Source organism: Staphylococcus sp. FSL H8-0121 (genome assembly GCF_038008425.1).
Classification (GTDB): Bacteria; Bacillota; Bacilli; order Staphylococcales; family Staphylococcaceae; genus Staphylococcus; species Staphylococcus pasteuri.
The window spans coordinates 921,763-979,433 of sequence record NZ_JBBOZB010000002.1; the positions used below are offsets into that span (position 1 = coordinate 921,763).

General features: G+C 33.8%; 48 protein-coding genes, 1 tRNA gene, 3 rRNA genes and 1 other RNA gene (2 of these 53 only partly in view). 42 read left to right on the top strand and 11 right to left on the bottom strand.

Features of this window, described 5'->3' with window-relative positions; all coding sequences use genetic code 11:
* Together LFT63_RS09805 and LFT63_RS09810 are read left to right on the top strand one after the other, a co-directional pair.
* Positions 1-687, top strand: partial view of a DUF2309 domain-containing protein gene (locus LFT63_RS09805; RefSeq protein WP_340768959.1) — the 3' end only. 1,890 nt of this gene lie to the left of the window's left edge; the window shows 687 of its 2,577 coding nt (coding positions 1,891-2,577); its start codon lies off the left edge, out of view; its stop codon occupies positions 685-687.
* Between the two features lie 118 nt (positions 688-805).
* Positions 806-1,177 carry a DUF2294 domain-containing protein gene (locus LFT63_RS09810; protein ID WP_029056574.1) on the top strand — a complete coding sequence of 124 codons (372 nt, stop codon included), beginning with the start codon at positions 806-808 and terminating at the stop codon, positions 1,175-1,177.
* Positions 1,178-1,230: 53 nt separating this feature from the next.
* Here the strand turns inward: LFT63_RS09810 and LFT63_RS09815 are convergent, their stop codons facing one another.
* On the bottom strand, positions 1,231-1,476 hold the full coding sequence (locus LFT63_RS09815) for a hypothetical protein (RefSeq protein ID WP_026083468.1): 246 nt from the start codon (positions 1,474-1,476) through the stop codon (positions 1,231-1,233).
* Between the two features lie 481 nt (positions 1,477-1,957).
* Here LFT63_RS09815 and LFT63_RS09820 point away from each other — a divergent pair, with 481 nt between their 5' ends.
* The 4 genes from LFT63_RS09820 (at position 1,958) to LFT63_RS09835 (ending at position 5,245) form a co-directional block, all read left to right on the top strand.
* Positions 1,958-2,632: a phosphatase PAP2 family protein gene (locus tag LFT63_RS09820; RefSeq protein ID WP_017637014.1), complete on the top strand. Its 675-nt coding sequence runs from the start codon at positions 1,958-1,960 to the stop codon at positions 2,630-2,632.
* Positions 2,633-2,698: 66 nt separating this feature from the next.
* A complete protein-coding gene (locus tag LFT63_RS09825) occupies positions 2,699-3,430 on the top strand; it encodes an alpha/beta hydrolase (protein ID WP_026083469.1) in 732 nt (243 codons plus the stop codon).
* 27 nt (positions 3,431-3,457) lie between these two features.
* Positions 3,458-3,700, top strand: a complete 243-nt coding sequence (locus LFT63_RS09830; RefSeq protein ID WP_017637016.1) for a hypothetical protein — start codon at positions 3,458-3,460, stop codon at positions 3,698-3,700.
* A gap of 216 nt (positions 3,701-3,916) precedes the next feature.
* Positions 3,917-5,245, top strand: a complete 1,329-nt coding sequence (locus LFT63_RS09835; RefSeq protein WP_029056573.1) for a sodium-dependent transporter — start codon at positions 3,917-3,919, stop codon at positions 5,243-5,245.
* 71 nt (positions 5,246-5,316) lie between these two features.
* Here LFT63_RS09835 and LFT63_RS09840 read toward each other — a convergent pair whose 3' ends face one another.
* The 3 genes from LFT63_RS09840 to LFT63_RS09850 form a co-directional block, all read right to left on the bottom strand.
* A complete protein-coding gene (locus tag LFT63_RS09840; RefSeq protein WP_029056572.1) occupies positions 5,317-5,937 on the bottom strand; it encodes a LysE/ArgO family amino acid transporter in 621 nt (206 codons plus the stop codon).
* 206 nt (positions 5,938-6,143) lie between these two features.
* Positions 6,144-7,022 carry a glyoxalase III HchA gene (hchA, locus tag LFT63_RS09845; protein ID WP_340768962.1) on the bottom strand — a complete coding sequence of 293 codons (879 nt, stop codon included), beginning with the start codon at positions 7,020-7,022 and terminating at the stop codon, positions 6,144-6,146.
* Positions 7,023-7,166: 144 nt separating this feature from the next.
* Entirely contained in the window at positions 7,167-7,703 is a 537-nt protein-coding gene (locus tag LFT63_RS09850; protein ID WP_029056570.1) for a pentapeptide repeat-containing protein, read from the bottom strand.
* 294 nt (positions 7,704-7,997) lie between these two features.
* Between LFT63_RS09850 and LFT63_RS09855 the strand changes: the two genes are divergently transcribed.
* The 5 genes from LFT63_RS09855 to LFT63_RS09875 all read left to right on the top strand — a co-directional run bounded on the left by LFT63_RS09855 (position 7,998) and on the right by LFT63_RS09875 (position 17,922).
* A complete protein-coding gene (locus LFT63_RS09855; RefSeq protein WP_017637021.1) occupies positions 7,998-8,906 on the top strand; it encodes a PLP-dependent cysteine synthase family protein in 909 nt (302 codons plus the stop codon).
* On the top strand, positions 8,899-10,044 hold the full coding sequence (locus LFT63_RS09860) for a bifunctional cystathionine gamma-lyase/homocysteine desulfhydrase (protein ID WP_017637022.1): 1,146 nt from the start codon (positions 8,899-8,901) through the stop codon (positions 10,042-10,044). Before LFT63_RS09855 ends, LFT63_RS09860 begins: the two co-directional genes overlap by 8 nt.
* A 258-nt stretch (positions 10,045-10,302) precedes the next feature.
* A complete protein-coding gene (locus LFT63_RS09865) occupies positions 10,303-11,370 on the top strand; it encodes a Leu/Phe/Val dehydrogenase (protein ID WP_017637023.1) in 1,068 nt (355 codons plus the stop codon).
* Positions 11,371-12,106: 736 nt separating this feature from the next.
* A complete protein-coding gene (locus LFT63_RS09870; protein ID WP_340768964.1) occupies positions 12,107-13,141 on the top strand; it encodes a YSIRK-type signal peptide-containing protein in 1,035 nt (344 codons plus the stop codon).
* A 62-nt stretch (positions 13,142-13,203) separates the two neighbouring features.
* Positions 13,204-17,922, top strand: a complete 4,719-nt coding sequence (locus LFT63_RS09875) for an Ig-like domain-containing protein (protein WP_340768966.1) — start codon at positions 13,204-13,206, stop codon at positions 17,920-17,922.
* 99 nt (positions 17,923-18,021) lie between these two features.
* Here LFT63_RS09875 and LFT63_RS09880 read toward each other — a convergent pair whose 3' ends face one another.
* Positions 18,022-18,381 (bottom strand): DUF1304 domain-containing protein, encoded by a 360-nt coding sequence (locus LFT63_RS09880; RefSeq protein ID WP_029056568.1) that lies wholly within the window; start codon positions 18,379-18,381, stop codon positions 18,022-18,024.
* Between the two features lie 147 nt (positions 18,382-18,528).
* Positions 18,529-18,729 carry a cold-shock protein gene (locus LFT63_RS09885; RefSeq protein WP_002461971.1) on the bottom strand — a complete coding sequence of 67 codons (201 nt, stop codon included), beginning with the start codon at positions 18,727-18,729 and terminating at the stop codon, positions 18,529-18,531.
* 374 nt (positions 18,730-19,103) lie between these two features.
* On the opposite strand from LFT63_RS09885, the gene LFT63_RS09890 reads away from it, so the two are divergent.
* From LFT63_RS09890 to LFT63_RS09905, 4 genes are all read left to right on the top strand, one after another.
* Positions 19,104-20,126, top strand: a complete 1,023-nt coding sequence (locus LFT63_RS09890; RefSeq protein WP_017638304.1) for a methionine ABC transporter ATP-binding protein — start codon at positions 19,104-19,106, stop codon at positions 20,124-20,126.
* A 4-nt stretch (positions 20,127-20,130) separates the two neighbouring features.
* A complete protein-coding gene (locus LFT63_RS09895) occupies positions 20,131-20,790 on the top strand; it encodes a methionine ABC transporter permease (protein ID WP_029056567.1) in 660 nt (219 codons plus the stop codon).
* A 38-nt stretch (positions 20,791-20,828) separates the two neighbouring features.
* Positions 20,829-21,671, top strand: a complete 843-nt coding sequence (gene gmpC, locus LFT63_RS09900) for a dipeptide ABC transporter glycylmethionine-binding lipoprotein (RefSeq protein WP_017638306.1) — start codon at positions 20,829-20,831, stop codon at positions 21,669-21,671.
* 348 nt (positions 21,672-22,019) lie between these two features.
* Complete coding sequence (locus LFT63_RS09905) at positions 22,020-23,024, top strand: LysM peptidoglycan-binding domain-containing protein (RefSeq protein WP_017638307.1); 1,005 nt, start codon at positions 22,020-22,022, stop codon at positions 23,022-23,024.
* Between the two features lie 185 nt (positions 23,025-23,209).
* Here the strand turns inward: LFT63_RS09905 and LFT63_RS09910 are convergent, their stop codons facing one another.
* The gene (locus LFT63_RS09910; protein WP_029056565.1) at positions 23,210-24,718 is read right to left on the bottom strand and encodes a glycosyltransferase; all 1,509 of its coding nucleotides are present in this window, start codon (positions 24,716-24,718) and stop codon (positions 23,210-23,212) included.
* A gap of 229 nt (positions 24,719-24,947) precedes the next feature.
* On the bottom strand, positions 24,948-25,232 hold the full coding sequence (locus tag LFT63_RS09915; RefSeq protein ID WP_017638309.1) for a hypothetical protein: 285 nt from the start codon (positions 25,230-25,232) through the stop codon (positions 24,948-24,950).
* Positions 25,233-25,396: 164 nt separating this feature from the next.
* Between LFT63_RS09915 and LFT63_RS09920 the strand changes: the two genes are divergently transcribed.
* Both LFT63_RS09920 and LFT63_RS09925 read left to right on the top strand, forming a co-directional pair.
* The gene (locus LFT63_RS09920; RefSeq protein WP_017638310.1) at positions 25,397-25,783 is read left to right on the top strand and encodes an NUDIX hydrolase; all 387 of its coding nucleotides are present in this window, start codon (positions 25,397-25,399) and stop codon (positions 25,781-25,783) included.
* Positions 25,784-25,795: 12 nt separating this feature from the next.
* Positions 25,796-26,260: a GNAT family N-acetyltransferase gene (locus LFT63_RS09925; protein ID WP_017638311.1), complete on the top strand. Its 465-nt coding sequence runs from the start codon at positions 25,796-25,798 to the stop codon at positions 26,258-26,260.
* A 58-nt stretch (positions 26,261-26,318) separates the two neighbouring features.
* Here LFT63_RS09925 and LFT63_RS09930 read toward each other — a convergent pair whose 3' ends face one another.
* The 3 genes from LFT63_RS09930 to gltC form a co-directional block, all read right to left on the bottom strand.
* Positions 26,319-27,092, bottom strand: coding sequence for a YibE/F family protein (locus tag LFT63_RS09930; RefSeq protein ID WP_340768974.1), 774 nt, complete (start codon positions 27,090-27,092; stop codon positions 26,319-26,321).
* Positions 27,089-28,201, bottom strand: a complete 1,113-nt coding sequence (locus LFT63_RS09935; RefSeq protein ID WP_340768975.1) for a YibE/F family protein — start codon at positions 28,199-28,201, stop codon at positions 27,089-27,091. Before LFT63_RS09935 ends, LFT63_RS09930 begins: the two co-directional genes overlap by 4 nt.
* A 141-nt stretch (positions 28,202-28,342) precedes the next feature.
* Positions 28,343-29,218 (bottom strand): glutamate biosynthesis transcriptional regulator GltC, encoded by an 876-nt coding sequence (gene gltC, locus LFT63_RS09940; protein WP_029056563.1) that lies wholly within the window; start codon positions 29,216-29,218, stop codon positions 28,343-28,345.
* A gap of 193 nt (positions 29,219-29,411) precedes the next feature.
* On the opposite strand from gltC, the gene gltB reads away from it, so the two are divergent.
* The 25 genes from gltB to metG form a co-directional block, all read left to right on the top strand.
* Complete coding sequence (gltB, locus tag LFT63_RS09945; protein WP_340768976.1) at positions 29,412-33,908, top strand: glutamate synthase large subunit; 4,497 nt, start codon at positions 29,412-29,414, stop codon at positions 33,906-33,908.
* A gap of 15 nt (positions 33,909-33,923) precedes the next feature.
* Positions 33,924-35,387, top strand: coding sequence for a glutamate synthase subunit beta (locus LFT63_RS09950; RefSeq protein ID WP_340768977.1), 1,464 nt, complete (start codon positions 33,924-33,926; stop codon positions 35,385-35,387).
* 53 nt (positions 35,388-35,440) lie between these two features.
* A tRNA-Ser gene (locus LFT63_RS09955) sits at positions 35,441-35,533 on the top strand.
* A gap of 311 nt (positions 35,534-35,844) precedes the next feature.
* Positions 35,845-37,281 carry a PTS system trehalose-specific EIIBC component gene (gene treP, locus LFT63_RS09960; RefSeq protein ID WP_029056561.1) on the top strand — a complete coding sequence of 479 codons (1,437 nt, stop codon included), beginning with the start codon at positions 35,845-35,847 and terminating at the stop codon, positions 37,279-37,281.
* A 75-nt stretch (positions 37,282-37,356) separates the two neighbouring features.
* A complete protein-coding gene (gene treC, locus LFT63_RS09965; RefSeq protein ID WP_340768980.1) occupies positions 37,357-38,994 on the top strand; it encodes an alpha,alpha-phosphotrehalase in 1,638 nt (545 codons plus the stop codon).
* Positions 38,995-39,018: 24 nt separating this feature from the next.
* The gene (treR, locus tag LFT63_RS09970; RefSeq protein ID WP_017638319.1) at positions 39,019-39,753 is read left to right on the top strand and encodes a trehalose operon repressor; all 735 of its coding nucleotides are present in this window, start codon (positions 39,019-39,021) and stop codon (positions 39,751-39,753) included.
* Positions 39,754-39,843: 90 nt separating this feature from the next.
* An RNA gene (gene ffs / locus LFT63_RS09975) (signal recognition particle sRNA large type) lies at positions 39,844-40,113 on the top strand.
* A gap of 159 nt (positions 40,114-40,272) precedes the next feature.
* Positions 40,273-40,803 (top strand): GNAT family N-acetyltransferase, encoded by a 531-nt coding sequence (locus LFT63_RS09980; protein WP_029056559.1) that lies wholly within the window; start codon positions 40,273-40,275, stop codon positions 40,801-40,803.
* A gap of 70 nt (positions 40,804-40,873) precedes the next feature.
* A complete protein-coding gene (gene dnaX / locus LFT63_RS09985; RefSeq protein ID WP_017638321.1) occupies positions 40,874-42,574 on the top strand; it encodes a DNA polymerase III subunit gamma/tau in 1,701 nt (566 codons plus the stop codon).
* A gap of 90 nt (positions 42,575-42,664) precedes the next feature.
* A complete protein-coding gene (locus LFT63_RS09990) occupies positions 42,665-42,982 on the top strand; it encodes a YbaB/EbfC family nucleoid-associated protein (RefSeq protein WP_017638322.1) in 318 nt (105 codons plus the stop codon).
* Between the two features lie 4 nt (positions 42,983-42,986).
* Positions 42,987-43,583, top strand: a complete 597-nt coding sequence (gene recR, locus LFT63_RS09995; RefSeq protein ID WP_017638323.1) for a recombination mediator RecR — start codon at positions 42,987-42,989, stop codon at positions 43,581-43,583.
* 474 nt (positions 43,584-44,057) lie between these two features.
* A 16S ribosomal RNA gene (locus LFT63_RS10000) occupies positions 44,058-45,610 on the top strand.
* 381 nt (positions 45,611-45,991) lie between these two features.
* Positions 45,992-48,913 (top strand): 23S ribosomal RNA (locus LFT63_RS10005).
* Between the two features lie 69 nt (positions 48,914-48,982).
* Positions 48,983-49,097: ribosomal RNA gene (rrf, locus tag LFT63_RS10010) — 5S ribosomal RNA — on the top strand.
* Together the 16S, 23S and 5S rRNA genes form the textbook arrangement of a ribosomal RNA operon.
* Positions 49,098-49,672: 575 nt before the next feature.
* Complete coding sequence (locus LFT63_RS10015) at positions 49,673-50,200, top strand: GNAT family N-acetyltransferase (RefSeq protein ID WP_017638159.1); 528 nt, start codon at positions 49,673-49,675, stop codon at positions 50,198-50,200.
* Positions 50,201-50,235: 35 nt separating this feature from the next.
* The gene (locus LFT63_RS10020; protein ID WP_029056242.1) at positions 50,236-51,573 is read left to right on the top strand and encodes an aminotransferase class V-fold PLP-dependent enzyme; all 1,338 of its coding nucleotides are present in this window, start codon (positions 50,236-50,238) and stop codon (positions 51,571-51,573) included.
* A 2-nt stretch (positions 51,574-51,575) separates the two neighbouring features.
* Complete coding sequence (gene tmk / locus LFT63_RS10025; protein WP_029056243.1) at positions 51,576-52,187, top strand: dTMP kinase; 612 nt, start codon at positions 51,576-51,578, stop codon at positions 52,185-52,187.
* 34 nt (positions 52,188-52,221) lie between these two features.
* Positions 52,222-52,551, top strand: coding sequence for a cyclic-di-AMP receptor (locus LFT63_RS10030; RefSeq protein ID WP_002451717.1), 330 nt, complete (start codon positions 52,222-52,224; stop codon positions 52,549-52,551).
* A gap of 178 nt (positions 52,552-52,729) precedes the next feature.
* The gene (locus tag LFT63_RS10035; protein WP_029056244.1) at positions 52,730-53,656 is read left to right on the top strand and encodes a DNA polymerase III subunit; all 927 of its coding nucleotides are present in this window, start codon (positions 52,730-52,732) and stop codon (positions 53,654-53,656) included.
* Positions 53,657-54,460 carry a PSP1 domain-containing protein gene (locus LFT63_RS10040; protein ID WP_017638154.1) on the top strand — a complete coding sequence of 268 codons (804 nt, stop codon included), beginning with the start codon at positions 53,657-53,659 and terminating at the stop codon, positions 54,458-54,460.
* 16 nt (positions 54,461-54,476) lie between these two features.
* The gene (yabA, locus tag LFT63_RS10045) at positions 54,477-54,824 is read left to right on the top strand and encodes a DNA replication initiation control protein YabA (protein ID WP_017638153.1); all 348 of its coding nucleotides are present in this window, start codon (positions 54,477-54,479) and stop codon (positions 54,822-54,824) included.
* A gap of 94 nt (positions 54,825-54,918) precedes the next feature.
* Positions 54,919-55,644: a tRNA1(Val) (adenine(37)-N6)-methyltransferase gene (locus LFT63_RS10050; protein ID WP_017638152.1), complete on the top strand. Its 726-nt coding sequence runs from the start codon at positions 54,919-54,921 to the stop codon at positions 55,642-55,644.
* Positions 55,637-55,885: a GIY-YIG nuclease family protein gene (locus LFT63_RS10055; protein ID WP_017638151.1), complete on the top strand. Its 249-nt coding sequence runs from the start codon at positions 55,637-55,639 to the stop codon at positions 55,883-55,885. Before LFT63_RS10050 ends, LFT63_RS10055 begins: the two co-directional genes overlap by 8 nt.
* 1 nt (position 55,886) lies before the next feature.
* Positions 55,887-56,726: a 16S rRNA (cytidine(1402)-2'-O)-methyltransferase gene (rsmI, locus tag LFT63_RS10060; RefSeq protein WP_029056245.1), complete on the top strand. Its 840-nt coding sequence runs from the start codon at positions 55,887-55,889 to the stop codon at positions 56,724-56,726.
* Positions 56,727-56,954: 228 nt separating this feature from the next.
* Positions 56,955-57,671, top strand: partial view of a methionine--tRNA ligase gene (gene metG, locus LFT63_RS10065; protein ID WP_017638149.1) — the beginning only. The gene runs 1,254 nt beyond the window's last position; 717 of the gene's 1,971 nt are visible here — the first part of the coding sequence; its start codon is at positions 56,955-56,957; its stop codon lies beyond the right edge, outside the window.

The following is a 57,671-nucleotide window of genomic DNA, read 5'->3' on the forward strand; positions in this document are numbered from 1 at the left end:
AAGTTGGAATGGATATATGTCCCAGAATTAACAGAAAGTGCACAACAAGCGTTTGATTTAATAGAATCTGTTATGCCACAAGTAAGTTATAAAGCTAATTTAGAACGTTTGGCAAACTTGCCTAACTTAAATAAAGAGCATAAAGATCCAGTAGCAGCAGCATATCAATATGCGAGTGATTGGAGCGAGATAAGACCCGAATGGGGGTTAGCTAAAAATGCTGAGTTTGTTATTGGTAAACGTTCAATTACTGAAAATAGTAATTTAGAAGCGCGAGCATTCTTGCATAATTATGATTGGACACAGGATCAAGATGGTCATTTACTCAATACAATTATTTCTGGACCAGCACTAGTTGCACAATGGATTAACCTACAATATTATGCTTCAACTGTAGCACCACATTACTATGGTAGTGGTAATAAGAGAACTCAATCAGTCACATCTGGACTTGGTGTCATGCAAGGTAACTCTAGTGACTTAATGTACGGTTTGCCTTGGCAATCAGTAATGGCTCAAGATAACGAAATTTACCATTCGCCAATACGTTTATTAGTCGTTATTCAAGCACCTGATACGCATATTCAACGTTTATTAGCAGATAATCAAAAATTCGCTCAAAAAGTTGATAACGGATGGGTACGTTTAGCAAGTATTGATGAAAATCATAGTTGGAAAGATTGGTAAATGTAAATATAGATAGCTTACTTAAGAGATAACAATTGGTTATGGCGTTTTTGATGTTATTTTCGAATAATATGGAAAATGTTAAACTATATGTAATCAATAATTAGGAGTCGTCTATATGAAAAAGTCTAAAGGTGTATATGAAGCTGAAATTAGTAAAGCGATCACTCAATGGGAAAAGGATTATTTAGGAAGAGGTTCTTTATCTGTTAAAACTGACATACTAAGAGATATGGTGATTATCAATTTGCAAGGAATATTAACACCTGCAGAATATCGCGTTTGTGAGACGAATGAAGGTTTATTGAATATTAAACGCACAAGATCTGAATTAGTTGAATCGGGTCAAAATGATCTTAATAACATTATTCATCAAATTACAGGAATTGAAGTAGTCAGTTTTCATAGCGATTTAAGTACCGTTACAGGTGAACGTGTGATTGTCTTTAAATTAAAAGACAACTTTGAAAAATTAATCAACCAAGCTTGATTTATATAGGAACAGTATGATTTTACGTTAATAGACAAAGGTCATACTGTTTTTTATTTTAAATATAATAAGTACATCACGTAAACATAAAGTCTATAAATGATACCTAATAAATTCGGAAAAATAATCATAGATGCTAGTAATTTATCACCTTTGAAACCGACAATACATAAAATAATAGGTATCATATAGAGAATGAATAACCAATATAATAGTGTGTCAAATGAGGGATGAATAGGTAAGAAAAAGCGAAATAATGTAATTAACAAGGCACAATAGATTAATATTATTTTGCTCATAAAGGATACCTTTCTAACTATCAAACATAAATGGGTACAGTTGAATGATTACAGTACTTATATTTGAATACGTTTTTAACGTGTGATAGCTATATTTTTAGATTTTTATTATTATTATTTCAATTATACAATAATTTATATGCAAAAGGTATGAGAATTCAAAGGCACTATAGTCATTTAATATCAATTATAAATGGTATCTCAACCTCACTTTAAGCGATTGAATCGTATATAATACATGTAATGGTTGAAAGCACAAAAAATATCATTAACGAAATATAATGAATATAGGTCAAAATAATCGACGTTTAAATAATGGTACAAACGATGGCTTAGTCCAAGAGATTTTGATGGACACAGTTATCAAATAGCAAATCTAACATAATTAAAATCCGACATAAGGCCGAGCCCAACATATGGTCATTTTGTATATGATATAAGAGTTAAGTAACTAAAGTTTGTAAGAGATAGAGGAGATTATATGATAAACAACAAAATAACGACAGGAAAATTTACCATTCCTTTATTTTTGATCAGTGTGTGCTTGTTTATATTTGTTGCATTGCGTATTACTCATGAAGGCGCATTTTTAAAAACACTTGATTTAAAGTCATTACATTGGCTTACTCAGGAATTTGGTACACCACATCGAAATTTTGAAGGTAATTGGTTCAATCATTATATGACATTTTCTGCCACTATAGGCGACGTCAGTGGTGTAATTATTATGTCACTTATTATTACAGTAGTTTTAATGTTTAGATATAAACATATTGCTTTATGGTTTATTTTAACGATTTTAAGTGGCACATTAATGAACATATTAATCAAAATGACAATAGAACGTACAAGACCGTTTAATCATTTAGTCGTTGATAAAGGATATTCATTCCCTAGTGGTCATTCTAATGCCAGTACGCTATTATTTGTAACAATGATTTTTGTGATTATACCAGTAGTTCGCCATGCTATATTGAGGTACGCAATGCTCGTTATTGCGATCATATTGTGGTTAAGTATATTATTTTGTAGATTATACTTTCATGCGCACTACCTTACAGACGTCATTGGTGGTGTCACATTAGCATTGGCCTGGATCGCACTATGGCTTGCTGTATATCCATTGTTTAAAAAATTAAAGTTAAAAGGCAAATAGTTAATGTCTTTTTAAAAGTGATATTATATACGTATTAAATTTTAAAAGTTAGGAGAGTACGACATGATGAATATTAAATCACCAAGTCCACTTTATTTAAAAGGTACAAACAATCAAGCAATATTATTATTACATTCATTTACAGGTACTGTTAAAGATGTAAAACACCTTGCGACAACATTGAATGAACAAGGATTTACTTGTTATGTACCTAATTATCCTGGTCACGGACTACCAGTGACTCAGTTTGTAGCGTACAATGTTGAAGATTGGTGGCATTGCGTGCAAGAAGCGTATCAATTTTTAAAAAGTGAAGGATTTGAGAAAATTAATGCTGCTGGCGTCTCATTAGGTGGTTTATTCACATTACGTTTAGCTGAAAACGTTGAGTTAAACCGTATTGTAGTCATGTCTGCACCAAGCGAAAAGACGAAAGCAGGTATCTCTTGGCGTTTGGAAAAATATGGGAAACGTATGAATGACATAATGAGATTATCAGAAAGTGAAAGCACTCATGAATTAGCGCAAATAGAGGACTATCAAAATGATATAAAAACATTCCAAGAGGTTATTAATGATATTATGTCACATTTGAATGAAATTACTGCAACTGCAAGAATAGTATATGGTGGTCAGGATGAAGCGGCTTATGAAGACAGTGCCCACTATATTTTCAACCAAATCAGTAGTGAACATAAAACGATACAAGAATTCCCACGCAATCAACACTTGATGACGCATGGTGAGGGTAGAGACGAATTGGAGCAAGATATTGTTAAGTTCTTCACTGAGCAATAATATCTTTATAAAAGGGCGTGTTCATAGATGAAAAGGACTTTTTTATTAACATATATAACGACTTCGGGTAAAACATATACAGAATTTAAGACATTTGAAAATGGCATAGATAAAGATAAATGTGTGAGACGAATTTTAGATGAATTTGATGAGTTGCCATATTTATATTTAGAAAAGGGAAATAGCATCCATTATATCAATGTTGATCACATTGAAAGTTTAGAGATTGAAGAAGTACATGATGGACAGTCAATCACTTATAGCAGTTAAAATATGAAAAGCTAAAAATTTAAAATAATGTTATAAGGAAAATAGCCATAACTCATTCATTTTCAGTTTATATTTAAAAACAAATTGAAAAAGGTGAGCAAGGCTATTTTTTTATTATTCTGACAATTTAGATGGATATTGCACATAAATGCTATAAATGGTAAAGTGTTACTTAAATACATAAACGCTTTAACGCACTAAAGGAAGTGATCGGATATGAGCAAACAATCAGAATGGAAGACATCAACTGGTTTTATATTGGCAAGTGCTGGTTCTGCAATAGGTCTAGGAGCAATGTGGAAATTTCCTTATATGGCAGGCATTTACGGTGGCGGCGCATTTTTATTAATGTTTTTAATCTTCACCATATTTGTAGGACTACCATTATTAGTTATGGAATTTACAGTTGGGAAAATGGGAAGAACCTATACCACACAAATATATAGTAAACTTACAGGCAAAAAATGGTTAAATATTATAGGGTGGAATGGTAACTTAGCAGTATTTATCTTATTCGGTTTCTATAGTGTTATTGGCGGATGGATTATAATCTATATGGCTAATGTCATTTGGCAAATAGTTACGTCGAATACATCTGATCTTGGTCAAATTCAATTTGAAGCGATTATTAGTAATCCATGGTTAACAGTGACAGGACAGGGCATTTTTATTTTCTTAACAATGATTATAGTCATGCTCGGTGTCGAAAAAGGCTTAGAAAAAGCTTCCAAAATCATGATGCCGTTATTATTTATCTTTCTAATAATAGTTGTTGGAAAATCGTTAACTTTAGACGGTTCTATGGAAGGCGTACGTTATTTATTGCAACCCCGAATTAAAGATATATCTATGGAAGGCATCTTATTTGCTCTTGGACAATCCTTCTTTACATTATCATTGGGAACGACTGGGATGATTACTTACGCAAGTTATGCTCCGAAAGCTATGACAATCAAATCATCGGCTATTTCAATTGTATTGATGAATATTTTAGTTTCAGTCTTAGCGGGATTAGCTATTTTTCCAGCGTTAAAAACATTCGGATACCAGCCGCAAGAAGGGCCCGGTTTATTATTTAAAGTGCTACCTTTAGTATTCGATAAAATGCATTTCGGTATCGTCTTTTATCTTATCTTTTTAATTTTATTTTTATTTGCAGCATTAACATCATCTATTTCATTATTAGAGTTAAACGTTTCTAATTTTACAAAAAATGATAATACTAAACGTCGACCTGTTGCACTTATCGCAAGTATACTCGTATTTATTATTAGTATCCCAGCCACTTTATCGTTCGGTAGTTTAAGTGGAATTAAATTTGGCGCTGGCACTATATTCGATAACATGGATTTTATTGTATCTAATATTCTAATGCCATTAGGAGCGCTAGGTACTACACTTGTTGTAGGCCAATTATTAGATAAAAATTTATTAAGAGAAAACTTTGGTAGAGACAAATTCAAACTATTTTTACCTTGGTATTATTTAATTAAATTTGTCATGCCAATCGTAATTATTTTAGTATTTATAGTTCAGTTATTTTAAAACTAGATTTTAGATAAAAATATAGCAATAAAGGCTTATCGAAACTACGAATTTCGATAAGCCTTTTTATGTTATCTAACCAAAATATGCCAAATATTTTTGATGATAAGTAAACTGACAATGAGAACGATAATACTCGAGATTTTATTTAAAATAATGATGTATTTACCAGTTTTATCAACAGATCCTAACATTTTTCCAAGGACTGCTAAAAAAATAAACCAAATCCAAGAGACTGAAATAGTAGCCACTGCGAATAATAACTTTTCATTACCTTGATACATAGAAGCGCTAGCACCAATGACGCCGATTGTATCCATAATCGCGTGAGGGTTAAGTAGTGAAACAGAGAGTGCAAATCCGATTTGTTTCTTAGCGCTCATAGGTTCCATATGTTCTAAATTATTTGGCTTTTCATTCCACAATGACCAAGCCATATATAATAAGAAGGCTAGGCCAATAATATAAATTACTAATTGTAAAATAGGTAGTGACATTAAAACGAGTGAAACACCTAATATAGCTAATACTATTAAAGTCGTATCACATAAACCTGCTGTAATAATGACTGGTAATGCTTTGGTTAATTTCTTTTGATTAGCTCCCTGGTTAAATACAAATACGTTTTGAGCACCTAATGGCAAGATAAGACCTAAAGCAAGTAAGAATCCGTGAATCATAGGTTGCATAATAGCACCCCTTTTTTATGAGCTAGAATAGTTATCTTAAAAAGTTTAAATATCTGAATATTTAAAAAATATTATACGGAAGACATATATACTTTTCAATATTAAATATTTTATTAGGGATTGTTCTCATAAAAAAGCCCAAAGCAGTAGTATTTTAGATGCTTTAGGCTATGAAACATATATTTTAAAATTGAGATTAACAAATTCGATTATGACTCTTTTGTGGCCTCGACTAATGTATCTGCTGCAAGTAAACCAAGATTATTTGAAGCTAATGGACTATCGCCAGTTAATAACTTACGGTCTTGGTGTGTTTGGCCACTCATTTCTTTATTTACAATATTAAGTCCTTGTTTGCTTAATAAGTCTGCAACTAACCATTTAAGTTTACCCGGTAAGTAACCAATGTCGATATTAGCGCCGTCATCAAGCGCATCAGGGAACACACAAACTGAATAACCTTCAAATGGTGATGATTCTCTATTTAAACCAGCAGATAATAATGCAGCAGGACCATGACATAATGTGATAATAAACTTATCATAATCTAATGCCCAATCTAACGTTTGTTGTACATCTTCACTTTCGGAAATGCCAACTACAGCCGCATGTCCACCAGGTATAAATAGGGAAATATAATCTGAATCAGGACCGAGTTCATTTTTAATTACGTCTGATAACACTTTTGGTTGTTTTAGTTTTTCTTTTAATTTATTGTAAGTCGCTTGAACAGCCTCGTCTTCTTCAGGCATAGCCCAATGTTCTAATTTTACAGGATAACCCGTTAATGTAGCTACATCGACATCAAAACCTGCTTCCATTAAATGATGCAATGGTAATAACATTTCTACTGGGTGATTACCTGTGGAGAACATTTTGCCGTTTTCTAACAATACATATCGCTCTTCTGCGGCAATCATTAATACTTTCCATTTACCTCCAGTATAAGCATTTTTATGTTTGACACCATCAAAGTCTGTTTTAGGTGCTGTATATTGACTTAATGAATAAGGAGAAGGGAAAAATGCATTATCCTCCGCTTTATCAAGCGTTGGCACTTTACTTAATTCACTTGTGTCTTGAGTCATATTCAATTCCTTCTTTCGTAGGTTTGTAATGTTTATTACCTTGTAAGATACCTCATAAACATATACCAATAGCTACATGTCTCTCTTTTAATATAAAAAATGTACACTAAGACAGCATTATAAGGTCTAAGTGTACACTTTGAATTAGATGTATTGTACATTTTCAAAAATTACATTTTGTTTTTGAAGTTCTTCTGCAATATTTTGAGGTAATTTAGTATTTTTAAATGTCACATGATCAAAGAAGCAGTGTTTTAATTTTATATTTTCAAATACAGATTGGTTAATTTCTGTTTTTTTAAAAGTGACATTTTTAAATGTAGTATCAGTGATTTTAACTTCACTAAACGTATTGCCATCAAATACAACGTCTTGAAAGACTGTATTATTAATCGTTGTTTCATCAAACGTCGTATTTTCTGCGTTAATGTTTTTAAATTGGTTTTTGTAAAAATTAACTTGTTCGAATATGCAGTCATTCAAACTACTATTTATAAATTTACTGTTTGAGACAGCATTAATATTTTTAAATATACCTTCATTAAAATTACAATTTTTAAAACGACTTTTATTAACTTCTAATTCATCGTACATAGAATTTCTAAAATTAGTTGAATTATGATTTACATTTTTATAGTTTTCTTGAGTGAATACAGATAACGATAAGTCTTTATTTGCCATATAATTACAAACTCCTTTACTAGCATTAAATGATATGTCTTTTCTTATACAGGAAAAATAAATATAAATTTATAGAATTAATATACGTTATTCATCATAACATGAGATGGCTTCTGGCACATTTGATTGAGTTTGAAAATAGAAATATAAAAATATGATTTATTATAAACAGTGAAATTGCAAAATATTCTAAAATCATTTATAATTCATACCTGTTAAATAAGAATTATTGGAATATGGGAAAAGGCATTGTATAGTTTTCCTTAAAATACATAGGAGATGTATATATATAACATGATTGCATACGATTTGATTGGACAAACACCACTTGTTTTATTAGAAAGTTATAGTGATGAAAACGTTAAAATTTATGCTAAACTTGAGCAATTTAATCCTGGAGGCAGTGTCAAAGATAGGCTAGGAAAGTATCTTGTTGAACAAGCAATAGAAGAAGGGCGTCTTCAACGTGGTGATACTATAGTGGAAGCTACGGCTGGAAATACAGGTATAGGATTAGCAATAGCAGCTAATCGCTACGATTTAAAATGTGTCATATTTGCACCTGAAGGCTTTTCTGAAGAGAAAATTTCAATTATGCGTGCTTTAGGTGCTGATGTAAAAAGAACAGCTAAAGATGAAGGTATGATTGGAGCACAACAAGTTGCCAAACAATACGCTACTGACACACAATCCATTTATATGAATCAGTTTGAAACTAAACATAACCCTGATGCCTATACACACACCTTGGGGAAAGAACTTACAGATGAACTGAATCATATTGACTATTTCGTAGCTGGTGCTGGATCTGGTGGTACATTTACAGGTGTAGCAAGACATTTACAACCTTTAGGTGTTAAAAGCTATATTGTCGAACCAGAAGGCTCGATATTAAATGGTGGACCAAGTCATGCTCATGACACAGAGGGTATTGGTTCAGAGAAGTGGCCTGGATTTTTAGAGAAAACTTTAGTAGACGGTATTTTTACAATTAGTGATAAACATGCTTTTGAAAACGTAAAAAATATTGCTAAAAATGAAGGATTACTTGTAGGTAGTTCATCTGGTGCAGCATTACAAGGTGCACTTGAATTAAAACAACAATTAGACAAAGGGGTAATCGTAACCATATTCCCTGATGGTAGTGATCGATATATGTCAAAACAAATATTTAATTATAAGGAGATGGATGATAATGAATAAAAAAACACAAATGATTCATGGCGGACATACTACAGACGAATATACAGGTGCTGTAACAACACCTATATATCAAACAAGTACTTACTTACAAGATGATATTGGAGATTTACGTCAAGGTTATGAATATTCTCGTACAGCCAATCCAACGCGTGCATCATTAGAAAGTGTCATTGCAGATTTAGAACATGGTAAACATGGTTTCGCATTTGGGTCAGGTATGGCTGCAATTAGTGCAGTTATCATGTTATTAGATAAAGGCGATCACCTTATATTAAATTCTGATGTATACGGTGGCACATATCGTGCATTAACTAAAGTATTTACAAGATTCGGTTTAGATGTTGATTTTGTTGATACTACAAATATTGATGAAGTTGAAAAATATATTAAACCTGAAACTAAAATGTTATATATTGAAACACCTTCTAACCCATTATTACGTGTAACAGATATTAAAGGTACTGTAGAAATTGCTAAAAAACACAATTTGATTTCTGTTGTAGATAATACATTTATGACACCTTATTATCAAAATCCATTAGACTTTGGTATTGATATTGTTTTACATTCTGCTACTAAATACATTGGCGGACACAGTGATGTAGTAGCTGGATTAGTAGTAACTGCTGACGATGAATTAGGAGAACGTATTGGTTTTATTTCTAATTCAACAGGTGGCGTTCTTGGACCACAAGATAGTTATTTATTAGTAAGAGGAATCAAAACACTTGGCTTACGTATGGAACAAATTAATCGTAATGTTGAAGCGGTTATTGATATGCTTCAATCTCATGACAGTGTACAAAAAGTATTCCATCCAAGTGTGAAAAGTCACCTAAATTATGATATACATGCAGCGCAAGCAGACGGTCATACAGGTGTAATCGCTTTTGAAGTGAAAGATACTGAAGCAGCTAAAAAAGTGATTCACGCAACACAATATTTCACTTTAGCTGAAAGTTTAGGTGCAGTTGAAAGCTTAATCTCAGTACCTGCTTTAATGACACATGCGTCTATCCCATCAGATGTGCGAGCTAAAGAAGGTATTACTGACGGCTTAATTCGTTTATCAATAGGTATTGAAGATACAGATGATTTAGTCAATGACTTAAAACAAGCACTTAACACATTAAATTAAATCTAATTAGTCATATATAAGCGTATCTTTCTTTCATTTAATAATGCACAACATTAATAGATTAAGATTAGTATAAACTGACGACAAAGAATCAAATTTTGTCGTCAGTTTTTTATTTTTAATAGAAAATTCAGTGTAAACAAATTTTCATATAATTCTCAATTTGGCTAATATTGTTCGTGTTTTAAATTAAGATTATTCCTATTTTGTCAGGGTATGCGAATAATGTACATTGAATTATAGAGAGGAGTATTTTTAATGATTTTCGAAACTATGGAACAAGAAGACTATGAACAAATGGTTTTTTGCCAAGATAAAGCAACAGGCTTAAAGGCAATTATTTGTATTCATGATACGACACTTGGACCAGCATTAGGCGGTTGCCGCGTTAGAAATGATTATAATTCTGAAGAAGAAGCAATAGAAGATGCTATGAATTTAGCACGTGGTATGACATATAAAAATGCAGCTGCTGGCTTAGACCTTGGTGGAGGTAAGACAGTAGTGATGGGTTCACCTAATAAAGAAGATGAAGAAGCATTTTATAGAGCATTAGGTCGCTATGTTAATACATTAAATGGTCGTTACTATACAGCAGAAGATGTTGGTACATCTGAACATGAAATGAATTTGATTTATAAAGAAACACCATATGTTTGTGGTACTAGTCAATCATTTGGATCAGCAGGTAATCCTAGTCCAATGACTGCTTATGGTATTTATATAGCAATGAAACGTACGGCTATGGAACAATTTAATGGTGAATCACTCGAAGGTAAAACAGTAGCCGTCCAAGGTGTAGGTCACGTATCATATGAACTTTGTCGCTTATTACATGAAGACGGAGTTAAGTTAATTGTGACTGATATCAATAAAAATAACGCACAACGAGCAGTTGATGAATTTAATGCACAATTTGTCGAACCAGATGACATCTTTTCAGTAGAAGCGGATATTTTCGCACCATGTGCACTTGGGGGTATTTTAAATGATGATACTATTCCTCAATTAAAAGTTAAAGCCGTATGTGGTTCAGCGAATAACCAATTAAAAGATGAAAATAAACATAGTAAAATGTTAGAAGAAAAAGGTATATTATATGCACCAGACTATATTGTTAATAGTGGTGGTGTAATCAATACAGCTGACGAATTAAATGGTTACAATGAAGCGCGTGCGACAGAAAGTATTGAAGGTATCGATAAGATTGTTAAACATATATTCGATATAGCTAAATCTCAAAATAAGACACCATTAGAAGCTTCACAACATTTTGCTGAAACACGTATGAATCAAATGTCACGTATTCATGATATTAGAAAATAAAAATGATGAAATAAAATATAGAATTGTTGTAGCCTGGGATAAATAAATGTCTCAGGCTACAATTTTATATTGGCAGTAGTTGACTGATAAAGTAATTCTTTTTCTTTAGAAATTAGAATTACTTATGCATGAGTGCTAACTCATGTAATCCTTAGTGGAACACCTTAGCTAAAGCTAATGTGTAAGTATCACTAAACTATTTAAAAATAGTAGTGATACTTTATTTTAAATTCTAGTCAACATTGCCGGGGTTAGACTACGAAATAAATTTTAGGAAAATATTATTTCTGTCTAACTCCCTTTTTAATTGTGTAATGAAATTGATGAGATATGATACTCAACTTGAAGTAATAACTGCTATTTTGAAAAATTACTTTAACAAATTTGAATAATCGAAAATGATTTTGGTTATTCGGGTTTATAAATCATATATCCGGATAAAGGAAAGTTATCAAAGTACAATTTTATTATTGAATAGAGAAAGCATATAAAAAATAAAACATAAAATGTATATCTGTATTAATTGAAATTTCGACAAACTTAATTGCGTACAAAATAGTTTTGTCAAATCCATTTTATATATTTATTCATATTATTACTAAAAAATGATAAATATAAATTTGGATAAAAATTGTACAGATATATAGTTTTGTAACATTTGTAAAAAGTAAATCAATTAAGTATTATATGTATATACAATATTAAAATTGTGCAAAATATATGAGGTGATTCATAAATGAAGAACAAACAAGGCTTTTTACCACACAAACTAAATAAATATGCAATTAGAAAATTCACAGCAGGAACAGCATCACTATTAATAGGTGCAACATTAGTATTTGGAGCAGGAAATGTAGCTAGAGCAGATGAATTAGATAATGCATCTTCTCAAAATAGCGATGGCAACAAAGATAAAAGTGAACCTGTTGATATAACAGAACTCACTAATAGTAATGAAACAAATAGTACAGAAACGAGTGCCACAGACAAAACAGCTACTCAAACAGACAATGCTAATAGTGACCAACAAACTACTACAACTAATAAAGATGTAGAGGAGAAAACAACAAATAATACTGGCGATAAGCAAAGTACCGAACAAGCGAATTCAAACAACGTTTCTTCAGATAAAACATCAGCACAAGAATCCTCAAGTATTGAACAAAACACAATTGATAACTCAAACAAAAAAGCATCGACAACAAAAGATGAATCTACAACAGAGTCAGCAACTTCTGAGAACAAAACAACATCTACAGATGACAAACAAGTAGAGTCAAATAAAGACGATGAATCTATAAATAAACAAGATAGTGAAACTAATTCTACTTCTAAAGAAAATCAAACTTCAGATAAAACGACTTCAGACAAAACCTCTTCAGAAAAGAATAATACTGCAGATAAAACATCAACTAAAAATGTAGACAAAACAACTTCCAATAAAACAACATCTAAAACAGAAGAAAAAACAACTAAAGCAACTAAAGATTCAACATCTAAACAAGATGCTAAAAAAGCAAAAGAAGAAAAAGCAACATCTAAAAAGGCTACTGATAAAACATCAACTAAAAAAACTGAATCAAGCAAAAAAGAAACAACATCTAAAAATTCTAGTAAGTCTACTAAAACAACTAAAACAACAGCAAAAGAAACTACTGAATTAACAAAACAATTGGCAAAATCTAAAAATAAAGAAAAAGCAGTGCAATCATTTTTAAATAATCAAGTTTCAACAACTGAAGCAAAAGAAATATTAAAAATACAGATGTAGACTTTAACAAAGCAACTGATGAAGAAATCAATCAAGTTGTATTACAAGCTGCTTTAAAAGAAATGGTAGACAAACAAAAGAGCACAGAAACATTAGCTACTCAGCCTAGAACTAGAACATTTATGCGCGCAATGGCTACACCTAGAATGCTTGCTGCCGCTGTTAGTGGTGACGAAAAAGCGCAAAAATCATTAAATTATTCTGATAACTATACATTTGCGTCACTAGTATTTGATCCTGAAGCTTTAGATTCTGACGCAGTTAAAAATAGTACATCAATTCCATTTAATATTCATGCGTATATGTCTGGTTCTAACTCAGGTTCTAGATATAAAATTGATTTAAATCTAGACTCTAAAATTGCAGAACATGTTACTAATATAACGGTAAACCAAGCTGGAAATAACACTAAAGTCACATTTACGAGATTAAAAAATGATGATGGCACACCGTCTAATATTTGGGAAGTCAACTATATTCGTGCAAGTGGTGGTTTATTCCCTGGTGCGGAAATTTTAGCATCTAAAACAGCAGCTGGTGGTCAAATTGAATTAGATGATACTGTTGAAAATATTCTTAATGAAGCAGGAGATTTAAGTAATAATAAACTTAATTATCAAATTTATGTTAGAGATTCTTCCGCAAACACAATCGTACGTTCATCAGAAAGTAGTGGTTATTTCCTTACATCAGCTGATGATGATTTAGTTAAGTTAAATAATAATACATCTACAGCTAATTCAAAGGATTTTAAAGCAAGTAGTGGTACAGCTATTTTAGATACAAAAGTTGGAGATAACGGAGCGATTATTGTTGACCAACAAATCGTTAAAAATGGCACATTCGGTTATGGTGGTGCTTCAAACAAACAATGGAGTTATAACTATCAAATCGATAAAGACTTAATTCCATTCATCCAAAGTGTTGAATTAGATAGATATGACTATGATGGTTTAAAAGGATTTGACAAAACTTATAAAGCTTCTAATAAAGTGGCCGATTTGTCTATAGATGCGAATGGTAATGGTACGATTACTGCTAGTGATTTAAATAATTTAATTGAATTTAATAATGGATTACCTGAAACAGTGGGTATGAGAATTGTTGTTAAATTAAATCAAAGTGCTAATAACATTCTAACTAAAGATGCACAATATGACGCAAATGGCAATTTAATTACTTCTACAGCTGATCAAGTTGAAGACTTTACATTTGCTGGCTATCTTACTGATAATGCTGGCCAACTTATTAATAATACGCTAGGAACATCTTCTTTAGAATTACAAGACTATGATCAAGATGGTCTTTTAGATAGATATGAAAGAGAAGTATCATTAACAGATCCAAATGATGCAGATACAGATGATGACTCTAAAAATGATGGAGATGAGGTTAAGACATATAAAACTTCACCATTAGTAGGTAAACCAACTGCAGCCGATATTACAATTAATGATACAAAAGTAAGTGGATCAGTCACTTTAAAAGCAAATGCAGGTACTCAAACTGCTAAAGTAATTAATTCAGCAGGACAAGTTATTGGTACATCTACTGTGAATAGCGATGGAACTTTCTCAGTTACTATCCCTAAATCAGCAGCAGGTCAGTACACAATAGCTATTGATGCATCTAACTATGATAACGATGAAACAAATACATTTAATATTATAGATAATACAATTGTTCCTGCGCCTTTAGTGGATCCTGTAGACGATAATGATACGACTATTGGTGTTCATGGTACGGCTGGTTCAACAATTACAGTTAAAGATAACAATAATAATGTGATAGGCACAGTTACATTAGGGGCTAATAGTACGACAGGTACATTAACATTATCTAAACCATTAACAGCAGGTACTCAGTTAACATCTACTGCTAGTAAAAATGGAAAAACAAGTGCAGTATCACCAACAGTAACTGTAACAGATGCAACTGCACCAGACGCGCCGGTTATTAATCCTGTAACAAGTGAAGATACAACGATTACAGGTAAAGCGGAACCAAACTCAACAGTAACATTGACATTCCCAGATGGAACAACACAAGTTACTACTGCTGATGCGTCAGGTAATTACACTGTTAATATTCCATCAAATGAAGATTTCACTGGTGGAGAAACAATTAAAGCTTCTGCTAAAGATGCAGCAGGTAATAAATCTGTGGATTCAAATATTACAGTCACAGATGCGACAGCACCAAATCAACCTACTGTTAATAGAGTAACAAGTGAAGATAAAACAATTACAGGAACAGCAGAACCAAACTCAACAGTAACAATCACGTTCCCAAATGGAACAAAAGTGGAAGCAATTGCGACATCAAATGGTAGTTATAGAGTTGCAATTCCAACTAATATAGATTTAAAAGGTGGAGAAACATTAAACGTTACTTCAACAGATAAAGCAGGTAATAAATCTACTAACGCTAATACAACAGTTGTTGATGTAACGGCACCGGATGAACCTACAATCAATACTGTAACAAGTGAAGATACACAAATTACAGGAACAGCAGAACCAAATTCAACAGTGACAGTAACATACCCAGATGGAACAACGTCTACAGCTATAGCAGATGCTTCAGGAAATTATACTATGGACATACCAGCTTCTGAGGATCTCATAGGAAATGAAGAATTAAGCGTAACAGCAACTGATGCAGCAGGTAATGTTTCAACAGAAGGTGGAACGACTGTACTTGATACAACAGCGCCAGAAGTGCCAACAGTGAACTCTGTAACAAGTGAAGATACAACGATTACAGGAACAGCAGAACCAAATTCAACAGTAACAGTAACGTTCCCAGACGGCACAACAGCGACAGGTACAACAGATGCGGAAGGTAATTACGTGATTGATATTCCAGCCAACGAAGATTTAAAAGGTGGAGAAACATTACCAGTTACTGCAACGGATAAAGATGGCAATGAGTCTGAGCCAGCAACAACAGTAGTGACAGATACAACTGCTCCAACGACACCGACTGTCAATCCAGTAACAAGTGACGATACACAAATTACAGGTAAAGCAGAGCCAGGTTCAACAGTGACAGTAACGTTCCCAGATGGCACAACAGCGACAGGTATTGCAGATGAAGATGGTAATTACGTGATTGATATCCCTTCAAATGAAGACTTAAAAGGTGGAGAAACGTTACCAGTTACTGCAACGGATAAAGACGGTAACAAATCAGACCCAGCAACGACAACTGTAGCTGACACAACAGCACCGACAGTACCAACAGTGAATTCAGTGACAAGTGATGATACAGAAATCACTGGTAAAGCAGAACCAGGTTCAACGGTAACTGTGACATTCCCAGATGGAACAACAGCAACTGCAATAACAGATGCAGACGGAAACTATGTCATCAATATTCCATCTAGTGAGGACTTAAAAGGCGGGGAAACATTACCAGTTACAGCGACAGATAAAGATGGAAATAAATCAGAACCATCAACAACAACTGTGGCAGATACAACAGCGCCAACAGCACCAACTGTCAATCCAGTAACAAGTGACGATACACAAATCACAGGTAAAGCAGAACCAAATTCAACAGTTACTGTAACGTTTCCAGACGGTAAAACTGCAAGTGCTACAACAGATGCAGACGGAAACTATGTCATCAATATTCCATCTAGTGAGGACTTAAAAGGTGGAGAAACTCTACCAGTTACTTCAACAGATAAAGCAGGCAACACATCTGATAAAGCGACTACTACAGTTACAGATACAACAGCACCGACAGTACCATCAGTGAATCCAGTGACAAGTGATGACACACAAATCACAGGAAAAGCCGAACCAGGCTCAACAGTAACAGTGACATTCCCAGATGGAACGACAGCAACTGGAACTGCAGATGCCGACGGTAATTATGTGATTGACATTCCATCTAATGAAGACTTAAAAGGCGGAGAAACGTTACCAGTTACTTCAACAGATAAAGATGGTAACGAGTCTGACCCAGCAACAACAGTTGTAACAGACACAACAGCACCAGATGCACCAACAATCAATCCAGTGACGAGTGATGATACACAAATTACAGGTAAAGCAGAGCCAAACTCAACAGTAACAGTGACGTTCCCAGACGGAACAACAGCGAGTGCAACAACAGATGCAGATGGTAATTATGTGATAAATATTCCTACTGGTGAAGAACTAAAAGGTGGAGATCATATCGGAGTAACAGCAACGGATGCAGACGGTAATATCTCACCATCTACTGATGGAACAGTTATTGATAACAGTAAACCAGTCGACCCAAATCAACCAACAGAGCCAACAAAACCAGTCGACCCAACAAATCCAAATCATACAAAACAACCGACAGATTCTGATGATTCAACAAATCCTAGTCAGCCGGCTGAACCGAAAGAAACAAAAGATACAACTCAACCAACAGCACCGTCAAATGATAGTAAATCAACATCATCAACTCGTGCATATGGAAGCAATAAAGCAACCCATAATTCAGTTCAACGAGATACTGAAGAACAAGCACAAACAGATAACAACAGCGAAGTAACTAATTCTAACCAAAATAATGGTAGTAAAGTAGTAGATATGAATGGACAACAAGTAGAAAAATCAACGAAATCATCAACAAACAAAGATAAAGATCAAGGTAAAGGTCAGAGTGAACTACCTGAAACAGGACAAGATGTAGTTAATAAAGGAACGTTGTTCGGTACATTATTAGCCGGACTAGGTGCACTATTCTTATTCTTCAAACGTCGTAGAGAAGATGAAGACGAAGAAGAAAATAAATAATAAAATGAAATATTGATATCACAAGGCTCATTCCATTTTTGGAATGGGCCTTTTATTATAAAAAAACCGTTGAATCGAGTTTCGATTTAACGGAAATAATTAAAAAATTAATGATAAGAGAGCTAGAATTGGTAATAGACCTTGTTTAATAATGATAGACTTTTGACTTGTTAAACTACCATAGATTGCAACTATAATCATATATACAAGAATACATATAATGAGTTCTCTAGGATGATTACTAAAAAATGTCGCATAAATTACGAAAAGACCGAGAAGTCCATTATAAATACCTTGGTTTTTCATTAATGTATTTAAATTGTTATCTTCTAATGCAGATTGACTCATTTTAAAAGTTTGACTAGTTTTTTTAGAGCTTGTCATAAATGTTTGAAGTATCATAATAAAGATAAACTCAATTGCTACAAGTAGTATCAAAATAATTGAGAGTAAACTCAAAGTTAAATCATTCCTTTATGTATTAATAGTTATAACAAAAATGTAAAAGATATATTTTCTAATAATAGATGTATAAGAAGACTGACTAGTATTTTATTAAATTTAAGCATAAAAAAAGCAACCATTACGGTTGCTTTGAAAATGTTATTACATTTTTACGACATTAGCTGCTTGTTCTCCACGATCGCCTTCAACGATGTCGAATTCAACTTTTTGTCCTTCTTCTAATGATTTGTATCCATCTTCAGCGATTGCTGAGAAATGTACGAATACATCATTTCCATCTTCTCTTTCGATGAAACCAAAACCTTTTTCTGCATTAAACCATTTAACTGTACCGTTATTCATATCGAATACCTCCATGTGCTTTTTCACTAAATATTTGTAACAAATTTCATTAATCAAAAGGAGTATATTCTAAACAAATAAACTTCAATCAAATTCACGACCTTTTATTACGTTAGATTAACTATACACCCATAAACTATATAAGTAAAGTAAGAATTATAATTAATGTTAATAATTGATAGATAATCGGTATAGATGAAATGGGGTTGTTGTTGAAATCTGTTAAATATTAAGGAATATCTAAAACAAAGAAGTTAAAATAATTGATATTTTTAGAAAAATCAGAAAATGGTGTTGACTAGATCACACCCTTACAATATAATGCAAATATTCAGATAATAATTATCGGGATTAAAACAGGAGGAGGGTTATGATTGATTGAATTTAACAATGTAAATAAAGTATTTCATAAAAAGAAAGAAAAGATACATGCATTGAAAAATATATCATTCACGATTAATCAATATGATATTTTCGGTGTCATAGGGTATAGTGGCGCAGGTAAAAGTACCTTAGTTAGATTGGTGAATCAATTAGAACATGCTACTGATGGACAAGTAATAGTTGATGGACATGAAATTAATACATATAAGGAAAGAGAATTACGTAAAGTTAAAAAAGATATCGGTATGATATTCCAACATTTTAATTTATTGAATTCTAAAACAGTCTTTAAAAATGTAGCAATGCCCTTAATTTTAAGCGGAAAAGATAAAAAAGAAATCCAAGAAAGAGTGGATTCCATATTAAAATTTGTTGGTTTAAGTGATAAAAAGAATCAATTTCCTGATGAATTATCGGGTGGACAGAAACAAAGAGTTGCCATTGCTCGTGCCCTAATAACTAATCCTAAAGTGTTGTTATGTGATGAAGCAACAAGTGCGCTTGATCCTGCTACAACCAATTCAATATTAAACTTATTGAGTAATGTAAATAAAACATTTGGCGTAACAGTGATGATGATCACACATGATATGAGTGTTATACAAAAAATTTGTAATAGAGTAGCAGTTATGGAAAATGGTGAAGTAGTTGAGATAGGTGACGTTAAAGAAGTATTTAGCAATCCTAAAACCAAGACCGCTCATAACTTTGTAACTACTGTAGTCAATATGGAACCTTCTAAATCACTCATAGATTCTTTTAATCGTTATAAAAATGAAAGTGATATTGATTTAAAATTATTTATTGATCAAGAACAAATTGAATATCCTTTATTAAATGAAATGATAAACAACTATCATTTAAATGTGAATGTCTTGTTTTCATCTATGTCTGAAATACAAGGAGATACGGTTTGCTATATGTGGATTCGTATCAAAAAAGATGAAAATTACAAGAAATTTAATCTTAATTCATTTTTTGAAAATAACAAAATACATTATGAGGAGGTTTAGATAAATGTTTGGTTCTAGTTTAGATTCATCACAATTAATGCAAGCACTATATGAAACACTTTATATGGTTACAGTAGCATTGGTAATTGGCGCATTAATCGGCATACCATTAGGTGTATTGCTAGTTATTACTAGAAAAAATGGGATTTGGCCCAATACGATTTTACATCAAATACTTAACCCCATCATAAATATATTAAGATCTATACCTTTTATTATTTTACTAATTGCAATTATACCGTTCACCAAAATGTTGGTAGGCACTTCTATAGGTACGACTGCTGCAATTGTTCCTTTAACAGTGTATGTTGCACCTTATATTGCAAGACTTGTAGAAAACTCATTATTAGAAGTGGATGATGGTATCATAGAGGCCGCAAAAGCAATGGGAGCGTCTCCTATACAAATTATCCGTTATTTCCTACTTCCAGAAGCATTAGGATCACTTATTTTAGCAATTACAACTGCCATTATAGGCTTAATAGGAAGCACAGCAATGGCTGGAGCTGTTGGTGGCGGAGGTATAGGTGATTTAGCACTTGTATATGGTTACCAACGTTTCGATACAATCGTCATCGTCATAACTGTAGTTGTATTAATTATAATTGTACAAATTATTCAATCACTCGGTAATTTTATTTCACGTAAAATTAGAAGAAATTAAAATCTATTTATTTCCATGATATAGGAGGCGTAAACAATATGAAGAAAATTTTAGGAGTAATTATTTTAGCGGTATTAGTATTATCTGCTTGTGGTGGGAAGAACGACAAACAAGTTACAGTTGGTGTAGCATCTAATGACACTAAAGCATGGGAAAAAGTGAAAGAACTAGCTAAAAAAGATGGTATCGATGTACAAATCAAGCATTTTTCTGATTATAATGTTCCGAATAAAGCATTAAGTGATGGAGACATCGATATGAATGCCTTTCAACATTTTGCGTTTTTAGACCAATATAAGAAAGCACATAAAGATGCCAAAATCTCAGCAATGAGTACAACGGTATTAGCACCTTTAGGTATTTATTCAGATAAGATAAAAGATATAAAAGATGTGAAAAAAGGAGCTCAAGTAGTTATACCAAATGACGTATCAAACCAAGCACGTGCACTTAAATTATTAGAATCAGCAGGCTTAATTAAATTGAAAAAGGATTTTGGTTTAAATGGCACTACAAAAGATATAGTTGATAACCCTAAAAATTTAAAAATTAAAGCAGTCGATGCACAGCAAACTGCACGCGCATTATCAGATGTAGATATATCAGTTATTAATAACGGTGTGGCGACAAAAGCAGGAAAGAATCCAAAGAAAGATCCAATTTATTTAGAAGATCAGAATTCTGATGCAGTACAACCGTACATTAATATTATTGCAGTTAATTCAAAAGACATAGATAATAAAACTTACAAAAAAATAGTTAAGTTATATCATTCAAAAGAAGCTCAAAAAGCATTGAAAGAAGATACTAAAGATGGCGAAAAACCTGTAGATTTATCTCAAAAAGAAATTAAAGATATTGAAAAAGAACTAAAAGAATAATGATTAGTCTTACATCGAGATAGTAAGAAGTATACATTTTCAAATTGTTAGAAACTATAACAAAAATGTATTTGCCTTACTTTCTCGATGTTTATTTTATGAAAGCAAATAATTTTAAAAGTAACATTATGAAAAATAAAATGTAATTTGTAACTTTAAAGTGTAAAGAGGAAATGTGCAATTTATATAGTAGAAATGTATTTTATGTAAGAATCAATTTGATAATATTATTATATTTGTAATCATAATGTCATGAAATACAAATATCATATACATATAAAACAAGTATAATAGATATTGTATAAATAATCCGAGATATAAATAGAGTATTTTAGGAGGAATAAGTAATTGAATAAAAAAATTATTGCTGCAATCGTTGGAACTAGTGCAGTAAGCGCTATTGCAGCAACGCAAGCCGATGCAGCAACAACGACACATAAAGTTAAAAGTGGAGAGTCACTCTGGTCTATATCGAATAAATATGGTGTTTCCGTTTCGAAATTAAAATCATTAAATGGAATGACATCTAATATAATATTTCCAAATCAAGTTTTAAAATTATCGGGATCAACTAGTAGTACGAGCAAACCAAGTAATTCAACTTCAACAAGTAGTTCATCTACTTATACAGTTAAAGCAGGAGATACATTATCTTCAATTGCTTCTAAGTATGGAACGAGCTATCAAAACATAATGAAATTGAATGGTTTGAATAGCTTTACTATTCATCCTGGACAAAAATTAAAAGTATCAGGAAAAGCTACTAGTACAAGTAAGCCAAGTAGCTCAACAACTACAAGTGGTAGTTCATCAACGTATACAGTTAAAGCAGGAGATTCATTATCTTCAATTGCGGCTAAATATAACACATCTTATCAAAAAATTATGAGTTTAAATGGGATGTCTAACTTCTTTATTTACCCTGGACAAAAGTTAAAAGTAACAGGAAGTGCTACTGCATCTAACACTGGTTCTAGTAATGCAAGTGCAAGTAATAATGGTTATAAAACACCTGTTTTCAATCATCAAAACTTATATACATGGGGACAATGTACTTATCATGTATTTAACCGTCGTGCTCAAATCGGTAAAGGTATTAGTACATATTGGTGGAACGCTAACAATTGGGATAACGCAGCAGCAGCTGATGGTTACACAATTGATGGTAAACCAACTGTTGGTTCAATCGCACAAAGTGATGCAGGATATTATGGTCATGTAGCATTTGTAGAACGTGTTAACAGTGATGGTAGTATTTTAATTTCAGAAATGAATTGGGCTGCTAAACCTGGAATTGTAACATATAGAACAATTCCATCATATCAAGTAAGCTCATATCGATACATTCACTAATAAATAGATATAACAATGGACTACTGATTAAGTTAATTAACTTTTTCAGTAGTTTTATTTTTTATTCATATAAATTGGATACGTGAAATTAGAAGTAATGACTATTGTAGAGAATTCAATCAATTATATTATTCACAAATAAAACATCCACCTCACCTTTGAATAGGTAAGATGGATGTTTAGCATTAAATTACATTTAAATGTTCAAGCAATTGCTTATAGTTATTTACTGCTGATGAATAATAAAGTTTTTCATTATTTTTAACATTTGTTAATGGATGTTCGATAATTTGAGTCATATATTCAGCCAACTGATTAATATTGTTGGCTTCTACTAAGTAACCGTTTTGACCATGGTCAATAATTTCATTCGGACCGTATCTAACATCGTACGAAACAACTGGACAACCCATTGAAATACTTTCCATAATCGTTAAACCAAATCCTTCATAGCTACTTGTTAAGAGAGATGCTTTAGATTTTTTGAATTCTGCTAATGGATTCGATGTATATTTGTGAATACTCACTTTGTCATTTAACTGATATGTTTCAATTAAATCATCCATCATTGCTCTTTGATTATCCACATCTCTACCGAAAAGCGCCAATTTGGTCTGATGACCACTTTTAAGAAATTCATTATAAGCTTTGAGTAAGTGATCTAATTGTTTTTCTTTACTGAATCTACCTATAAACACGAAGCGGTCTTCTTTTTCATCGTCTTTAGTTGGCTCTTTAGCTGTAGTATCCTCAATAAAATGTGGTATAAGTGTAAATTGGTTATCTGCAATATCGTACATTTGTTGAATATCTTCTTTTTGCTGCTGAGTCAAAACGATAAATTTTTCTACATTTTCTTTATGTTCAAAGGCGTATTTAAATGATTTTTTAATTTTTTCACCAGATAAGTGTGAACTATGCAGAACTAATATGTTTCGTGTTTGATGTGATTGGGAGAGTAGCGGATCGTCTAAAAGTCTAGCATCGCAGAATACGATATCATCATCATTGAATTTATGTTCAAAATAGTATTTTGCAAAAGCTTTGTCGTCAGAGAAAGTTTCATAGACTTCTCCGTTTTTAAGTAATTTAACAAGATTCACACTATTTTTATCATTATCTTTAAAATGACGTTCACAGTACATTTCACCGTCAGGGTAAAACATCATTTCCTGGCTTTTCTTTTTTGAACCGTCAAAATAGTGAAGTACTCTATGTAAATAACCATAAGAGTTGTATTCATGACGCATTGTTTTCATACCTGTTTCTGGAGAGATAACATCTTCGTAATGTAATATTGAGTTGTTAGAAAAATATTTTCTAAAACGTACTAATTGATGATTTTTGTCATAATATTTAATTTCATGATTTTGAGGATTTTTTTCAGCTTTAAGACCAGAAATACGTTTTGATACTTTGTTATATTTTGGTTTCTTTAAAATTTTGGTCTTTGGAACATCATAAATTTTGAAATTTGTTAACCATTCATAAATATTTTCAAATTCTATATTATCTGTAACTTTATGATCTTCTAAAAATTTTTTATAAATATTGGGGTAGTTTCTATTATAATTCGTCGTCAAAATTTTAGTCGGTACATTAAATTCTTCATCGATTAACTTTATTCTTCTTAATAAGGCTTGTGTTCTACCACCGTGTGAGGGAGGTAAAGTGGACGTGACTGTATAAATCATGTTGCAAGCTCCTTTCGGTAGTATCCATAGATTATTATAAAATGATAAATTCAACATTATTCAATTTTGAATTATTGTCATAGTAAGATTTTTTAATGAAAATTACAAATATTTTGATAAATAGTTGTTTGAAGTAAAATGTAAAAAGAAGAAAGATATTAATTGGTTGATATGAATGAATATAGCCTAAGACTTCGATGTCCTAGGCTACTAAAAATTTTATTTGTGCTTATTTGAAATCATCTGAGTATTCGTTTTTAACTTTTCTAAAGCTAGTAAATAAACGAGTACCATTAATTGCAAAAGATACTAAAGCGTTTAATTTACGGAATTTACTAGCAGATTTAATTGATACATAGAAGTCTATTATTGTTCCTAATGCACTTAAACCTAATGATAAATAAACAAGTTGTTTATTTTTTGCATCATATCTAATACCATTATATCCATCAACAATAAAGCCTGCGATTCCAAATAAATTTGATAAACGTGTTGTACTTGATTTTGTTGCCATGATTTTCCCTCCAATGTAAAACTTTTGATTATACTGATTACCCATATTTTATTAATTATACACTAAAAATTATAAAATGATGAAACAAACCTTTAGGGGAATTATGATAACATAATACTAAATATATTTTGAATTTTAAAATATTTGATAAGGGAGTTAATGACATGATTAAGTGTGTTTGTTTAGTTGAAGAAACCAAAGACAAAATTTTACTTGTACAAGTGCGTCATCGTGAAAAATATTATTTCCCGGGTGGTAAAATTGATGAAGGAGAAACACAATTAGAAGCACTAATCAGAGAACTTAAAGAAGAATTGAATCTTCACCTTTCAGAAACTGAGTTATCATATATAGGTACAGTAGTAGGAAAGGCGTATCCTCAGGAAAATATGCTTACAGAACTAAACGGATATCGTGCTACAACAACAATCAATTGGGATAATATACATACAGATAATGAGATTACTGATATTAAGTGGTTTGATAAAGATGATGTTGATATGATTGCACCTGCCGTTTTAAAATGGATTAATGAAATGTCTACAGAGTAAATAGGTGAGACTATGAATATATTGAAATATGAAACTAAATATTATGATGCAGTAAAATCAATAGAACTATTAGAAGAAGATTTACGATTTGCTAAACCGCCATTAGAAAACTTAGCATCTGCAAGGAAAAATGAAAATAGACATCCTACTCTAGTGATGGAAGGTCAGCAATGTTTGGCTTTCTTTACTTTACATGAAGGTGATGGCCCAGAATCGTATTCATCTAATCCTAATGCCATTTTCTTTAGATCATTTGTTGTAGATTCTCGTTATCGTGGTAAAGGCATTGGTAAATATGTAATACAACAACTTGATCAGTACATTAAAGAAGTATATCCGCATATTAATGAAATTGTTTTAGTTGTAAATACTGATAATCCAAAAGCAAAATATATATATGAACAAGCTGGCTATCGACATACAGGTAAATCTACAATGATAGGTAAACCTGTTTATGTTATGTCACATACAATTTAAAAAGCAGAACGTAGATAAGAATGATGAAGCATGTTTCATTCCTACGTTCTGCTTTGTTTTATTGTTTTGTATTTGGCTGATTTATTTTTCTTTTAATTAAAAATGCAGTTATCCATGCGGTGATAGGGATACTTATAGCAACAGCGATACCACCGAATAGGATTGAGATAAATTCTTGTGCAAATATTTTTGAATTAATGATATGACCGAATGAATAATTGAGTTTGAAGAACCAGAAAAACAAAGTCAACTGACCGCCAAAATAGGCCAAGTATATTGTGTTTGCAGATGTGGCTAAAATTTCTCTACCTACACGCATCCCTGATTGGAATAATTGATGTTGACTTAAATTTGGGTTCGTCTCATTGAGTTCGTACATAGGTGAACTAATGGTTATGGCTAGGTCGATCACTGCAGCTATCACTGCTAAAACGATAGTAAATATCATGAATTGGACCATGTTGATGCCAATGTTCATTGAGTATACATATGTTTCGTCTTGTTGTTCTGTAGCGAAACCTTGTAAATGACCAACATTTACTGAGATGTATATGGCTAAAATTAAAATTACTGTCGTTACAAGTGTGCCTATAAAGGCGGCTTGTGTTTTAACGTCGTAACCGTTTAAGATGAATAAATTACATGCAGATACAACGATACAAAATATAATTGTCGTGAGATAGATAGGGACTCCAAAGATAATCATTAAGATGCTAATAATGAGTACAATAAAGTTTAAGAATAATGTAGCAAATGATATTAATCCTTTTTTACCACCAAAAATAATCATTAATATTAATAATAAGAGACCTAATATAGTAATAGCACTCATCGTTGATGCCCCCTTACTTTAAACCATAATTCCATTAGAGCAATCGTAATTGGAATCGTTAAGACAATACCAATACCACCTATTAGAGCGCGGGCAACTTCTAATGACCAATTCATAGAAATAGTATAAGTAATGGTATTAGCATTTTTTAAATAAATAAGGAACATAGGCAAACTACCAGCTAAATAGGAAAATAATAAAATATTTGTCATTGTTCCCATAATATCTTGCCCAATGTTTCTTCCAGCAAGAGCCCATCTTTTCATACTAATTTGTGGTGTGCGTTGGAGTATTTCATTCATACCACTAGCAATAGTGATAGCAACATCCATCACAGCTCCTAGTGAACCAATTAACACAGAAGCTAAAAATACATCTTTAGGTGGTAATGTTAGGAAACTCATCGTTTCATATTTAATACCGTTGCCATGTGTCATACGAATGACTAGCTCAGCAATACCTATACAAAGGAAGGTTCCGGCTAATGTTGAGATAATAGTGATAAGTGTACGCATTCGCCATCCAATAACGAGTAATAGAGTGAGCGTTGTCGATACAATCATAGCTATTACCATTAATAAGAATAGACTAGTGCTACCTATTTGATTATGAATGTATATGGCTCCTAATACTGCTATTGAATTTAATATGAGTGACAGAATGGATTGCAAGCCAACTTGTCTACCTACTAATAGTATAGTAATAAGGAAAATACCGGTTATAAGGACGACAAGACTATCACGCTTTTTTTCAATAATATAAGCATCATTCGGTTTTTTAGAGATATGTAATAAAACTTTATCGTTTTTAGAAAAACGTTCTGAATCAGCCTGTGACTTAACATAGTCGTTAGTAATCGTTGATTTAGCGCCTTCAAATTTACCATTCAAAATTTGGATAGTAAGTCGATCTTTATATTTGATATCTTTGTTATGCTGTTCGTCAGTCACATGTTGTGTATTGATTCTTTGGACATTTGTAACTTTACCTATAGGCATTTGATAGAACTTTTCGTTAAATAACGTAAAGATAAATAATCCTATAAAAAGGAAGATGAATATCATAACGATCCAATAAAATTTATTTTTGAAAAAGGCATGGAATTGCATTCAATAACCCTCAATTCTACAGTTGAAATAATAGAATGATTATACGATTATTTAATTTATATTTCAAAAATTAACGTAGCCTTTAATTTTTAAGTCTATAAAAGTTGTCTATTTAAATTAGTTCATTTGATGATTTCATATTTAATGATATGTAGATGTTTTGTTGAATAAGGTTTTTATTGTTTGTAATGCTATTGGTAAATCTGGTTTGAGATTTTCCTTTTTAGCAATAACGCAAATTGTACGCTTTAATTCCGTATGACTAAGTGATACCTTAGTCCATTGGTTTGACTGTTTATCTAATGAAATCGTTTGGGGGGTAATAACTACACCTCTTTCATTCTTTAAAAGATATTGTGCTAATTGTATATCTGTAATCGTACGGATTGAAGATGACAATTTAGCTTTAATAGACTCTGGTAATGCTGTTAGACAGTATACATTTTCTTGTTGTAATTGTTGCAATTGTGGTTGTAACGTGAACGTAATTGAATTGTTTTTATTTGAATATAAGTGATAGTGTTCTTCAAATAAAGGCGTCATAATTAGGTTTGTATGATGCTTGATTTGATCGGTTAATTCAACAATACCAATATCTATTTCCCCTGCTAAAACACCTTCTAAAATAGTTTCATCCTCACTTAAGTCTGGAAAAATAAGACTTTCTGTTTGCTGTTCAAATGTTTGGACAAGTCGTCCTAGTATATTGGAAACGTCACTTTCACTATAGGATAAATAAATACTTTGATTACTCAATATATTTTGATGCTGAAATAATTGAACAGTTTTATCAAACTGATCCAAAATTTTAGTTGCCTCTTCTAGTAATTGTTTGCCCTCAGTTGTTAATAAAATATTTCGACCTCTTCTTTTAAATAAAGAGACGTGTAGTTCCTTTTCTAATTGGGTTATTTGGCGGCTTATAGCTGATTGAGCAATGTTTAATTCTAGTGCAGCTTCTGAAATATGTTCGCGTCGAGCGACTTCTACAAAATATTTAAGTTGTTTTATTTCCATGATTAAACCCCTCGCTTTAACAATCCATGCTTCTTGATTACATTTAACACTTATTATAACAGTTTATACACAAATCATTCTCTTTTTTAGATAAATATTATCTAATTTATATATTGAACAGATGAAAAAATTACATTATATTATTTATTATCATGTATCAATTGTCAGAAAATTCTAAAAGGGAGTGTGCATCATGTATAATGAGAGGCTAAAAAAGGGATTATACGACTATCGTGAGGAACATGATGCTTGTGGTATTGGTTTTTACGCTAATATGAATAATATTAGAACTCACGATGTTATTGGAAAATCATTGGAAATGTTGTGTAGATTAGATCATCGAGGCGGTGTTGGCGCTGATGGAATGACTGGTGATGGTGCGGGGATCATGACAGAAATTCCTTTTGAATTCTTTGAACATTTCTCTGATCTAGAGCTTCCAGATGAAGGCGAGTATGCTGTTGGCATGTTTTTCTCAAAAGAGAGAGTGATAGGAAGCAATAATGAAGCGGTATTGAATCAATATTTCGAAAATGAAGGACTAAAAATTATTGGATACCGGGATGTGCCGGTCAATAAAGAAGCAGTAGCACAACATGTTGCGGATACAATGCCTTATATTCAACAAGTATTTGTTGATATTAGACACGTTAATCATATAGAAAAACAACTTTACTTAGCTAGAAAGCAAATTGAATTTTACGCTGAAAACGAAGACTTGGAACTATATTTTACAAGTTTGTCCCATAAGACGATTGTTTATAAAGGTTGGCTGCGTTCGGACCAAATTAAATCTTTATATCTAGATTTAACGCATGAATCTTATCAATCTAAACTTGGACTTGTTCATTCAAGATTTAGTACGAATACATTTCCGAGTTGGAAACGAGCACATCCAAATAGGCTCCTCATGCATAATGGAGAAATTAATACCATAAAAGGTAACGTGAATTGGATGCGTGCACGTCAAAATAAATTAGTTCGTACATTATTTGGTGAAGACCAACATAAAATACACCGTATTGTCGATGAAGATGGTAGTGATTCTTCAATTGTAGATAATGCATTGGAATTTTTATCTTTAGCAATGGAACCGGAAAAAGCAGCGATGTTATTAATTCCAGAACCGTGGCTTTACAACAAATCTAACGACAAAGAAGTACGTGCATTTTATGAATTTTATAGTTATTTAATGGAACCATGGGATGGGCCGACTATGATTTCATTTTGTAATGGGGATAAAATTGGCGCTTTAACAGACCGAAATGGTTTACGTCCAGGTAGATACACGATTACAAAAGATAATTACATTGTATTCTCATCTGAAGTGGGAGTTATAGATGTACCTGAATCTGAAGTAGCATTTAAAGGACAATTGAACCCTGGTAAGTTATTATTAGTTGATTTTAAACAGAATAAAGTAGTTGAAAATAATGATTTGAAATCAGAAATTGCAAGCGAACATCCTTATTCGAAATGGATACATACGGACAAATATGACGCTAATATTGAGAATACTGAATACCGTTCAAGTCTTTTAGATTCAAAGACGTTGTTAAAATTGCAAAATCAATTCGCTTATACGAAAGAAGAAATCAATAAATATATCGTTGATTTAGTAACTCAAAAGAAAGATCCGATAGGGGCGATGGGCTATGATTCACCTATCGCAGTCTTGAACGATAGACCTGAAACCCTATTTAATTATTTTAAACAATTATTTGCACAAGTGACTAATCCACCTATTGATGCATATAGAGAGAAAATTGTTACAAGTGAGCTATCTTATCTAGGTGGAGAAGGTAACCTATTAAGACCAGATCAAACTGTACTACATCGCGTTCAACTTAAAAGGCCTGTAATGACAGAAGCACAGTTAGAAGTTATCGATGTAAAGAAATTTAAAACAACATATGTATCGACAATTTATCAAGATAATTTAGAACATAGTCTTGATTTGTTGGCAGAAACGGTTATACAACATGTTAAAGATGGTGCAGGAATTATTGTATTAGATGATAGTTTATTAGAGTCTAATGAAGGATTTGCAATGCCAATGTTATTAGCAGTAAGTCATGTTCATCAATGTTTAATACGTGAAGGACTAAGAATGGAAACAAGCATAGTTGCAAAATCAGGAGAAACACGCGAAGTACATCATGTAGCATGTTTATTAGGTTATGGAGCTAATGCAGTTGTACCTTATTTAGCACAACAAACAGTAGAACAATTAACCATTAATAATCAATTATCAGGAACGGTTGCAGCTAATGTTAAAACTTATACCGATGTTTTATCAGAAGGTGTAATCAAAGTAATGGCCAAAATGGGTATTTCAACAGTTCAAAGTTATCAAGGGGCACAAATTTTTGAAGCTGTTGGTATATCACAAGATGTTATTGATAAATATTTTACAGGTACACAATCTAAAATTTCTGGTATTAGTATTCAACAAATTGATGATGAAAATAAAGCTAGACAGAGTCATCATTCAGATTATTTAGCACCTGGTAGTACATTCCAATGGAGACAACAAGGTCAACATCATGCCTTCAATCCACAGACTATTTTTCTATTACAACATGCTTGTCGTGATAACGATTATAAGTTATTCAAACAGTATTCAGATGCGGTCAACTATCAAAGACAAGATTTTATACGTCATTTATTGGAATTTAAGTCTTGTAAACCAATTGATATATCTAAAGTGGAACCAGCCTCTGAAATTGTAAAACGATTTAATACTGGTGCCATGAGTTATGGTTCTATTTCAGCAGAAGCACATGAAACATTAGCACAAGCGATGAACCATCTAGGTGGTAAGAGTAATAGTGGAGAGGGTGGCGAAGATCCATTACGTTATCAACCTCGAAAAGACGGTAGTAGTAAAATAAGTGCTATCAAACAAGTAGCGTCAGGTAGATTTGGAGTAACAAGTGATTATTTACAACATGCGAAAGAAATTCAAATCAAAGTAGCACAGGGTGCTAAACCAGGGGAAGGCGGTCAATTACCAGGATCTAAAGTATATCCATGGATAGCCGAAACAAGAGGATCTACACCAGGTATAGGATTAATTTCACCGCCACCACACCATGATATTTATTCTATTGAAGACTTAGCACAATTGATTCATGATTTGAAAAATGCGAATAAAGAAGCGGATATCGCTGTTAAGCTTGTTTCGAAAACAGGTGTAGGAACAATTGCCTCAGGTGTAGCTAAAGCTTTTGCTGACAAAATTGTAATCAGTGGTTATGACGGAGGTACAGGGGCATCCCCTAAAACGAGTATTCAACATGCAGGGGTGCCATGGGAAATCGGATTAGCCGAAACCCATCAAACATTAAAATTAAACGATTTACGTAGTAGGGTGAAATTAGAAACAGATGGTAAATTACTCACTGGTAAAGATGTAGCGTATGCATGTGCGCTTGGAGCGGAAGAATTTGGATTTGCAACAGCACCGTTAGTTGTACTTGGATGTATTATGATGCGTGTTTGTCATAATGATACATGTCCAGTGGGAGTTGCTACTCAAAACAAAGATTTACGTGCGTTATTCAAAGGTAAAGTACAGCACGTAGTTAATTTTATGTACTTTATTGCAGAAGAATTAAGAGAAATACTTGCATCTTTAGGATTGAGAACAGTTGAAGAATTAATAGGACGTACAGATTTATTACAACGTGCCTCACATATAACACCTGGTACTAAGGCTGCATCTATTGATATTGAGCGTTTGCTAAGCATAGTAGAAGGACCAGATACTAAACAAATTGCTCAAGATCATCATTTAGATGAAGGTTTTGATTTAAATTATTTATATCCTGATGCTATACAAAGTATAGAAGCAGGACGTGCATTTTCAGGAAGTTATACAGTTAAGAACGTACAACGTGATGTTGGCGTAATTACTGGTAGTGCGATTGCTAAACAATATGGGGAAAAAGGATTGCCTGAAGATACAATATATGTACATACGGAAGGTCATGCTGGACAAAGTCTAGCAGCATTTGCACCTAAAGGGTTAACCATACATCATAATGGTGATGCGAATGACTATGTTGGAAAAGGTTTATCTGGAGGAACGGTGATAGTTCAAGCGCCAAATCAATCACGTGAAAATGAAATTATTGCAGGAAATGTTTGTTTCTATGGTGCGTCGAAAGGTAAAGCTTTCATTAATGGTAAAGCTGGCGAACGTTTTTGTATCAGAAATAGTGGTGTCGATGTAGTAGTTGAAGGTATTGGTGACCATGGACTTGAATATATGACAGGGGGACATGTATTAATTCTTGGTGACGTTGGAAAGAATTTTGGTCAAGGTATGAGTGGTGGTGTTAGTTACATCTTCCCAAGTGATGTTAATGAATTTAAAGAAAAGCATGCACTTTCTACTATGGAATTTAGTGATGTGACATATGAAGAAGAAAAGCAATTTATTAAATCAATGCTAGAAGCTCATGTGAAATATACACATAGTTCAAAAGCACAAACACTACTACAACGCTTCGATCAAATTTCAGAATCAGTCGTAAAAGTGATACCTAAAGATTATAAATTAATGATGCAAAAAATTGATATTCAATTACGTCATCATAATCAAAAAGACGAAGCAATGTTAGCAGCATTTTATGATGAAAGAACAAGTATAGATACAAAATTAAAACCGGCAGTAGTTTATTAAGAAAGAGGGATTATCATGGGCGAGTTTAAAGGGTTTATGAAATATGAAAAACAAGCATTATCAGAGTTGTCTTTGATTGATCGTCTTTCAAACCACAAAGCATTTCAAAATCGATTTTCAAAAGATGATGCTTCAATTCAAGGTGCAAGATGTATGGATTGTGGTACACCATTTTGTCAAAGTGGATTATCCTATGGGAATGAAACCATAGGATGTCCAATTGGTAATTACATACCTGAATGGAATGATCTTGTTTATCGTGGTGACTATAAAACTGCCTACGAAAGACTTAGCGAAACTAATAATTTTCCGGAATTTACAGGGCGTGTATGTCCAGCACCATGTGAACATGCATGTGTGATGAAAATTAATAGAGAGTCAGTAGCGATTAAAGGTATTGAACGAACTATTATTGATGAAGCTTATGACAATGGCTGGGTTAAACCGAAATATCCTGAAGCGGATAGAAATGAAACAATTGCAATTGTTGGAAGTGGTCCGGCCGGTTTGACAGCAGCAGATGAACTTAATCATCGAGGATATAAAGTGACAGTATACGAACGTGTTAAAGAACCGGGTGGATTATTGATGTATGGTATTCCTAATATGAAGTTAGATAAAGATGTTGTGAGACGTCGTGTCAAATTAATGGAAGAAGCTGGCATTACATTCAAAACAGGTATAGAAATAGGTGTAGATATCAATCGTGAAGAACTAGAAAAGATGTATGATGCAATAATTCTATGCACTGGTTCTCAAAATGCTAGAGACTTACCTTTAGAAGGACGTATGGGTTACGGTATACATTTTGCAATGGATTATTTAACTGAACAAACTCAATTTTTAAATGGTGAAATTGACGAGGTAACAATAACAGCTAAAGATAAAAATGTCATCATTATCGGAGCAGGTGATACAGGTGCAGACTGTGTTGCTACTGCATTACGTGAAAATTGCAAATCTGTCGTACAGTTTAATAAGTATACGAAATTACCTGAAGAAATCACTTTTGAAACCAATACGTCATGGCCATTAGCCTTACCAGTATTTAAAATGGATTATGCTCATAAGGAATATGAAGCACGTTTTGGTCAAGAACCACGTGCTTATGGTGTACAAACGATGAGGTATGATGTGGATCATATTGGTAATGTTAGAGGACTCTATACACAAGTAATTAGTGAAACTGAAGATGGAACTGTAATGGGAGAAGGGTCAGAAAAATTTTGGCCTGCTGATTTAGTATTACTTTCCATTGGTTTTGTAGGTACTGAAACGACAATTCCACAATCATTTGGTATTAAAACTGAAAGAAATAAAATTATTGCTAATGATAGAGATTTTAGAACGAATCATTCGAAAATTTTTGCTGCTGGTGATGCTCGAAGAGGTCAAAGTCTTGTTGTTTGGGCTATTAAAGAAGGTAGAGCAGTGGCTGATGCAGTTGAAAGTTATTTAAATCAAAAAATTCTAGTGTAAAAAAAGAATTGACTTTTAATGAACGCTATTATAATATATTTATTGTGTTCAATGGAGGAATACCCAAGTTCGGCTGAAGGGATCGGTCTTGAAAACCGACAGGGCCTTAACGGGCCGCGGGGGTTCGAATCCCTCTTCCTCCGCCATTAGAATTTTAAATCCAAGACTAATAGATATAAAAGGCAAGTATTCATTTATCAATGAGTATTTGCCTTTTTTATTTGTTTTTGGAGTCAAAAACCCTCATCTTTAATGCATTAGTAATGTCCGTCCACATTTGATAGATACAGGTTTTAATCTGCGCAGTCCATAATTAGTTCTTAACTGTTAAATCAATATTAATAATGGCGTATTTGTGAATTTAACATTGAACGATTAACTCTACTTTTCTGAAAGCCTTTACATAACTTGTCTAGACAAGTTATAATCAGCATAAGAAAACAAAGGAGTGACGGCTATGGCTGTAAATAATAAAGATGTAAAAGCCATTGTAGATGCAATTGGGGGCAAAGAAAATCTAGACACTGCAACACACTGCGTGACAAGGTTACGATTAGTGTTAAAAGACGATAACAAGGTAGATAAAGATGCATTAAGTGATAATCCTTTAGTAAAAGGACAATTCAAAGCAGATCATCAATACCAAATTGTTATTGGTCCGGGGACAGTTGATGAAGTCTATAAACAATTTGTAGCAGAAACCGGAGCAGAAGAAGCATCTAAAGATGACGCTAAACAAGCTGCAGCGAAAAAGGGGAATCCTATACAAAGATTGATTAAATTGTTAGGGGATATATTTATACCAATCTTGCCAGCGATTGTAACTGCAGGTTTATTAATGGGGATTAATAACATTTTAACCATGGAAGGTCTTTTTGGTCCTAAAAAGTTAATAGAAATGTACCCGCAAATTGCGGATATTTCAGATATGATTAACGTTATAGCTAACACAGCCTTCATTTTCTTACCAGCGTTAATTGGTTGGAGTAGTATGCGTGTGTTTGGAGGAAGTCCGATTTTAGGTTTAGTATTGGGACTTATTTTGATGAATCCACAACTTGTCTCTCAATACGATATCGGTAAAGGACATATACCAACTTGGAATTTATTTGGATTAGAAATTAAACAATTGAATTATCAAGGACAAGTTTTACCAGTATTATTAGCTACATATGTTTTGGCAAAAATTGAAAAAGTACTTAATAAAGTTGTACATGATTCCATTAAAATGCTAGTTGTCGGTCCAGTTGCACTGTTAATAACAGGCTTCTTGGCATTTATTGTTATCGGACCAATTGCCTTAATATTAGGTACAGGAATTACAAATGGAGTAACATATGTTTTCGAACATGCAGGTTGGTTAGGTGGTGCTTTATATGGTTTATTATACGCACCACTTGTTATCACAGGACTGCACCACATGTTCTTAGCTGTTGACTTCCAATTAATGGGTAGTAGTTTAGGCGGTACATATTTATGGCCAATTTTAGCCATTTCTAATATTTGCCAAGGGTCAGCAGCATTTGGTGCATGGATTGTCTACAAACGTAAGAAGATGGTTAAAGAAGAAGGACTTGCATTTACTTCAGGTATTTCAGGTGTATTAGGAGTTACTGAACCAGCATTATTTGGTGTGAACTTACCATTGAAATATCCATTTATCTCTGCAATTCTAACATCAAGTGTACTCGGTGGATTCATTGGTGCTAATAAAGTATTAGGTAAAGTGGGTGTTGGTGGTTGGCCAGCATTTATTTCAATAAAAAATGAATTTTGGTGGATTTATATCCCGGCTATATTAGTGGCTACGATTGTCCCAGCAATTTTAACGATAGTATTTTCAAGATTTAGTAATCAAAAAGCCAAAAAAATGGTCGATACATCTAACTCATAAAATTAAAGCGTTCATGTTTAGCAAACCTCTGAACGCTTTTTATTATTAAACAATGTACAAAAAGGTGGTTTTACAATGAAAGAACAAGACTGGAGAAAGTCAGTAGTTTATCAAATATATCCTAAGTCATTTAATGATACAACGGGAAATGGTGAAGGTGACCTCAAAGGTATTATAGAAAAACTCGACTACTTACAATTTTTAGGAATTGATTATATTTGGTTAACACCTATTTATGAATCACCAATGAATGATAACGGATATGATATAAGTAATTATCTGAAGGTTAATGAGAATTTTGGTACATTAGATGACTTTAAACTTTTAGTAAAAGAGGCGCATCAAAGAAATATTAAAATAATGATGGATATCGTCATCAATCATACATCTACTGAACATCAATGGTTTAAAGAAGCGATTAAATCTAAGGATAGTCCATACCGTGATTATTACTTCTTTAGATCATCAGAAGAGGGGCCTCCAACCAATTGGGAATCTAAATTTGGTGGGAATGCTTGGAAATATGATGAACAAACAGATGAATATTATTTACATTTATTCGATGTTACGCAAGCTGATTTAAATTGGGATAATCTCGACGTACGACAAGCACTATATAAAATTGTAAATCATTGGATAGACTTTGGTGTGGATGGATTCCGTTTTGATGTGATTAATCTTATTTCTAAAGGTGAATTTAAAGATTCTAAAAAAATTGGTAAAGAATTTTATACAGATGGCCCAAGAGTACATAAATTTTTACATGAGTTAAATCAAAATACATTTGGAAATAAAGACATGATGACTGTAGGTGAAATGTCATCTACAACAATTGATCATTGTGTTAAATACTCTAATCCTAATCGACAAGAATTAAGTAGCGTATTCAATTTCCATCATTTGAAAGTTGACTATCCTGATGGAGAAAAATGGGCTAAAGGGAAAATGGATTTTCATCAGCTTAAAGAAATATTAATGAATTGGCAATTGGGTATTTACGAAGGTGGAGGTTGGAACGCAATATTTTGGTGTAATCACGATCAACCACGTGTTGTTTCGCGTTTTGGAGATGATAGTTCAGAAGAGTTACGTCAAGCAAGTGCAAAAACTTTAGCCATTGCACTACATATGTTGCAAGGTACACCTTACATCTATCAAGGTGAAGAGATAGGTATGATAAATCCTCATTTTAAATCAATAGAGGAATATAGAGATATAGAATCTTTGAATGCTTTTCATTATTTGAAGAGCCAAGGTTATTCAGAACAACACATTCTAGAAATATTAGACCAAAAATCACGCGATAATTCTCGAACACCAATGCAATGGGATGATTCAGAAAATGCAGGTTTTACTTCAGGAGAGTCATGGATTGCTACTGCCGATAATTATCAAAAGATTAATGTTGAACAAGCAATGAAAGATTCCGAATCCGTTCTGCATACTTATAAAGCATTAATAAATTTAAGACATCAAAATGATATTTTAACTTATGGTAATATAGAACCGATGTATATGGATCACAATCAATTATTTGTATATCGTCGACATTATCGTCATCAAACTTGGTTAATTATAGCTAATTTCTCAAAAGATGAAGTCACTTTACCTGATGATTTAGATATATCAGGCGATACTATTATTCAAAACGGAACTGTAAATCAGCATAAAATATCAGGATTTGGCGCGATTGTTATAGAAACAGCAAAGTAAATACGATTAAAAGAGGAATACACCATGGTACAAAAGAAATTCATCACAATTTATGAACAATTGAAAAATCAAATCTTAACAGAAGTATATGGATATAGTGAGCAGCTACCTTCTGAAAATGAATTAGTTACAACATATGGAACTTCGAGAGAAACTGTTCGTAAAGCGCTGGACTTATTAGCTAATGATGGTATGATTCAAAAAATTAGAGGTAAAGGTTCTGTTGTAATATACCAAGGGATAACTGAATTTCCTTTTTCAGAATTAATTAGTTTTAAAGAGATACAACATCAATTGGGTTTAAAACATCATACTGAACTTGTGATTAATGAAGAAATAAATGCCGCTGATGCAGAAAAAGTACAATTTGAATTAGGCTTGGAAAAAGATGATAAATTAATTCATGTTATTCGTACACGTTCTATAGAAGGAAAAGTAAAAATTTTAGATGAAGATTTCTTCGTAAAATCTATTGTTGGAAACATTAGTGATGAAGTAGCAAGACAATCCATATATGATTATTTAGAAAATGATTTACAACTAGAGATTAGTTATTCGAGTAAATCAATTACTTTTGAACCATTTTCAAAGATAGATGATGAGGTATTTGGCGATATTAATCCGCCTTATACCGCTACTGTAAGAAGTACAGTCTACTTAAAAGATACAACTCAGTTTCAATACAATATATCTAAACACATTGCGACAGATTTTAAATTTAAAGAGTTTTCTCGACGTCGTGAAAATCTTATCCAGTAGTTTCTTTAATATAATAGTTCTAATAGATATTTTTCAGAATAAGATTTTAAACTTGCAAACAATAGAGGAATTATAGTATTATAAATCTTACCGTGCTAGGTGGGGAGGTAGCGGTTCCCTGTACTCGAAATCCGCTTTATGCGAGACTTAATTCCTTTGTTGAGGGCGTATTTTTGTGAAGTCTGCCCGAAGCACGTAGTGTTTGAAGATTTCGGTCCTATGCAATATGAACCCACGAATCATGTCAGGTCCTGACGGAAGCAGCATTAAGTGGATAATCATATGTGCCGTAGGGTAGCCGAGATTTAGCTAACGACTTCGGTAACGTTTGTGATATACGTTCGATACAAAGGTGCACGGTTTTTAATTTTAAAAAACTAATTATACAAAATATAGATTTGAGCGACTTATTTTCGATGAGTCGCTCTCTTTTTTATAAATAGATAAATATGACATAATTTGATAAAGTTAAAGCGATATATAAGTGCAATAGCTAATGACAAACATGGTGGTGAAACAATGCAAATATACTTGAGTACCTTAACCGAAGTGGATTATGAAGAATCGTTGAATAGTATTGAAGAAAACTATGATGATCAACCTGAAACGAGTTGGCAAGAAAAAGCACTCGTTAAAAAATTAAGAAAATCAGATGACTATAATTATGAATTAGAAGTCATTGCGAAAAATGAGCAAAATAAGGTTATTGGACATGCATTACTAATAGAAGTAAGTGTTACATCGGAAGAAAAGAAATATACAGCTTTAACCATCGCGTCTTTATCAGTAAAAAAAGAATTAAGAAATCAAGGATTAGGTAAAGCTCTTATGCAAGCTGTTGAAGAACGAGCTAAATCCCAAGATTATACAACGATTGTTGTTGACCGAGAACAAGACTATTTTAAAAAGTTAGGTTATCAATTAGCTAGTGAATTCGGCTTATATTCAGAATATGGAGATGAGTCACAACCTTTATTAGTGAAATTTCTATGGGATAACTTAATAGATCCACCAATTGGGAAAGTACAATATCCAAGTATTATGCGTTAACACAATTTTATTGATGAACAAGTTTACGTGCGTGATATAATAGAATGTAATTGCTAATGGAGGTGCTAAGTTGAATTATCAAGCGTTATATCGTATGTATCGCCCTCAAAGTTTTGATGATGTTGTTGGTCAAGAACATGTAACTAAAACTTTGCGAAATGCGATTTCTAAAGGAAAGCAATCTCATGCTTACATATTTAGTGGCCCAAGAGGAACTGGGAAAACGAGTATTGCCAAAGTATTTGCGAAAGCTATCAATTGTACAAATAGTTCGGATGGAGAACCATGTAATGAGTGTGCAATTTGTAAAGGCATTACGCAAGGTACTAACTCTGATGTTATTGAAATTGATGCCGCAAGTAACAATGGTGTAGACGAAATTAGAAACATTAGAGATAAAGTTAAATATGCTCCAAGCGAATCAAAATATAAAATTTATATTATAGATGAAGTTCACATGCTGACTACTGGGGCTTTTAATGCATTGTTAAAAACATTAGAAGAACCACCTGCACACGCGATTTTTATTTTAGCGACAACTGAACCTCATAAAATTCCACCAACGATTATTTCAAGAGCACAAAGATTTGATTTTAAAGCAATCAGTTTAAATCAAATTGTTGATCGTTTGAAATATGTAGCTGATTCACAATCATTACCATACGATGATGAGGCCTTAGAGTTTATTGCCAAGGCATCTGAAGGTGGTATGCGAGATGCGTTAAGTATTATGGACCAAGCTATTGCGTTCGGAGATGAACACTTAACTTTACAAGATGCGTTAAATGTTACAGGCAGCGTTGACGAAGCGTCACTTAATGAATTATTTAAAGATATAGTTGAAGGTGATGTTAAAGAATCATTTAATAGATATCACCAATTTGTTACAGAAGGTAAAGAAGTTAATCGTTTGATTAATGATATGATTTATTTTGTTAGAGATACTATTATGAACAAAACGTCTAACCAAGACGTTGAATATGATGCACTTATTCATTTTGACTTAGATACCTTATATCGTATGATTGATATCATTAATGACACATTAGTTTCTATACGTTTTAGTGTAAATCAAAGTGTTCACTTTGAAGTACTGTTAGTAAAATTAGCGGAAATGATTAAAGCTAAACCAGAAACAGTACAAAATGTTGCGACTACACAAGTTGCCACAGAGCCTAATAATGATGTTTTATTACAACGTATGGAACAATTAGAACAAGAACTTAAAACCTTGAAATCTCAAGGAGTGGCTACATCAGGACAAACGCAACAACCTAAAAAACCTGTGCGTAGTCAACAACGCTCTAAAAACGCATTTTCAATGCAACAAATTGCAAAAGTTTTAGATAAAGCGAATAAGGATGACATTAAGTTACTTAAAAATCATTGGCAAGAAGTAATTGATCATGCCAAAAATAATGACAAAAAATCTTTAGTGAGCTTACTTCAAAATTCAGAACCTGTTGCTGCTAGTGAAGATCATGTACTAGTTAAGTTTGAAGAAGAAATTCATTGCGAAATTGTTAATAAAGACGATGAAAAACGTAATAATATAGAAAGTGTTGTTTGTAATATCGTCAATAAAACAGTCAAAGTGGTAGGCGTGCCTTCAGACCAATGGTTACGTGTTAGAGCTGAGTATCTCCAAAATCGTAAACAAGATCAACATCATGAAGCGGAAGAAAATGAAAAAGAACCAGAACAAGAGGATATAGCACAAAAAGCAAAAGATTTATTTGGCGAAGAAACAGTTCATATGATAGATGAATAGCCACACATGACAAGGCTAATATTCGTATGTATAATATAAACAAAGTAATAATTTAAAGAATATGAAGGATTATAAGGAGGAAACGGAATTATGCGCGGTGGCGGAAATATGCAACAAATGATGAAACAAATGCAAAAAATGCAAAAGAAAATGGAACAAGAACAAGAGAAATTAAAAGAAGAACGTGTAGAAGGTACAGCAGGTGGAGGTATGGTTACTGTAACAGTTACTGGCCACAAAGAAGTTGTTGACGTACAAATCAAAGAAGATGCTGTAGATCCAGATGATGTTGAAATGTTACAAGACCTAGTATTAGCTGCTACAAATGAAGCAATGAATAAAGCTGATAAATTAACACAAGAACGTCTAGGTAAACATACTCAAGGCTTAAACATCCCTGGAATGTGATAACATGCATTATCCAGAACCAATATCCAAACTTATAGATAGTTTTATGAAATTGCCAGGCATTGGCCCTAAAACAGCTCAACGTCTGGCTTTTCATACATTAGATATGAAAGAAGACGATGTTGTTCAATTTGCGAAAGCACTTGTGGATGTTAAACGTGAACTTACTTATTGTAGTGTTTGCGGACATATTACAGAGAAAGATCCTTGTTACATTTGTGAAGACAAACAACGAGATCGTTCAGTAATCTGTGTTGTTGAAGATGATAAAGACGTTATCGCAATGGAAAAGATGCGAGAATTTAAAGGATTATACCATGTGTTACATGGATCTATTTCTCCAATGGATGGTATAGGTCCGGAAGATATCAATATACCTGCATTAGTCGATCGACTAAAAAGTGATGAAGTTAAAGAATTAATTTTAGCGATGAATCCTAACTTAGAGGGTGAGTCAACGGCGATGTATATTTCAAGACTTGTAAAACCTATTGGAATAAAAGTAACGCGTTTAGCCCAAGGTTTATCAGTTGGCGGAGATTTAGAGTATGCTGATGAAGTGACCTTATCCAAAGCAATTGCCGGTAGAACTGAAATGTAGTTTAAACGCTGATATGTATAGTATCAGCGTTTTTTTGTATTTCTTAATAAAAATTTTAAAAAAAGATAAAGTTTGTAAATTAAAGATTTATCTTAGGGATAAGTAAGTAGTTCTATGGAATGTATAATCAAAAAATGAACTTTATATAATGGATAGTCTATATCGTTCGGCATATGATTAAATAGGAGTTCTCGTTTGTTAAGAAAGTGTAAATTTTACTGTTGTTAAAAGCTTTGTGAGCCTGTATAGTATATATTTGTTGAGCGGAACAAAGCGAAACACACACAAAACACTTCAAAAATTAATTATAAAAAGTTGTTGACTTTAAAGTTAATAAAGCGTATAATTAATTCTTGTCGGTAAAGAAATGAACATTGAAAACTGAATGACAATATGTCAACGTTAATTCCAATAATGTAACGAAAGTTACAACAATTAATTTAGTTTTTATGAGCTAATCAAACATCATAATTTTTTATGGAGAGTTTGATCCTGGCTCAGGATGAACGCTGGCGGCGTGCCTAATACATGCAAGTCGAGCGAACAGATAAGGAGCTTGCTCCTTTGACGTTAGCGGCGGACGGGTGAGTAACACGTGGATAACCTACCTATAAGACTGGGATAACTTCGGGAAACCGGAGCTAATACCGGATAAGATTTTGAACCGCATGGTTCAATAGTGAAAGACGGCCTTGCTGTCACTTATAGATGGATCCGCGCCGTATTAGCTAGTTGGTAAGGTAACGGCTTACCAAGGCAACGATACGTAGCCGACCTGAGAGGGTGATCGGCCACACTGGAACTGAGACACGGTCCAGACTCCTACGGGAGGCAGCAGTAGGGAATCTTCCGCAATGGGCGAAAGCCTGACGGAGCAACGCCGCGTGAGTGATGAAGGTCTTCGGATCGTAAAACTCTGTTATCAGGGAAGAACAAACGTGTAAGTAACTGTGCACGTCTTGACGGTACCTGATCAGAAAGCCACGGCTAACTACGTGCCAGCAGCCGCGGTAATACGTAGGTGGCAAGCGTTATCCGGAATTATTGGGCGTAAAGCGCGCGTAGGCGGTTTTTTAAGTCTGATGTGAAAGCCCACGGCTCAACCGTGGAGGGTCATTGGAAACTGGAAAACTTGAGTGCAGAAGAGGAAAGTGGAATTCCATGTGTAGCGGTGAAATGCGCAGAGATATGGAGGAACACCAGTGGCGAAGGCGACTTTCTGGTCTGTAACTGACGCTGATGTGCGAAAGCGTGGGGATCAAACAGGATTAGATACCCTGGTAGTCCACGCCGTAAACGATGAGTGCTAAGTGTTAGGGGGTTTCCGCCCCTTAGTGCTGCAGCTAACGCATTAAGCACTCCGCCTGGGGAGTACGACCGCAAGGTTGAAACTCAAAGGAATTGACGGGGACCCGCACAAGCGGTGGAGCATGTGGTTTAATTCGAAGCAACGCGAAGAACCTTACCAAATCTTGACATCCTTTGACCGCTCTAGAGATAGAGTTTTCCCCTTCGGGGGACAAAGTGACAGGTGGTGCATGGTTGTCGTCAGCTCGTGTCGTGAGATGTTGGGTTAAGTCCCGCAACGAGCGCAACCCTTAAGCTTAGTTGCCATCATTAAGTTGGGCACTCTAAGTTGACTGCCGGTGACAAACCGGAGGAAGGTGGGGATGACGTCAAATCATCATGCCCCTTATGATTTGGGCTACACACGTGCTACAATGGACAATACAAAGGGCAGCTAAACCGCGAGGTCAAGCAAATCCCATAAAGTTGTTCTCAGTTCGGATTGTAGTCTGCAACTCGACTACATGAAGCTGGAATCGCTAGTAATCGTAGATCAGCATGCTACGGTGAATACGTTCCCGGGTCTTGTACACACCGCCCGTCACACCACGAGAGTTTGTAACACCCGAAGCCGGTGGAGTAACCATTTATGGAGCTAGCCGTCGAAGGTGGGACAAATGATTGGGGTGAAGTCGTAACAAGGTAGCCGTATCGGAAGGTGCGGCTGGATCACCTCCTTTCTAAGGATATATTCGGAACATCTTCGTAGAAGATGAAGGAATAACATTGACATATTGTATTCAGTTTTGAATGTTTATACAACATTCAAATCAGCCTTTTTCAAAGAAAGCGATTCGCAGACAATGCGTTGAGTCATTTTAAAACGGAGTTTACTTTTGTAAATGAGTATTTAAAATGATGAAAACAAAGCCGAATGCAAACGCTTGACTGAAAATAGGATATTGTACATTGAAAACTAGATAAGTAAGTAAAATATAGATTTTACCAAGCAAAACCGAGTGAATTAGAGTTTTAAAGCTTGAATTCATAAGAAATAATCGCTAGTGTTCGAAAGAACACTCACAAGATTAATAACGCGTTTCCTGTAGGATGGAAACATAGATTAAGTTATTAAGGGCGCACGGTGGATGCCTTGGCACTAGAAGCCGAAGAAGGACGTTACTAACGACGATATGCTTTGGGGAGCTGTAAGTAAGCGTTGATCCAGAGATTTCCGAATGGGGAAACCCAACATGAGTTATGTCATGTTATCGATATGTGAATACATAGCATATCAGAAGGCAGACCCGGAGAACTGAAACATCTTAGTACCCGGAGGAAGAGAAAGAAAAATCGATTCCCTGAGTAGCGGCGAGCGAAACGGGAAGAGCCCAAACCAACAAGCTTGCTTGTTGGGGTTGTAGGACACTCTATACGGAGTTACAAAAGTATATATTAGACGAATCATCTGGAAAGTTGAATCAAAGAAGGTAATAATCCTGTAGTCGAAAATATATACTCTCTTGAGTGGATCCTGAGTACGACGGAGCACGTGAAATTCCGTCGGAATCTGGGAGGACCATCTCCTAAGGCTAAATACTCTCTAGTGACCGATAGTGAACCAGTACCGTGAGGGAAAGGTGAAAAGTACCCCGGAAGGGGAGTGAAAGAGAACTTGAAACCGTGTGCTTACAAGTAGTCAGAGCCCGTTAATGGGTGATGGCGTGCCTTTTGTAGAATGAACCGGCGAGTTACGATTTGATGCAAGGTTAAGCAGTGAATGTGGAGCCGTAGCGAAAGCGAGTCTGAATAGGGCGTTGAGTATTTGGTCGTAGACCCGAAACCAGGTGATCTACCCTTGGTCAGGTTGAAGTTCAGGTAACACTGAATGGAGGACCGAACCGACTTACGTTGAAAAGTGAGCGGATGAACTGAGGGTAGCGGAGAAATTCCAATCGAACCTGGAGATAGCTGGTTCTCTCCGAAATAGCTTTAGGGCTAGCCTCAAGTGATGATTATTGGAGGTAGAGCACTGTTTGGACGAGGGGCCCTTCTCGGGTTACCGAATTCAGACAAACTCCGAATGCCAATCAATTTAACTTGGGAGTCAGAACATGGGTGATAAGGTCCGTGTTCGAAAGGGAAACAGCCCAGACCACCAGCTAAGGTCCCAAAATATATGTTAAGTGGAAAAGGATGTGGCGTTGCCCAGACAACTAGGATGTTGGCTTAGAAGCAGCCATCATTTAAAGAGTGCGTAATAGCTCACTAGTCGAGTGACACTGCGCCGAAAATGTACCGGGGCTAAACATATTACCGAAGCTGTGGATTGTCCGTAGGACAATGGTAGGAGAGCGTTCTAAGGGCGTTGAAGCATGATCGCAAGGACATGTGGAGCGCTTAGAAGTGAGAATGCCGGTGTGAGTAGCGAAAGACGGGTGAGAATCCCGTCCACCGATTGACTAAGGTTTCCAGAGGAAGGCTCGTCCGCTCTGGGTTAGTCGGGTCCTAAGCTGAGGCCGACAGGCGTAGGCGATGGATAACAGGTTGATATTCCTGTACCACCTAGTATCGTTTTAATCGATGGGGGGACGCAGTAGGATAGGCGAAGCGTGCTATTGGATTGCACGTCCAAGCAGTAAGACTGAGTGTTAGGCAAATCCGGCACTCATAAGGTCAAGCTGTGATGGGGAGAGGAAATTGTTTCCTCGAGTCGTTGATTTCACACTGCCAAGAAAAGCCTCTAGATAGATAACAGGTGCCCGTACCGCAAACCGACACAGGTAGTCAAGATGAGAATTCTAAGGTGAGCGAGCGAACTCTCGTTAAGGAACTCGGCAAAATGACCCCGTAACTTCGGGAGAAGGGGTGCTCTTTAGGGTTAACGCCCAGAAGAGCCGCAGTGAATAGGCCCAAGCGACTGTTTATCAAAAACACAGGTCTCTGCTAAACCGTAAGGTGATGTATAGGGGCTGACGCCTGCCCGGTGCTGGAAGGTTAAGAGGAGTAGTTAGCTTCTGCGAAGCTACGAATCGAAGCCCCAGTAAACGGCGGCCGTAACTATAACGGTCCTAAGGTAGCGAAATTCCTTGTCGGGTAAGTTCCGACCCGCACGAAAGGCGTAACGATTTGGGCACTGTCTCAACGAGAGACTCGGTGAAATCATAGTACCTGTGAAGATGCAGGTTACCCGCGACAGGACGGAAAGACCCCGTGGAGCTTTACTGTAGCCTGATATTGAAATTCGGCACAGCTTGTACAGGATAGGTAGGAGCCTTTGAAACGTGAGCGCTAGCTTACGTGGAGGCATTGGTGGGATACTACCCTAGCTGTGTTGGCTTTCTAACCCGCACCACTTATCGTGGTGGGAGACAGTGTCAGGTGGGCAGTTTGACTGGGGCGGTCGCCTCCTAAAAGGTAACGGAGGCGCTCAAAGGTTCCCTCAGAATGGTTGGAAATCATTCATAGAGTGTAAAGGCATAAGGGAGCTTGACTGCGAGACTTACAAGTCGAGCAGGGTCGAAAGACGGACTTAGTGATCCGGTGGTTCCGCATGGAAGGGCCATCGCTCAACGGATAAAAGCTACCCCGGGGATAACAGGCTTATCTCCCCCAAGAGTTCACATCGACGGGGAGGTTTGGCACCTCGATGTCGGCTCATCGCATCCTGGGGCTGTAGTCGGTCCCAAGGGTTGGGCTGTTCGCCCATTAAAGCGGTACGCGAGCTGGGTTCAGAACGTCGTGAGACAGTTCGGTCCCTATCCGTCGTGGGCGTAGGAAATTTGAGAGGAGCTGTCCTTAGTACGAGAGGACCGGGATGGACATACCTCTGGTGTACCAGTTGTCGTGCCAACGGCATAGCTGGGTAGCTATGTATGGACGGGATAAGTGCTGAAAGCATCTAAGCATGAAGCCCCCCTCAAGATGAGATTTCCCAACTTCGGTTATAAGATCCCTCAAAGATGATGAGGTTAATAGGTTCGAGGTGGAAGCGTGGTGACACGTGGAGCTGACGAATACTAATCGATCGAAGACTTAATCAATTTTATGTTTTGCGACGCAAAATCACTTTACTTACTATCTAGTTTTGAATGTATAATACATTCCATTTGTCTGGTGACAATGGCAAGGAGGTCACACCTGTTCCCATGCCGAACACAGAAGTTAAGCTCCTTAGCGCCGATGGTAGTCGGATTAACGTTCCGCTAGAGTAGGACGTTGCCAGGCAAATGATAGGATGCGATGAGCCGCATTGAGACCGTAAGGTCTCTTTTTTTATACATAAAAAGTGAAGTGCTTTAAATCATCAATGAAGAGCGGGGCCCTAACATAGAGGATTTTGGTAGAAAATTCAACAAGCAATGCAAGTTGGGGTAAAGAACGCTACGAGCTTAGTCGAGCTAAGTGAGTAAGAGAGAGACGAAAAAGAAGAAGAATGCGAGCGTTTATCTCGAGTTGAGAAAGCTCCTTAGCGCCGATGGTAGCAGACTAACGTTCTAAAGCAAAACAGCGATTTATAATCGCATTGTTTTACTTACTTAATAGCTTTAGCTATTAAGTACAACTATATATGCCAGGCAAATGATAGGATGCGATGAGCCGCATTGAGACCATAAGGTCTCTTTTTTTATGCCTAAAAAGAAAAGTACTTTAAATCATCAACTAGTGAATCATAAACTTAATAGAGTATAATGCCAATGGAAGTCGAGCAATAAAACGTTGCTTAACTTCCTTTTTTATTATGAAATGATTTACATTTAACATAAAATTCAATAATATCGTACTAAAGGAGTGCTATAGAGATGATTATACGAGCTTTAGAAAAAACAGATTTACAGTATTTACATAACTTGAATAACGAGTATTCAATTATGTCTTATTGGTTTGAGGAACCCTATCAATCATTAAGTGAACTAGAATCACTTTACCAAAAGCATATTTTAGATGAATCTGAAAGACGTTTTGTAATTGAAGAAAACCAACAATCTATCGGTGTTGTTGAGTTATTGGAAATTAATTTTATACATAGAACATGCGAGGTGTTAATTATAGTAGATCCTCAATTTGCGAATAGAGGATACGCTAAAAAAGCGTTTAAGATGGCAATAGATTATGCATTTTTAGTACTTAATATGCACAAGGTATATCTCTATGTAGATGTTAAAAATGAAAAAGCAGTGCACATATATAAAAGTAACAACTTTGAAATTGAAGGTGAATTAAAAGAGCACTTTTATACAAGGGGCGAATATAGAGATTGTTATGTCATGGGATTGTTAAAAAGAAATTGGGTCAACCAACAAGATGATGATTTATCTCATATAAGATAATCGAATAAATTAATTATAGTGAAAAGAGTGATGATTTGAATCAACCTATTTCCAATCAATTAAAAAATTTAATATCACACCAAAGTATTTCAATGCATGTTCCTGGACATAAAAATATGACAATTGGTCTATTAAAAAACTTAGATTTTAAAATGGATATGACTGAAATAAGTGGATTAGATGATTTACATCATCCAGAAGAAATTATTTTAGATAGCATGGCGGAATTCAATAAACATCAAGATTATAATGCTTATCTATTAGTTAATGGTACAACGTCAGGTATTTTGTCTGTAATACAAGCATTAGCGTATCAAAATGGTGAATATTTAATACCTAGAAACGTACATAAATCTGTATTTCATGGATTAGAGTTAGCCCATCAAAAAGCTAAATTTACAAAAATGAAAGTAAGTTCGACATCACATCATTACTTGTCTCCACAGGTACAAGATTTAGACTTAAATAATCAGAAATTAGCTATTATGACATATCCTAATTACTATGGTGAAACTTATGATATCCAATCTGACATTGAGCTTCTACATTCAAAACATATTCCAGTATTAATTGATGAAGCACATGGCGCTCATTTCGATTTGAAAGGTTTTCCAACTTCTTCTTTAAATTATGGAGCGGATTATGTAGTCCAGTCATATCATAAAACATTACCAGCACTAACGATGGGATCAATACTTTATATACATAAAGATGCGCCACATAAAGAAGAAATCAAACAATATTTATCATATTTTCAAACATCTAGTCCTTCATATCTTGTTATGGCAAGTTTAGAAATGGCACATACATTTTATGAAGAATATCAAAGTGATATCTTTTTTGAAAAGAGGAAATTATTACTGAGCTCTCTAGAGAATAAAGGATTCATTGTAAATGATGTTGATGATCCATTGAAAATGTTGATTACATATCCTGGTTATTCTGGATATGACATACAAAACTGGTTTGAAAAGGAACATATTTACGTAGAATTAGCCGATGATTACCAAGTTTTATTTGTATTACCACTATGGCATCAAGGAGACGAATATCCATTTAATATATTATTAGAAAAAATAAACAGTATGTTATTACCCGATATTAAGCAAGTGAGCCAATTTTATCCTGAACTTATGACTGAATGTGGAGAGTTTGTCCCTACATTTTATAATGATGTTAAATGGATAGATATTAATGATTCATTAGAATACCGTTTAGCACGTCACATAATTCCATATCCACCAGGGGTTCCGATTTTGTTTAAAGGAGAAAAAATTACTGGAAATATGATAAAATTGATGAATCAATATCAACAATCAAATATGAAAGTTGAAGGTATAAAAGATAATCAAATTTTAATTAAGGATGAATAAAAATGTCAGCATTTATAACATTTGAAGGGCCAGAAGGTTCAGGTAAAACTACAGTTATAAAAGAAGTAGCAAAAAAGTTGGCTCAAACTTACGATGTTATTTCAACTCGTGAACCAGGTGGCGTACCAACGGGTGAAGAGATAAGAAAAGTCGTGCTAGAAGGCAACCACATGGATATTCGTACTGAAGCAATGCTTTTTGCAGCATCAAGACGTGAACATCTAGTAGAAAAAGTGATTCCAGCATTAAAAAATAAACAGATTGTTTTGTGTGATAGATATATCGATAGTTCATTAGCTTATCAAGGATTTGCTAGAGGTATTGGTATTGAAGAGGTAAAGTCTTTAAATGAATTCGCAATTAATGGATTATATCCAGATTTAACAATATATTTAGATGTTTCTGCCGAAGTAGGTCGTGAAAGAATTTTAAAAAACAGTAGAAGTCAAAATCGTTTGGATCAAGAAGATATTGATTTTCATGAAAAAGTGATTGAGGGCTATCATCAAATAATAGAAAATGAACCACAACGTTTTGTTCAAATAGACGCTGATCAACCTCTTGATGAAGTTGTTGCAGCTACATACAAATCTATCATCAAATATTTAAAATAATTGTGATATAATAATTGAAAGAGGTGTTATAAAAATGAAGATGATTATAGCAATCGTCCAAGACCAAGACAGCCAAGAACTTTCAGACCAACTTGTCAAAAATGATTTTAGAGCAACTAAATTAGCAACAACAGGTGGGTTTTTAAAAGCTGGAAATACGACGTTTTTATGTGGGGTCAATGATGACCGTGTAGACGACTTATTATCAGTGATTAATAATACATGTGGTAATAGAGAACAACTAGTATCACCAATTACACCAATGGGTGGTAGTGCAGATTCTTACATACCATATCCAGTAGAAGTTGAAGTTGGCGGTGCTACGGTATTTGTAATGCCTATTGAAGCATTCCATCAATTTTAAATCGAACTAATAAAATAGGGGGATGACTATTTACTTTTTATATCATCCCCGAATTAAGCATATGCAGATGATGTTGTGTTTTAATTTTATTTATTAGTTTCAACAAAAAGTATTTAACAATTTGAGACTGCTTTTTTAGCAGTCTTTTTATATAAGAAGATATAGGAGAGATATCTAAATGGATGAACAACAGCAATTAACCAATGCATATGATTCGAATAAATTATCGCATGCTTATCTTTTCGAAGGCGATGATGCACAATCTATGCAAAATGTTGCTATGAACTTTGCTAAGATGATTTTATGTAAAGATAATGAACAGTGCAAGGTTAAAGTTAGTACATTCAACCATCCTGATTTTTTGTATGTCTCTAGTGAAGAAAGTACTATAAAAAAGGAAGCCATCGAACAACTTGTTCATCATATGAATCAACTACCTATAGAAGGTGAGTATAAAGTTTATATTGTTGAAGATTTTGAAAAATTAACTGTTCAAGGTGAAAATAGTATATTAAAATTCTTGGAGGAACCACCTCAAAATACGATTGCAATATTATTATCTACAAAGCCGGAACAGATTTTAGATACTATACATTCAAGATGCCAACATGTTTATTTTAAACCTATTGATAAAGGACAATTCATTGATTATTTAGTTGAGCAGTCAATATCACGTCCAGTTGCTGAAATGTTCAGTACTTTCACGACTCAAGCAGAAACTGCATTCAATTTAAATGAAGAATATGATCTTATGAGTTTAAGAAAGAGTATCGTTAGATGGTGTGAATTATTATTATCAAATCGTTCAATGGCCTTGATTGGTATTATTGATTTATTGAAACAGGCTAAAAACCGTAAATTACAGTTATTAACGTTAGCTTCAGTGAATGGATTTTTTGAGGATATTATGCATGCAAAAGTAGAAATGAATAGTGAATATATATTTAGCGACCTAAGTGTTGAGATAGAAAAATATGCAAAACATTTAACATATAACCAACTTATATTGATGTACGATCAATTAACAGAAGCACATAAAAAGTTAAATCAAAATGTAAACCCAACACTTGTATTTGAACAAATAGTGATTAAAGGTGTGAGATAGATGCCAGATGTAATAGGAGTACAGTTTCAAAAGGCTGGGAAATTAGAATATTATGCGCCTAAGGATTTACAGATTAAAAAAGATGATTGGGTAGTAGTAGAATCTAAACGTGGTATAGAAATCGGATTGGTTAAAATGCCGACACGATCAGTTGATGAAGGTGATGTAACTCTTCCATTGAAAGAAGTTATGAGAGTAGCTTCACAACAAGATATAGACACATACTATAGTAATGCAGATGATGCCGAAGAGGCATTAGCATTATGTAAAGATGTAGTAAGTCAACAGGGATTGGATATGAGATTAGTAAACTGTGAATACACGTTAGATAAATCAAAAGTTATATTCAATTTCACTGCAGATGATCGTATTGATTTTAGAAAGTTAGTTAAAGTATTAGCACAAAATTTAAAAACGAGAATCGAATTAAGACAAATTGGAGTACGCGACGAAGCTAAATTATTAGGTGGCATAGGTCCGTGTGGTCGTTCTCTTTGTTGTTCTACATTTTTAGGAGATTTTGAACCAGTATCCATAAAAATGGCTAAAGATCAAAACTTATCGTTAAATCCCGCCAAAATATCTGGTGCATGTGGACGTTTAATGTGCTGTTTAAAATATGAGAATGACTATTATGAAGAAGCACGTGCCCAATTACCAGATGTAGGTGATTCAATTGAAACGCCAGATGGTAATGGCCAAGTTGTTGGATTGAATATTTTAGATATATCCATGCAAGTTAAAGTAGAAGGCATGGAGCAACCGTTAGAATATAAAATGGAAGAAATTGAAGCATTTAATTAAGGAGGTTTAACCACCTTTGAATCGGAATGAGTTGTTTGAAAAATTGATGCGCTTAGAAACAAATATGAATCAACTTAATGAGGATATGTCTGATTTAAAAGATTTAGCAGTAGCACTTGTTGAAGAAAATGTAGCGCTTCAAGTAGAAAATGATAATTTAAAACAATTAATGGATAAGAGTGAAAGTTCAAATTCAGAAACTGTTAACTCACACCAAACTAAAAATGTAAAAAAACCACTACCTAGTAAAGATAACTTAGCAATGTTATATAAAGAAGGATTTCATATTTGCAAAGGTGAGTTATTTGGTAAACATAGACATGGTGAAGATTGCTTATTATGTTTAAATGTATTAAGTGATTAAACATTTTTGATATTAGAAAGACGATAGGGATGTGTTATGAGTAGACAATGAATTACTACGATATAACAGCGTCCCTTTTTTAGGAGAAAGATAAATGCTAAAGGATAATGAGAGGTTAGATTCACTAATCAAAGAAAACTTAAAAATAATTCAAAATGATGATGTATTTTCCTTTTCAACTGATGCATTGTTACTAGGCGATTTTGCAGAAATTAGGAAAAAAGATAAAGTCATAGATATATGTTCAGGAAATGGCGTAATACCATTACTTCTATCATATAAAGGTAATCAACCTATTGAAGGCATTGAAATTCAACCACAACTTGTAGATATGGCTCAACGAAGTTTTAAATATAATCAACTAGACGATCGACTTTATATGCATCAAATGGATGTCAAAAGTGTATTCCAACATTTTAAACCATCTCAATATTCTGTTGTTACATGTAATCCACCATATTTTAAAGAAAATCAATTACATCAACATCAAAAGGAAGCTCATAAAATTGCTAGACATGAAATCTTATGTAAATTAGAAGATTGCTTAATGGCAGCTAGACATTTATTGAAACAAGGTGGCAGATTATATATGGTTCATAGAGCTGAAAGAATGATGGATGTTCTAACTGAAATGCGACGCGCAAATATTGAACCTAAACGTCTAACATTAGTTTATAGTAAATTGGATAGAGACGCTCAAACCATTTTAGTTGAAGGAAGAAAATCAGGAAATCAAGGTTTGGATATTACACCCCCATTTTATATTTATCAAAAGGATGGGATGTATTCAGAAGAAATGAAGGGTATATATTATGGATAAACATTTTGTTTATATTGTAAAATGTAAAGATGGAAGTCTATATACAGGGTATGCTAAAGATATAAAAGCACGTGTAGCGAAACATAATGAAGGTAAAGGTGCCAAATATACAAAAATAAGACGTCCGGTAGAGTTAGTTTATCAAGAAACATATTCGACCAAATCAGAAGCATTAAAACGTGAATATGAAATTAAGACCTTCACTAGACAAAAGAAATTAAGAATGATTAAAGAGGGATAATATGTCTACATTATATTTAGTCGGAACGCCAATAGGTAATTTAGCTGACATTACTTATCGTGCAATAGATACACTCCATCAAGTAGATTTAATTGCATGTGAAGATACAAGAGTTACACGTAAACTATGTAATCATTATGAGATTAAGACACCTTTGAAATCTTATCATGAACATAATAAAGATCAACAAACTGAATATATGATAGAACAATTATTATCAGGTTTGAATATAGCTTTAGTGTCTGATGCAGGGTTACCGCTAATCAGTGATCCTGGGTATGAATTAGTAGTTGAAGCACGAAAACAGAATATTAAAGTAGAAACCATACCAGGACCGAATGCTGGTTTAACGGCATTAATGGCAAGTGGATTACCATCTTTTACATATACATTTTTAGGCTTTTTACCTAGAAAAGACAAAGATAAAGTTAATATTCTTTCAGAACGTATGTATCAAAATAGTACACTTATTATATATGAATCTCCACACAGAGTGACAGATACATTAAAATCCATTGCTAAAGTTGATAACCATCGCCAAGTTTCACTAGGACGAGAGTTAACTAAAAAATTTGAGGAAATTGTTACAGCAGATGTGGAAACTTTATTGACTAAGGTGCAAAACAATGATATTCCATTAAAGGGAGAATTTGTAATCTTAATTGAGGGCGCTGAAGCTGAAATCTCAACATTATGGTTTGAAGATATGTCTGTCGAGGAACATGTGAATTATTATATAAAAGAAAAAAGTGTTAAAACCAAAGCAGCTATTAAAATGGTTGCAGAAGATCGACAAAGTAAAACAAGCGAAATTTATAATATTTATCATCATATTGGTTAAAAGTAGCTCAATATTAAAAAATAGATAGCACATATTATAAACGATTAAATAATAGAGAGTTTCAACACAATAATGCTTTAAATTATGGTATTGTAGTAAAGATAATATTAACCAATTGTTTAGTAACAAATATTTGAAATGAGTAAATAAACGTACTAACGGTACACAATTGAAAAGCAAAATAAATTTAGATATCATTTAATTTGTAAGAAACGAGGAGGACCATTGATGGCTAAAGATACATTTTATATAACAACACCAATTTATTATCCAAGTGGCAACTTGCATATAGGTCACGCATATTCTACTGTAGCAGGTGACGTAATTGCTAGATATAAAAGAATGCAAGGTTACGATGTTCGATATTTAACAGGTACTGACGAGCATGGTCAAAAAATTCAAGAAAAAGCACAAAAAGCCGGCAAAACAGAATTAGAATATTTAGATGAAATGATTGCCGGAATTAAAAACTTATGGGATAAATTAGAAATTTCTAATGATGATTTTATTCGAACTACTGAAGAACGCCACAAACAAGTCGTTGAAAAAGTATTTGAGCGTTTATTAAAACAAGGCGATATTTATCTTGGTGAATATGAAGGTTGGTATTCTGTACCAGATGAAACATATTATACAGAATCACAACTTGTTGAACCAGTATATGAAAACGGTAAAATTGTTGGCGGTAAAAGCCCGGATTCAGGTCATGAAGTAGAATTAGTTAAAGAAGAAAGTTATTTCTTCAATATTAAGAAATATACTGATCGATTACTAGAATTTTATGATCAAAATCCAGACTTTATTCAACCACCTTCAAGAAAGAATGAAATGATTAATAACTTTATTAAACCAGGGTTGGAAGACTTAGCGGTATCACGTACATCATTTAATTGGGGCGTAAGTGTGCCTTCAAATCCAAAACATGTGGTTTATGTATGGATTGAT

Excerpts from the sequence above, each read along its gene's own strand:
- LFT63_RS10050 (WP_017638152.1), top strand. The coding sequence starts at position 54,919 with ATGCTAAAGGATAATGAGAGGTTAGATTCACTAATCAAAGAAAACTTA.
- LFT63_RS09980 (WP_029056559.1), top strand. The coding sequence starts at position 40,273 with ATGCAAATATACTTGAGTACCTTAACCGAAGTGGATTATGAAGAATCG.
- gltC (WP_029056563.1), bottom strand. The coding sequence starts at position 29,218 with ATGGAAATAAAACAACTTAAATATTTTGTAGAAGTCGCTCGACGCGAA.
- LFT63_RS09870 (WP_340768964.1), top strand. The coding sequence starts at position 12,107 with ATGAAGAACAAACAAGGCTTTTTACCACACAAACTAAATAAATATGCA.
- LFT63_RS09950 (WP_340768977.1), top strand. The coding sequence starts at position 33,924 with ATGGGCGAGTTTAAAGGGTTTATGAAATATGAAAAACAAGCATTATCA.
- LFT63_RS09930 (WP_340768974.1), bottom strand. The coding sequence starts at position 27,092 with ATGAGTGCTATTACTATATTAGGTCTCTTATTATTAATATTAATGATT.
- LFT63_RS09820 (WP_017637014.1), top strand. The coding sequence starts at position 1,958 with ATGATAAACAACAAAATAACGACAGGAAAATTTACCATTCCTTTATTT.
- LFT63_RS09925 (WP_017638311.1), top strand. The coding sequence starts at position 25,796 with ATGAATATATTGAAATATGAAACTAAATATTATGATGCAGTAAAATCA.
- LFT63_RS09910 (WP_029056565.1), bottom strand. The coding sequence starts at position 24,718 with ATGATTTATACAGTCACGTCCACTTTACCTCCCTCACACGGTGGTAGA.
- treC (WP_340768980.1), top strand. The coding sequence starts at position 37,357 with ATGAAAGAACAAGACTGGAGAAAGTCAGTAGTTTATCAAATATATCCT.
- LFT63_RS10035 (WP_029056244.1), top strand. The coding sequence starts at position 52,730 with ATGGATGAACAACAGCAATTAACCAATGCATATGATTCGAATAAATTA.
- treR (WP_017638319.1), top strand. The coding sequence starts at position 39,019 with ATGGTACAAAAGAAATTCATCACAATTTATGAACAATTGAAAAATCAA.
- LFT63_RS10015 (WP_017638159.1), top strand. The coding sequence starts at position 49,673 with ATGATTATACGAGCTTTAGAAAAAACAGATTTACAGTATTTACATAAC.
- LFT63_RS09865 (WP_017637023.1), top strand. The coding sequence starts at position 10,303 with ATGATTTTCGAAACTATGGAACAAGAAGACTATGAACAAATGGTTTTT.
- gmpC (WP_017638306.1), top strand. The coding sequence starts at position 20,829 with ATGAAGAAAATTTTAGGAGTAATTATTTTAGCGGTATTAGTATTATCT.
- LFT63_RS09860 (WP_017637022.1), top strand. The coding sequence starts at position 8,899 with ATGAATAAAAAAACACAAATGATTCATGGCGGACATACTACAGACGAA.
- recR (WP_017638323.1), top strand. The coding sequence starts at position 42,987 with ATGCATTATCCAGAACCAATATCCAAACTTATAGATAGTTTTATGAAA.
- treP (WP_029056561.1), top strand. The coding sequence starts at position 35,845 with ATGGCTGTAAATAATAAAGATGTAAAAGCCATTGTAGATGCAATTGGG.
- hchA (WP_340768962.1), bottom strand. The coding sequence starts at position 7,022 with ATGACTCAAGACACAAGTGAATTAAGTAAAGTGCCAACGCTTGATAAA.
- LFT63_RS09990 (WP_017638322.1), top strand. The coding sequence starts at position 42,665 with ATGCGCGGTGGCGGAAATATGCAACAAATGATGAAACAAATGCAAAAA.
- LFT63_RS09915 (WP_017638309.1), bottom strand. The coding sequence starts at position 25,232 with ATGGCAACAAAATCAAGTACAACACGTTTATCAAATTTATTTGGAATC.
- LFT63_RS09850 (WP_029056570.1), bottom strand. The coding sequence starts at position 7,703 with ATGGCAAATAAAGACTTATCGTTATCTGTATTCACTCAAGAAAACTAT.
- gltB (WP_340768976.1), top strand. The coding sequence starts at position 29,412 with ATGTATAATGAGAGGCTAAAAAAGGGATTATACGACTATCGTGAGGAA.
- LFT63_RS09895 (WP_029056567.1), top strand. The coding sequence starts at position 20,131 with ATGTTTGGTTCTAGTTTAGATTCATCACAATTAATGCAAGCACTATAT.
- LFT63_RS09875 (WP_340768966.1), top strand. The coding sequence starts at position 13,204 with ATGGTAGACAAACAAAAGAGCACAGAAACATTAGCTACTCAGCCTAGA.
- LFT63_RS09920 (WP_017638310.1), top strand. The coding sequence starts at position 25,397 with ATGATTAAGTGTGTTTGTTTAGTTGAAGAAACCAAAGACAAAATTTTA.
- tmk (WP_029056243.1), top strand. The coding sequence starts at position 51,576 with ATGTCAGCATTTATAACATTTGAAGGGCCAGAAGGTTCAGGTAAAACT.
- LFT63_RS09830 (WP_017637016.1), top strand. The coding sequence starts at position 3,458 with ATGAAAAGGACTTTTTTATTAACATATATAACGACTTCGGGTAAAACA.
- rsmI (WP_029056245.1), top strand. The coding sequence starts at position 55,887 with ATGTCTACATTATATTTAGTCGGAACGCCAATAGGTAATTTAGCTGAC.
- LFT63_RS09935 (WP_340768975.1), bottom strand. The coding sequence starts at position 28,201 with ATGCAATTCCATGCCTTTTTCAAAAATAAATTTTATTGGATCGTTATG.
- LFT63_RS10055 (WP_017638151.1), top strand. The coding sequence starts at position 55,637 with ATGGATAAACATTTTGTTTATATTGTAAAATGTAAAGATGGAAGTCTA.
- LFT63_RS09810 (WP_029056574.1), top strand. The coding sequence starts at position 806 with ATGAAAAAGTCTAAAGGTGTATATGAAGCTGAAATTAGTAAAGCGATC.
- LFT63_RS09885 (WP_002461971.1), bottom strand. The coding sequence starts at position 18,729 with ATGAATAACGGTACAGTTAAATGGTTTAATGCAGAAAAAGGTTTTGGT.
- LFT63_RS10040 (WP_017638154.1), top strand. The coding sequence starts at position 53,657 with ATGCCAGATGTAATAGGAGTACAGTTTCAAAAGGCTGGGAAATTAGAA.
- LFT63_RS09815 (WP_026083468.1), bottom strand. The coding sequence starts at position 1,476 with ATGAGCAAAATAATATTAATCTATTGTGCCTTGTTAATTACATTATTT.
- LFT63_RS09855 (WP_017637021.1), top strand. The coding sequence starts at position 7,998 with ATGATTGCATACGATTTGATTGGACAAACACCACTTGTTTTATTAGAA.
- LFT63_RS10030 (WP_002451717.1), top strand. The coding sequence starts at position 52,222 with ATGAAGATGATTATAGCAATCGTCCAAGACCAAGACAGCCAAGAACTT.
- LFT63_RS09825 (WP_026083469.1), top strand. The coding sequence starts at position 2,699 with ATGAATATTAAATCACCAAGTCCACTTTATTTAAAAGGTACAAACAAT.
- LFT63_RS09835 (WP_029056573.1), top strand. The coding sequence starts at position 3,917 with ATGAGCAAACAATCAGAATGGAAGACATCAACTGGTTTTATATTGGCA.